50 protein-coding genes (2 of these 50 cut by a window edge) are annotated in these 57,025 nt (G+C 70.4%); 19 read left to right on the top strand and 31 right to left on the bottom strand.

Annotation, left to right across the window (positions count from 1 at the left end):
* The 15 genes from hpnH to LK06_RS28685 form a co-directional block, all read right to left on the bottom strand.
* A protein-coding gene (gene hpnH / locus LK06_RS28750) for an adenosyl-hopene transferase HpnH (RefSeq protein ID WP_039655455.1) crosses the window boundary here: on the bottom strand, positions 1-629 show its 5' portion. 403 nt of this gene lie to the left of the window's left edge; only the first 629 of its 1,032 coding nucleotides appear in the window; its start codon is at positions 627-629; its stop codon lies off the left edge, out of view.
* 5 nt (positions 630-634) lie between these two features.
* Positions 635-1,276 carry a phosphorylase family protein gene (locus tag LK06_RS28745; RefSeq protein WP_039655454.1) on the bottom strand — a complete coding sequence of 214 codons (642 nt, stop codon included), beginning with the start codon at positions 1,274-1,276 and terminating at the stop codon, positions 635-637.
* Position 1,277: 1 nt separating this feature from the next.
* Entirely contained in the window at positions 1,278-3,332 is a 2,055-nt protein-coding gene (gene shc, locus LK06_RS28740) for a squalene--hopene cyclase (RefSeq protein WP_039655453.1), read from the bottom strand.
* A gap of 116 nt (positions 3,333-3,448) precedes the next feature.
* Entirely contained in the window at positions 3,449-4,582 is a 1,134-nt protein-coding gene (locus tag LK06_RS28735; RefSeq protein WP_071659293.1) for a polyprenyl synthetase family protein, read from the bottom strand.
* A complete protein-coding gene (hpnE, locus tag LK06_RS28730; protein ID WP_039655451.1) occupies positions 4,582-6,009 on the bottom strand; it encodes a hydroxysqualene dehydroxylase HpnE in 1,428 nt (475 codons plus the stop codon). The genes LK06_RS28735 and hpnE overlap by 1 nt, the downstream gene beginning before the upstream one ends.
* Positions 6,006-6,146 carry a DUF6380 family protein gene (locus LK06_RS35355; protein WP_374208192.1) on the bottom strand — a complete coding sequence of 47 codons (141 nt, stop codon included), beginning with the start codon at positions 6,144-6,146 and terminating at the stop codon, positions 6,006-6,008. Before LK06_RS35355 ends, hpnE begins: the two co-directional genes overlap by 4 nt.
* Entirely contained in the window at positions 6,146-7,108 is a 963-nt protein-coding gene (gene hpnD / locus LK06_RS28725; RefSeq protein WP_039655450.1) for a presqualene diphosphate synthase HpnD, read from the bottom strand. Before hpnD ends, LK06_RS35355 begins: the two co-directional genes overlap by 1 nt.
* A complete protein-coding gene (gene hpnC, locus LK06_RS28720) occupies positions 7,105-8,013 on the bottom strand; it encodes a squalene synthase HpnC (protein WP_039655449.1) in 909 nt (302 codons plus the stop codon). Before hpnC ends, hpnD begins: the two co-directional genes overlap by 4 nt.
* 360 nt (positions 8,014-8,373) lie before the next feature.
* A complete protein-coding gene (locus tag LK06_RS28715) occupies positions 8,374-9,162 on the bottom strand; it encodes an ABC transporter ATP-binding protein (RefSeq protein ID WP_039655448.1) in 789 nt (262 codons plus the stop codon).
* Entirely contained in the window at positions 9,155-10,084 is a 930-nt protein-coding gene (locus LK06_RS28710) for an ABC transporter permease (protein ID WP_039655447.1), read from the bottom strand. Before LK06_RS28710 ends, LK06_RS28715 begins: the two co-directional genes overlap by 8 nt.
* A gap of 114 nt (positions 10,085-10,198) precedes the next feature.
* The gene (locus LK06_RS28705) at positions 10,199-11,071 is read right to left on the bottom strand and encodes a glycosyltransferase family 2 protein (RefSeq protein WP_039655446.1); all 873 of its coding nucleotides are present in this window, start codon (positions 11,069-11,071) and stop codon (positions 10,199-10,201) included.
* Positions 11,072-11,079: 8 nt separating this feature from the next.
* Positions 11,080-11,859, bottom strand: coding sequence for a CDP-alcohol phosphatidyltransferase family protein (locus LK06_RS28700; protein WP_071659295.1), 780 nt, complete (start codon positions 11,857-11,859; stop codon positions 11,080-11,082).
* Positions 11,837-12,898: an iron-containing alcohol dehydrogenase family protein gene (locus tag LK06_RS28695; RefSeq protein ID WP_039655444.1), complete on the bottom strand. Its 1,062-nt coding sequence runs from the start codon at positions 12,896-12,898 to the stop codon at positions 11,837-11,839. The genes LK06_RS28700 and LK06_RS28695 overlap by 23 nt, the downstream gene beginning before the upstream one ends.
* Complete coding sequence (locus LK06_RS28690; RefSeq protein WP_039655443.1) at positions 12,886-13,638, bottom strand: phosphocholine cytidylyltransferase family protein; 753 nt, start codon at positions 13,636-13,638, stop codon at positions 12,886-12,888. Before LK06_RS28690 ends, LK06_RS28695 begins: the two co-directional genes overlap by 13 nt.
* Positions 13,635-15,452 (bottom strand): DUF5941 domain-containing protein, encoded by a 1,818-nt coding sequence (locus tag LK06_RS28685; protein WP_043434577.1) that lies wholly within the window; start codon positions 15,450-15,452, stop codon positions 13,635-13,637. Before LK06_RS28685 ends, LK06_RS28690 begins: the two co-directional genes overlap by 4 nt.
* 589 nt (positions 15,453-16,041) lie before the next feature.
* Between LK06_RS28685 and LK06_RS28680 the strand changes: the two genes are divergently transcribed.
* Positions 16,042-16,983 carry a cation diffusion facilitator family transporter gene (locus LK06_RS28680; protein WP_039655441.1) on the top strand — a complete coding sequence of 314 codons (942 nt, stop codon included), beginning with the start codon at positions 16,042-16,044 and terminating at the stop codon, positions 16,981-16,983.
* Between the two features lie 188 nt (positions 16,984-17,171).
* Positions 17,172-17,765: an isopentenyl-diphosphate Delta-isomerase gene (gene idi / locus LK06_RS28675; RefSeq protein ID WP_039655440.1), complete on the top strand. Its 594-nt coding sequence runs from the start codon at positions 17,172-17,174 to the stop codon at positions 17,763-17,765.
* Between the two features lie 130 nt (positions 17,766-17,895).
* Here the strand turns inward: idi and LK06_RS28670 are convergent, their stop codons facing one another.
* Positions 17,896-18,390 carry an ATP-binding protein gene (locus LK06_RS28670; RefSeq protein WP_078858990.1) on the bottom strand — a complete coding sequence of 165 codons (495 nt, stop codon included), beginning with the start codon at positions 18,388-18,390 and terminating at the stop codon, positions 17,896-17,898.
* Between the two features lie 281 nt (positions 18,391-18,671).
* Here LK06_RS28670 and LK06_RS28665 point away from each other — a divergent pair, with 281 nt between their 5' ends.
* Positions 18,672-19,439, top strand: a complete 768-nt coding sequence (locus LK06_RS28665) for an enoyl-CoA hydratase/isomerase family protein (RefSeq protein WP_039655438.1) — start codon at positions 18,672-18,674, stop codon at positions 19,437-19,439.
* A 202-nt stretch (positions 19,440-19,641) separates the two neighbouring features.
* Positions 19,642-22,053, top strand: coding sequence for a Tex family protein (locus LK06_RS28660; protein WP_039655437.1), 2,412 nt, complete (start codon positions 19,642-19,644; stop codon positions 22,051-22,053).
* Between the two features lie 161 nt (positions 22,054-22,214).
* Here the strand turns inward: LK06_RS28660 and LK06_RS28655 are convergent, their stop codons facing one another.
* Positions 22,215-23,855: an ABC-F family ATP-binding cassette domain-containing protein gene (locus tag LK06_RS28655; protein ID WP_043434573.1), complete on the bottom strand. Its 1,641-nt coding sequence runs from the start codon at positions 23,853-23,855 to the stop codon at positions 22,215-22,217.
* A gap of 305 nt (positions 23,856-24,160) precedes the next feature.
* Between LK06_RS28655 and LK06_RS28650 the strand changes: the two genes are divergently transcribed.
* Positions 24,161-25,654, top strand: a complete 1,494-nt coding sequence (locus LK06_RS28650; protein ID WP_039655435.1) for a M1 family metallopeptidase — start codon at positions 24,161-24,163, stop codon at positions 25,652-25,654.
* 95 nt (positions 25,655-25,749) lie between these two features.
* On the opposite strand, the gene LK06_RS28645 is transcribed toward LK06_RS28650, so the two are convergent.
* The 3 genes from LK06_RS28645 to LK06_RS28635 are packed head-to-tail and all read right to left on the bottom strand — an operon-like array spanning position 25,750 to position 28,662.
* The gene (locus LK06_RS28645) at positions 25,750-26,658 is read right to left on the bottom strand and encodes a PfkB family carbohydrate kinase (protein ID WP_039655434.1); all 909 of its coding nucleotides are present in this window, start codon (positions 26,656-26,658) and stop codon (positions 25,750-25,752) included.
* Positions 26,655-27,143 carry a macro domain-containing protein gene (locus tag LK06_RS28640; RefSeq protein WP_039655433.1) on the bottom strand — a complete coding sequence of 163 codons (489 nt, stop codon included), beginning with the start codon at positions 27,141-27,143 and terminating at the stop codon, positions 26,655-26,657. The genes LK06_RS28645 and LK06_RS28640 overlap by 4 nt, the downstream gene beginning before the upstream one ends.
* 52 nt (positions 27,144-27,195) lie before the next feature.
* Positions 27,196-28,662 carry an amino acid permease gene (locus tag LK06_RS28635; protein ID WP_043404826.1) on the bottom strand — a complete coding sequence of 489 codons (1,467 nt, stop codon included), beginning with the start codon at positions 28,660-28,662 and terminating at the stop codon, positions 27,196-27,198.
* A gap of 267 nt (positions 28,663-28,929) precedes the next feature.
* Between LK06_RS28635 and LK06_RS28630 the strand changes: the two genes are divergently transcribed.
* Positions 28,930-29,676, top strand: a complete 747-nt coding sequence (locus tag LK06_RS28630; RefSeq protein WP_039655468.1) for a MerR family transcriptional regulator — start codon at positions 28,930-28,932, stop codon at positions 29,674-29,676.
* Between the two features lie 6 nt (positions 29,677-29,682).
* Here the strand turns inward: LK06_RS28630 and LK06_RS28625 are convergent, their stop codons facing one another.
* The 4 genes from LK06_RS28625 to LK06_RS28610 form a co-directional block, all read right to left on the bottom strand.
* A complete protein-coding gene (locus LK06_RS28625) occupies positions 29,683-31,860 on the bottom strand; it encodes a 3-hydroxyacyl-CoA dehydrogenase NAD-binding domain-containing protein (protein ID WP_043432487.1) in 2,178 nt (725 codons plus the stop codon).
* A 41-nt stretch (positions 31,861-31,901) separates the two neighbouring features.
* Positions 31,902-33,116 carry an acetyl-CoA C-acetyltransferase gene (locus tag LK06_RS28620; protein WP_039655430.1) on the bottom strand — a complete coding sequence of 405 codons (1,215 nt, stop codon included), beginning with the start codon at positions 33,114-33,116 and terminating at the stop codon, positions 31,902-31,904.
* A gap of 43 nt (positions 33,117-33,159) precedes the next feature.
* Entirely contained in the window at positions 33,160-34,320 is a 1,161-nt protein-coding gene (locus tag LK06_RS28615) for a CaiB/BaiF CoA transferase family protein (protein ID WP_039655429.1), read from the bottom strand.
* Positions 34,321-34,519: 199 nt separating this feature from the next.
* The gene (locus LK06_RS28610) at positions 34,520-34,906 is read right to left on the bottom strand and encodes an MmcQ/YjbR family DNA-binding protein (RefSeq protein WP_039655467.1); all 387 of its coding nucleotides are present in this window, start codon (positions 34,904-34,906) and stop codon (positions 34,520-34,522) included.
* Positions 34,907-35,001: 95 nt separating this feature from the next.
* Between LK06_RS28610 and LK06_RS28605 the strand changes: the two genes are divergently transcribed.
* Complete coding sequence (locus tag LK06_RS28605) at positions 35,002-36,180, top strand: saccharopine dehydrogenase family protein (protein ID WP_043432486.1); 1,179 nt, start codon at positions 35,002-35,004, stop codon at positions 36,178-36,180.
* A 173-nt stretch (positions 36,181-36,353) separates the two neighbouring features.
* Positions 36,354-36,542, top strand: a complete 189-nt coding sequence (locus tag LK06_RS28600; RefSeq protein WP_039655427.1) for a hypothetical protein — start codon at positions 36,354-36,356, stop codon at positions 36,540-36,542.
* On the opposite strand, the gene LK06_RS28595 is transcribed toward LK06_RS28600, so the two are convergent.
* The gene (locus LK06_RS28595; RefSeq protein ID WP_043432490.1) at positions 36,506-37,249 is read right to left on the bottom strand and encodes an endonuclease V; all 744 of its coding nucleotides are present in this window, start codon (positions 37,247-37,249) and stop codon (positions 36,506-36,508) included. The genes LK06_RS28600 and LK06_RS28595 overlap by 37 nt on opposite strands.
* 60 nt (positions 37,250-37,309) lie before the next feature.
* On the opposite strand from LK06_RS28595, the gene LK06_RS28590 reads away from it, so the two are divergent.
* The 5 genes from LK06_RS28590 (at position 37,310) to LK06_RS28570 (ending at position 42,569) form a co-directional block, all read left to right on the top strand.
* Complete coding sequence (locus LK06_RS28590; RefSeq protein WP_039655426.1) at positions 37,310-37,606, top strand: YciI family protein; 297 nt, start codon at positions 37,310-37,312, stop codon at positions 37,604-37,606.
* 288 nt (positions 37,607-37,894) lie between these two features.
* On the top strand, positions 37,895-38,311 hold the full coding sequence (ssgD, locus tag LK06_RS28585; RefSeq protein WP_039655425.1) for a spore wall synthesis regulator SsgD: 417 nt from the start codon (positions 37,895-37,897) through the stop codon (positions 38,309-38,311).
* 362 nt (positions 38,312-38,673) lie between these two features.
* Positions 38,674-40,311: an ABC-F family ATP-binding cassette domain-containing protein gene (locus tag LK06_RS28580; RefSeq protein WP_043432484.1), complete on the top strand. Its 1,638-nt coding sequence runs from the start codon at positions 38,674-38,676 to the stop codon at positions 40,309-40,311.
* Between the two features lie 272 nt (positions 40,312-40,583).
* Complete coding sequence (gene ddaH, locus LK06_RS28575) at positions 40,584-41,360, top strand: dimethylargininase (protein WP_039655423.1); 777 nt, start codon at positions 40,584-40,586, stop codon at positions 41,358-41,360.
* Positions 41,361-41,594: 234 nt separating this feature from the next.
* Positions 41,595-42,569, top strand: a complete 975-nt coding sequence (locus tag LK06_RS28570) for an acyl-ACP desaturase (RefSeq protein WP_039655422.1) — start codon at positions 41,595-41,597, stop codon at positions 42,567-42,569.
* Positions 42,570-42,591: 22 nt separating this feature from the next.
* Here the strand turns inward: LK06_RS28570 and LK06_RS28565 are convergent, their stop codons facing one another.
* Entirely contained in the window at positions 42,592-42,837 is a 246-nt protein-coding gene (locus LK06_RS28565) for a WhiB family transcriptional regulator (RefSeq protein ID WP_039655464.1), read from the bottom strand.
* 399 nt (positions 42,838-43,236) lie between these two features.
* Here LK06_RS28565 and LK06_RS28560 point away from each other — a divergent pair, with 399 nt between their 5' ends.
* Positions 43,237-44,028 carry a VOC family protein gene (locus LK06_RS28560; protein ID WP_039655421.1) on the top strand — a complete coding sequence of 264 codons (792 nt, stop codon included), beginning with the start codon at positions 43,237-43,239 and terminating at the stop codon, positions 44,026-44,028.
* A 78-nt stretch (positions 44,029-44,106) separates the two neighbouring features.
* Here LK06_RS28560 and LK06_RS28555 read toward each other — a convergent pair whose 3' ends face one another.
* The 3 genes from LK06_RS28555 to ligD all read right to left on the bottom strand — a co-directional run bounded on the left by LK06_RS28555 (position 44,107) and on the right by ligD (position 47,423).
* A complete protein-coding gene (locus tag LK06_RS28555; protein WP_043432482.1) occupies positions 44,107-45,204 on the bottom strand; it encodes a LacI family DNA-binding transcriptional regulator in 1,098 nt (365 codons plus the stop codon).
* 185 nt (positions 45,205-45,389) lie between these two features.
* The gene (locus tag LK06_RS28550) at positions 45,390-46,328 is read right to left on the bottom strand and encodes an NAD(P)-binding domain-containing protein (protein ID WP_039655419.1); all 939 of its coding nucleotides are present in this window, start codon (positions 46,326-46,328) and stop codon (positions 45,390-45,392) included.
* 75 nt (positions 46,329-46,403) lie between these two features.
* On the bottom strand, positions 46,404-47,423 hold the full coding sequence (gene ligD / locus LK06_RS28545) for a non-homologous end-joining DNA ligase (RefSeq protein ID WP_174673949.1): 1,020 nt from the start codon (positions 47,421-47,423) through the stop codon (positions 46,404-46,406).
* Between the two features lie 74 nt (positions 47,424-47,497).
* Between ligD and LK06_RS28540 the strand changes: the two genes are divergently transcribed.
* Positions 47,498-48,574, top strand: a complete 1,077-nt coding sequence (locus LK06_RS28540; protein WP_039655418.1) for an ATP-dependent DNA ligase — start codon at positions 47,498-47,500, stop codon at positions 48,572-48,574.
* A gap of 299 nt (positions 48,575-48,873) precedes the next feature.
* Positions 48,874-49,866, top strand: coding sequence for a DUF3048 domain-containing protein (locus LK06_RS28535; protein WP_234367531.1), 993 nt, complete (start codon positions 48,874-48,876; stop codon positions 49,864-49,866).
* Positions 49,867-50,032: 166 nt separating this feature from the next.
* On the opposite strand, the gene LK06_RS28530 is transcribed toward LK06_RS28535, so the two are convergent.
* Entirely contained in the window at positions 50,033-52,714 is a 2,682-nt protein-coding gene (locus LK06_RS28530) for an ATP-binding protein (protein ID WP_043432480.1), read from the bottom strand.
* A gap of 374 nt (positions 52,715-53,088) precedes the next feature.
* Between LK06_RS28530 and LK06_RS28525 the strand changes: the two genes are divergently transcribed.
* Positions 53,089-54,129 carry a DUF2510 domain-containing protein gene (locus tag LK06_RS28525; RefSeq protein ID WP_039655414.1) on the top strand — a complete coding sequence of 347 codons (1,041 nt, stop codon included), beginning with the start codon at positions 53,089-53,091 and terminating at the stop codon, positions 54,127-54,129.
* A gap of 153 nt (positions 54,130-54,282) precedes the next feature.
* Here LK06_RS28525 and LK06_RS28520 read toward each other — a convergent pair whose 3' ends face one another.
* Positions 54,283-54,897 (bottom strand): TetR/AcrR family transcriptional regulator, encoded by a 615-nt coding sequence (locus LK06_RS28520; protein WP_039655413.1) that lies wholly within the window; start codon positions 54,895-54,897, stop codon positions 54,283-54,285.
* A gap of 303 nt (positions 54,898-55,200) precedes the next feature.
* Here LK06_RS28520 and LK06_RS28515 point away from each other — a divergent pair, with 303 nt between their 5' ends.
* On the top strand, positions 55,201-56,046 hold the full coding sequence (locus LK06_RS28515; protein WP_071659291.1) for a phosphatase PAP2 family protein: 846 nt from the start codon (positions 55,201-55,203) through the stop codon (positions 56,044-56,046).
* A protein-coding gene (locus LK06_RS28510; protein WP_043432478.1) for a DMT family protein crosses the window boundary here: on the top strand, positions 56,043-57,025 show its 5' portion. Its footprint extends 94 nt past the window's final position; the window shows 983 of its 1,077 coding nt (coding positions 1-983); its start codon is at positions 56,043-56,045; the stop codon falls past the right edge of the window. The genes LK06_RS28515 and LK06_RS28510 overlap by 4 nt, the downstream gene beginning before the upstream one ends.

The raw sequence follows: 57,025 nt of genomic DNA, 5'->3' as shown, positions 1-57,025 counted from the left end.
TGGTCGGGGGCCTTCTCGTAGGCGTAGGCGGGCGAGATCATCATCTCGTCGACCTGAAGGTCGTCGTTGAGGAAATTGAGTACCTCGATGATGGTCTGCGGGGTGTCGGTGTTGAAGAAGGTCGAATTGGTGGTCACCCGGAAGCCGCGCTGTTTGGCCTCCTTGATGGCCTGCACCGCCTCGTCGAACACACCCTCCTTCGCAACGGACTCGTCGTGCCGTTCGCGCAGCCCGTCGATGTGCACCGCGAAGGCGAAGTACGGCGAGGGACTGAACTTGTCCATCTTCTTGCGCAGCAGCATGGCGTTGGTGCACAGGAAGACGTACTTCCGCTTCGCCACCAGCTGCCGCACGATCTCATCGATCTGAGGGTGCATCAGCGGTTCGCCACCGGCGATGGACACCATCGGCGCACCCGACTCCAACACCGCGCCCACGGCCTGGGCGACCGGCATGCGCTGTTTGAGCACGCCGGCTGGGTGCTGGATCTTGCCGCACCCCTCGCACTTGAGGTTGCAGGCGAAGAGCGGCTCCAGCTCCACGATGAGCGGAAACTTGTCCCGCCTGCGGAGCTTCTGTTCAGCCAGGTAAGTAGCGACCTTGATGGACTGACGCAACGGCATGGCCATCTGGCTCACCTCCGGGGGAGCAGCAAGGAACGGTGCCATTCGAAAAAAGCGGGAAGGACGGAACGAAGCACACGGAAGGCTGATATTCCACCGCGCACCGTGCCGATCCGGACGAGCTCGTGTTCAGGAGCGTCCACGACCACCCGTACGGCCGCAACAGGGCGCTCGCCCGCCCGGACAGCACTGCGGAGCGTGGCCGCCGATTCCATGTCGACGGCGATCGCTCCGGTCCCGAGGAGAGCGGACCGCTCGGGGCCGCGGACCACATGGTCGGAGCCGGTGAGTGGACCGGTGTGGACGGTGCGTCCGGGCAACAGGCGCACGAGTTCCTTGACCAGCAGTTCGGTGCCCATGCAGGCGACGGTGGAGCACGCGTCCCGGGTCTCCTCGGCGACGACGAGGTCGCCGGGGTGCATGCCGGGGGCGAGCCCGGCACAGAAACCGGTGGCCAGCACTGCCGCGTTCGCCAGTGCCGGACCCGCCAGGTAGCGGGAGACGGACCGTTCCGCCGCACGGGGACCCATGCCCGTACGGACGACGGTGTACGGCCCGCCCGCACCGCCGCGGTCACCGGTGCGCAGGGCGAGGTGCTCGATGCCGAGCGCGCAGGCGATCAGCAGCGGAGGCGGGGCGGGCTGGCTGCTCAAGTCAGCTCCCCCTGGCCTCGGAGAGGGGCCTGCCGGCCCTGGCGGGCGGTTGGCCTGCCCTGGCGAGCAGTTGCCTCTCGAAGGGGTCGCCGTGCAGGTACCGCCCGAGCGCGGTGAGCGGAAAGACCTGCCGGTAGAGGTGGTAGTTGATGGAGAAGTCCCAGGGGAAGCCGGTACCGGTGAAGTACGGTTCGTCCCAGGTGCCGTCCTCGCGCTGGGTCCCGGCCAGCCACTGGATGCCCCGCTCGACCGCGGTGGAGTCCCGTTCCCCCGCCGCCAGCAGCGCCATCAGCGCCCACGCCGTCTGGGAAGCGGTGGAGACACCGCGACCGCTCCACTCTTCGGCCTGCTGGTAGGAGCGCAGGTCCTCGCCCCAGCCGCCGTCGTCATTCTGGACGCTCTCCAGCCAGGCCACCGCCTTGCGGATCGCGGGGTGCGCAACGGGTAGGCCGGCCGCCGTGAGCGCGGGCACCACCGACCCGGTCCCGTAGAGGTAGTTGACGCCCCAGCGGCCGAACCAGGCTCCGTTCGGCTCCTGTTCGGCGAGCAGCCACGCGATGCCCCGGCGGGTGCGCGGGTCGTGGGCGAGCCCCTCGGCGGCCAGCATCTCCACGACGTGCGCGGTGACGTCCGCTGACGGTGGGTCAATGACCTCGCCGAAGTCGCAGAAGGGCAGCCGGTTGGGGAAGGAGCTGGTGTTGTCGACGTCGAAAGCGCCCCATGCACCGTTCTTCGACTGCATCCCGAGGTTCCAGCGCACGGCCCGGCCGATGGCCCGGTCCACCCGCTCGGGGTCATGGTGCCTGACCCGGCGCAGCGCGAGAGCCACCTCGGCGGTGTCGTCGATGTCCGGGTAGTTGTCGTTGTGGAACTCGAAGGCCCAGCCACCCGGGGGGAGTTGAGGACGCTTCACGGCCCAGTCGCCGGGACGGACGATCTCCTCGCCGAGCATCCAGTCGGCGGCCTTGACCAGTTGCGGGTGGTCGGTGGGCAGGCCGGCGTCGGCGAGCGCGATGACGGCGAGGCAGGTGTCCCAGACCGGGGACTGGCAGGCCTCGATCATTCGGGCGCCATCCTCGCGCCAGACGGCGAAACGGTCCAGCGATGCGAGGCCCTCGCGCATGACCGGGTGCTGGAGGTCGTAGCCGAGCAGGTGCAGGGCGATGACCGAGTACACGGCCGGGGGTTGGATTCCGCCCCAGCAGCCGTCGTTCTCCTGCCGCTCGATGATCCAGCGGGCGGCGGAGTTCATCGCGGCCTTGCGCAGCCCGCGTGGGGCGACCTTGCGCAACTGGTGCAGCATCTTGTCCAGGCGCTGGAAGGCGCCGTCCCAACTCGCCACGGGCGCGAGCGGCTTCGGCGGGTTCGGGGTGTCCGGATCGGTGTGCAGCTCGTCCAGCGGGAAGGGCGCCGGGCGGACCGGGCGCTTGGCCGAGACGACCGTGAGCGGCACGATCGTCTGCCGGGCCCAGCACCCGAAGTCGTAGATGTTGAGCGGCATCCAGCTGGGGAAGTAGATCAGCTCCGGCGGGAGTTCGGGCAAGTCCTCCCACTTCCACCAACCGAAGAGGGCCAGCCAGATCCGGGTGAAGACCCGGGAGGCGGCGATGCCGCCGTGTTCGCGGATCCAGGCGGAGGCCTTCGCCATGTGCGGGGCGTCGGGCTCGTCGCCGGCCAGGCGCAGGGCGACGTACGCCTCGATGCTCGTGGACAGTTCGCCCGGTCCGCCGAAGAAGGTGGCCCAGGTTCCGTCCTCGCGCTGTTCACCTCGGATGAAGACGGCGGCGGCCTGTGTCGTCGCCTCCTCCCGGATGCCCAGGAACTGGCGGAGCAGCAGGTCCTCGGCGTCCATGGTGACGTTCGTCTCCAGGTCGCCCTTCCACCAGCCCTGTACGTCCTGCCGGGAGAGCAGGAACTCGGTGGCGCGCCTCGCGGCGCGTGCGGCGGCTTCCCCTGCCCCGGCCGCCGCCTCGGGGGTGATGAGGGTGGTGTCGCTGGCCGCGGTAGCGCGGGACGGCAAGGTCGCCCCGGTGCTTCCGTCGGTCGTCGCTGTCATGGCTTCCCCTTCGTGCAGTCGTGCGAGTCGTGCTGCTGTGGGTCCGCCGTCGGCCGGTGTCCTGTGTCCGGTGACACCGGCCGGCGACTACGCGAGGCTCGTTCGGCCGATAATGATCATCTCTTCCGTACGACGACGAAGTCGGCGAGCGCCGTGAAGGAGTCCCGTACCCGGCCGGGCATGTCGACGGCGTCAAGGGCTTCGATGGCAATGGCGTACTGACGGCGTGCTTCCCCGGCCGTCCACGTGCGGCCGCCCGCCTCCTCGATGAGGGCGGCACGGGCCGCGAACTCCTCCTCGGAGAAGTTCTCGAACTCGGTGCTCTTGGCGTCCGCCGCAAGGATCTCGCCGAGCCGTTCCGACGCCGACCCCTGCGCCGCGAGCGCGGCCACCACCGGCAGGGACTTCTTGCGCTGGCGCAGATCGCTCCAGGTCTGCTTGCCGGTGGCCTCCGGGTCGCCCCAGATGCCGAGGAGGTCGTCCACCGCCTGGAACGCGAGGCCGAGGTGGTAGCCGTACTTCTCCAGCGCGTCGGCCGTGGCGTCATCCGCGCCGCCGAGCACCGCACCGATGGAGGAGGCACAGGCGAGCAGCGCGCCGGTCTTGTTGCCCTCCATCTCCAGGCACTCCTCGACGCTGACCCGGTCTCGGTGCTCGTAGGAGATGTCCTGTGCCTGGCCGTCGATCAGGGCACGGGTGGCGGAGGTCAGCCGACGGGCGGCGCGGCCGGCTTCAGTGGTGCCGAGTTCCAGCAGCACCTCGCCCGCGAGGGCGAACAGGGCGTCGCCGACCAGGATGGCCTGGGCGGGACCGTGTACCTTCCAGACGGTGTCACGGTGCCGGCGCTGCTCGTCACCGTCCATCAGATCGTCGTGCAGCAGCGAGAAGTTGTGGACGAGTTCCACAGCGACGGCGCCGGGGACACCCGTCGCGGGTGCGGCGCCGGCGACCTCCGCGGAGAGCACCGCGAGCGCGGGGCGGACGGCCTTGCCTCCGTCACCGTCGGCGGGGTTGCCGGCGGCGTCGATCCAGCCGAAGTGGTAGGCGGCGACGGTGTCCATGGGAGGCGCCAGACGGTCGACAGCCGCACGCAGGACCGGTGTCGCCAGGGTCCGGCCGCGTTCCAGCAGCGCGGTGACGTCCACCGCGGCCCTGGAAGCGGGCGTCGAGGCCGGGGGCACAGTGGGCACAGTCTCTCCTCTTGTTGCGGTACCGGGGGTGCGGGGGCCTGCCCCGCGCCGACCGGGCATCAGGCCGCCTCCTCGAACTCGAAGAGATGGCGGGGGCGGGGCTGGCCGAGGGCGCTCAACGCGGCGTCGGCCGCGCTCACTCCGCTGCGGACCGCGCTCTCCATGGTCGCGGGCCATCCGGTGGCGGTCCACGCTCCGGCCAGGTACAGGCCGGGTGCCTTGGTGCGGGCGCCGGGCCGCAGCCGCCCGACACCGGGGGCGGGGGCGAACGTGGCGGTCCGCTCCCGGGTCACGAAGAAGTCTTCCACCACGGCGCCACGGGTGCCCGGAATCAGTCGTTCCAACTCAGCTAGATAGCGGCGGCGGAGTTCCGCGACCGGCATGTCGATCTCGTCCTGCGCGGCCGACTGGGACAGCGCCAGATACTGGCCGGTGCGCAGCCCGGAGGCGCCGGTGCGGTCGAACACCCACTGCACGGGGGTCCCCAGGGCCGCGAAGAAGGGTCGCGCGAGCACCTTGCGGTCATAGACGACGTGGACGTTGAGGATCGGCGCGGTGCCGATCCTCAGTAGCCGTCCGGGCACATCGAGGGCGCCGGCCGGCAGCAGACCGTGAGCCTCACGCTGGGGCACGGCAAGGACGACGGCATCGCTGTGCAGCGTCCCTGAGGGAACCTGAACGTCCCAGCTCCCGTTTTCGTTGACAGAGACGGAGGTGACGCGTGTACGGACCTCGGTGCGCACGCCCGCGGAGTCGAGCTCCTTGCGGGCCAGCCGGTCGTGCAGTTCGCCCAGCGGGACTCGGGCCCAGCCGATGTCCGCCGCGCCCGGGGCGGACAGCAGACCGGTCTTGAACACCATCGCGGCGAGGGCCAGCGAAACGTCGCCCGCGACCGCGTTGAGGGTGGCGACCCCGACCAGGTCCCACAGGGCCTCGACGGCACGTGCCGACTGGCCGTGCGCGGCCAACCAGCCGCCGAAGTCCTGGCCGTCCAGGGCCGGATCGCCGAGGTCGAGTCCCTGTAGGGCGAGCGCGGCCCGCCCTACTGCGGCGCGCTCGGCGAGCGAGAGGTGCGGATAGGCGGCCAGACTCCGCCCCAGGTGGAGGGGGACGGGCAAGGGATCGCGTCGCAGCCGGCCGAGCCGCCTGCCCTCGGGCTTGGCGACATCGACGACGGGCACGTCCAGACGGTCCTGGATCGGCGCCAGCGAGGTGCCCCCGATCCGATCGAGGAACCAACGGTAGGCGGTGCAACAGCGCAGGTACACGTGCTGGCCGTTGTCGACGGTGAGGTCACCGCGGCGGAAGGAGCACGCGAGGCCGCCCAGCCGGGGCCTGCCTTCGAGCAGGGTGACCCGGACGCCCGCGTCGGCGAGCCCGAGCGCCGCGGTGATGCCGGCGAGCCCGCCGCCGACCACGACGGCGCTGCGGCCCGCCGCGGGCGGGGAGCCACCGTAGGGCTGCGCGGAGCGTGAGCCGTCGCTCATCGTGCGTCCTTCCGTGCGTGCCGGGCGTGCTGGATGAACCGTGCACGCCCGGCCGTCGCAGTCAGTGACGCCACGCCGTGGCGGAGGGTTGCGTACCACGTTCCGTCGGTGCGGTGGCGTTGGGCCACATGGTCCATCAGGCGCGCCTCCTGACGGGACGCCCGGTGCCCTGGCGGGTGACGTACCGGGTGTCGAGGCCGGACAGGCCGCGCACGGCGACATAGGCCTTCTCGTGCCCGGGCAGTGAGACCCGGCCGCGCAGCACCGCCTCCGGATCGCGCTCGATGCGGTCCAGAAGCCGGCGGTAGATGCCTGCCATGGCGGCTACGCACGCGCCGCTGCGCCGGTCGAGCAGGGGCAGCAGCCGGTAGCCCTCGGCGAAAAGAGCACGGGCGCGCCGTACTTCGAAGTGCACCAGGCCCGCGAAGTCCGAACCCTCCGGCGGCACAGGACCGTCGAACCCGGCCGAGCAGCCGAACTTGGCGAGATCGTTCGCGGGCAGGTAGGTGCGACCGCCCGCGGCGTCCTCGCGGACGTCCCTGAGGATGTTGGTGAGCTGCAGCGCCAAACCGAGCGTGTCGGCGTACTCGGCTGCCCGGTCGGCACCGCGCGCCCCGGGTTCGGTGCCGAACACGCCGAGCGAGAGGCGGCCGATGGCACCGGCCACGCACCGGCAGTAGACCTTCAGGTCGTCCCAGGTCTCGTAGGTCTCCCCGCGCGCGTCCATCTGGACGCCGTCGATCAGCTCGTCCAGGCCGCCGAGCGGGATCGGGAAGGCGTTCGCCGCATGGGCGAGGGCGACGGCCACCGGATCGGTGTCGTCCTCCTCGACTTCGCCCGAGCGGACCCGGGCGAGCAGCGCCCGGGTGTCCTCAAGGCGCGCCAACTTGACCTCGTCGGGCAGGTCGCCGTCACCGATGTCGTCCACGCGCCGGGAGAACGCGTACAACGCCGACATGGCGCGGCGCTTCGGCGTCGGCAGCAGCCGGATGCCGTACGCGAAGTTGCGGGCCTGCTGCCCGGTGACGGTCTCGCAGTAGCTGTAGGCGGCGAGTACCGGCGCGGACACCTGCGGCGGAGATTCCACGGTCCGTTTCACCCCTCTCCTCGCAGGATCACGCCCGCCTCACGCAGCAACTGGACCTTGCCGGGTCTGGGCGGGCCGGAAAGTACGTCGTATTCGGCAGCGGCGATCGCCCGGATCGCCGCTCTCCCCCCCGCCACGAACCCTGCGAGTAGCAGCTTCAACCTGCCGTGGACGCTACCCACAAGGGGGGCGCCTTCATTCAGCAGATCGCGGGCGCGTTGTGCTTCGTATGCAACCAGGGCACGCACCGACGCGCCCGCGGTTTTCGCGGAGAGATCCGTTTCCTGGACGTGGAAGCGCTTCATGTCCTCGGCGGGCAGATAGATCCGGTCGCGGCCGAGGTCCTCTGCGACGTCCTGGAGGTGTTCGACGATCTGCAGGGCGGTGCAGATCGTGTCGGAGAGCCGGATCCGCTCGGGGGTCGAGGTGCCGGTGACGGCCAGCACGAGACGACCCACGGGGTTGGCGGACAGCTCGCAGTAGGCGAGGAGGTCGTCGTAGGTCTCGTACCGGGTGACGAGCTGGTCCTGGCGGTTGGCGGCGATCAGCCCGAGGAACGGTTCCGGGCCGATGCGACAGCGGCGGACGGTGGGCTGCAGGCGGCGCAGCAGCGGATGGCGCGGGGTGCCGTCGTAGACCCGGCGCAGGTCGGCCTCGAAGGCATCAAGGAGGACCAGGCGGTCCACGGCCTCGGCCGGGGACACACCGAGCAGGTGGGCGTCGGCACCGCCGGGGGCGAGGTCGCCGTCGCCGATGTCATCCACGAGGCGGGCGAAGCCATAGACGGCCATAAGGTCGTCGCGCCATTCACCGGGCAGGAAGAACGGGGCCACGGGGAAGTTCTCGCTCGCGGCCTTGTCCAGCGTCGCCCGCTGCGTGGCACGCTCGAGGTGCTGCGCCGTGTCGGTGGCCGTCATCGTGTACTGCCCGGGACGAGGACGGCACATGCTGCATTGAGCTGGGGAGTTTCCGTAGCCATTGCCGTCACATCTCCCGTTCTACACTGCCGACCCAATACACACTATTTCGGACACGCCGCCCGGCAATGCATGGGGCCGCCCCGTTGGAGGGTGTCGCGCATTATGGCCCCACTTGCCGCTTTCCGGCACCGGTACAGCCTACGTTGTATAACGCGACGCGGACCGCCGGGGTGTCCCGCGCATCACAACAACACACCGATTGGCCCCAAGATTCCTAACGCCAGCCGTAGTTGGCGTTTCCTCCGCAGCCGCGGGACGCCGCCACCGGACTCCCCGCGGGACCTTGGCCGAAACGGGTTACTTGCCCGTGAACTTCTCGTATTCCTTCAGGACCTCTGAGGTCGGTCCGTCCATCCGCAGTTCACCGCGCTCCAGCCACAGCACGCGGTCGCAGGTGTCGCGGATCGACTTGTTGTTGTGGCTGACCAGAAACACCGTTCCGGCCTCCTTGCGCAGTTCCCGGATACGTTCTTCCGAGCGCTTCTGGAACTTGCGGTCACCGGTGGCCAGGGCCTCATCGATCATCAGGACGTCGTGGTCTTTGGCGGCGGCGATGGAGAACCGCAACCGGGCGGCCATGCCGGAGGAGTAGGTGCGCATCGGCAGCGTGATGAAGTCACCCTTCTCGTTGATGCCCGAGAAGTCGACGATGGCCTGGTAGCGCTCCTTGATCTGCTCCCGGGACATCCCCATGGCCAGACCGCCCAGGATAACGTTCCGCTCACCGGTCAGGTCGTTCATCAGGGCCGCGTTGACCCCCAGCAGGGAAGGCTGGCCGTCGGTGTAGACCTTGCCCCGCTCCGGTGGCAGCAGACCGGCGATGGCACGCAGCAGAGTGGATTTGCCGGAGCCGTTGGAGCCGATCAGACCGATGGCCTCGCCGCGGTAGGCCACGAAGGAGACTCCGCGTACGGCGTGCACCTTGCGCACCCCGCGGGCCGCGTCGTCGGAGCCCCGCTTCAGGATCCGGCTCAGGGCGGCCGTCGCGCTGCCCTTGCCGGTCCGGGCGCCGTTGACCCGGTAGACGATGTGCAGGTCTTCCGCGATGACCGTCGGGCGACGCTCGCCGGTGTTCTGCTCAGCCACGGCCGTACCGCTCCTCCGCCTTCCAGAAGTACACGAAGCCACCGGCGAAGACGGCCACGGCCCAGAACAGCGCCATGGCCCACACGTGTGGCGGCAGGTTCTCGGCGCCGTAGCCGTCGATCAGCGCGAACCGCATCAGGTCCATGTAGATCGCGGCCGGATTCGCCTGGAGCAGGCGGACGACCCACTCGGAACGTCCCTCCAGCATCTTGTGGATCGAGAACATGACGCCGGAGGTGTACATCCAGGTACGCAGGATGAACGGCATCAGCTGGGCGAGGTCCGGCGTCTTGGCACCCATGCGGGCCACGATCAGCGCGAGCCCGGTGTTGAACAGGAACTGCAGCGTCAGCACGGGCACGATCAGCAGCCAGGACAGGCTGGGGTAGCTACCGAAACCGATCGTGACGACGAACATCACGACCATCGAGAACAGCAGTTGCTGGAGCTGCTGCAGCGAGAAGGAGATGGGCAGCGAGGCGCGCGGGAAGTGCAGGGCCCGCACCAGGCCGAGGTTGCCGGAGATCGCGCGGACGCCCGACATGATCGAGCTCTGTGTGAAGGTGAAGACAAAGACGCCGGTGACCAGGAACGGGATGTACACATCGTGGGACATCCCCCGGCTGGCCTTGAGGATCAGTCCGAAGATGAAGTAGTAGACGGCCGCGTTCAACAGCGGCGTGGCCACCTGCCAGAGCTGGCCGAGCTTGGCCTGGCTGTACTGCGCCGTCAGCTTCGCCTGGGAGAAGGCCAGGATGAAATGGCGCCGCCCCCACAGCTGACGGATGTACTCCACGAGCGAGGGCCGGGCGCCGCTCACGGAGAGCCCGTGCCGGGCGGCCAACTCGGCCGCCGCCAGTCCCTCGGCGGGCGGCGGGGCGGCGGTCACCGCGACCGTGCCGTCGTGCGTGGTCTCACTCACAGGTGGAAACTTTCATCCTCGGGTTCGTCTTCGGGTTCGTCCGCCCGGACACCGCCTCGTCTCCGAACACGGTTCACGACGGTTCGACGGCCGTGATCCGTCGGGTCGAGCTTGTCAGATGACGGGCGGACGGCCCAGTCGGGTCAGCCGCCACACCGTACGCCAGCGCATCGGGCGCCGGGGCCCGCACGGTGTTGTCCAGCCCTCCTTGAAACCCCCGAACCACGCCTTGAGAGCAGGCCCGGAGGGACGGCGGACCAGGGTGAGTAGCATCCAGACCCCGAGGTAGACCGGGACCAGGAGCGCGGGGAGGTTGCGGCGCGCGAGCCAGACCCGGTTGCGGGCCACCATGCGGTGGTAGACCGCGTGCCGCGAGGGCGCGGTGGCCGGGTGGTACAACACCATGTCCGACCGGTAGTCGATCATCCAACCCGCGTCGAGGGCGCGCCACGCCAGGTCGGTTTCCTCGTGGGCGTAGAAGAACTCGTCCGGGAGTCCACCGACCTCGGCGAGGACCCGGGTGCGTACGGCGTTGGCACCGCCCAGGAAGGTGGTGACCCGGGAGGAGCGCAGCGGATCGGAGGCACGCAGCCGGGGCACGTGCCGACGCTGGGTCCCACCGGTCTCGGGGTCGGCGATGCGGAAGCTGATGATGCCCAGCGCGGGGTCGGCCGCGAAGGCCTCCCGGCACAGCTCGGCGGTGTCGTGGCGGGCGAGCAGACCGTCGTCGTCGAGGAACAGCAGGATGTCGACGTCGCTTCCGCCGGGGCCGAACTCCGCCATGCCGACGTTGCGGCCGCCGGGGATGCCCAGGTTCTCGGGCAGTTCCACGGTCCGTACGCCTTCGGGGACGTCCGGGACGGGTGAACCGTTGCCGACGACGACCACTTCGATCGGGTCGCCGTCCTGTTTGGCGACGGAGTCGAGCAGCGCTCGCAATTCCCCGGGCCGGTTGCCCATGGTGATGACGACCACGCCGACACGCATGGCCGCGCTCACCGCAGCCTGCTGGAGGCGAGGATGGACACCAGGTGCAGCAAGGTCTGCAGCAGGGCGATGCCGGCGAGAACGGCGGTGCCGAGCCGGGTGAAGAACAGTCCGCCGTGGATCTGGTCGGCGATCGCCAGGACCAGGATCAGCAGTGCCGCCTCGATGCCGAGGATCAGGCGGTGGAACTTCAGCGCCGAGGCGGCCCGGCGGGCCAATGCCATGCCGGAGGAGCGCGGTTCGGAGGCCGCCTCCTGCACCGGGGGCTTCCCGGCCTGGTGGCGAGCGACGCCCACCAGGTCGGTCTCGGCCTTGATGAGGATGGCGCCGAGGGCGGCGAGGGTGCCGAGGAACGCCCACAGCCAGTCGGTGCCGCCGCTGCCCCACAGGCCGGTGGCGCGCAGACCGAGGCCGACCAGCACCGCGGCATCGGTCAGGTAGGCGCCCACACGGTCCAGGTAGACCCCGCTGAGCGAATACTGCTGTTTCCAGCGGGCGACCTCACCATCGACGCAGTCCAGCAGCAGGTACAGCTGGGTGGCCAGCACACCGAGCACGGCGCCCGCGATGCCCGGCACCAGCAGGGCCGGGCACGCGAGCACACCACAGACGGTCATCAGGTACGTGAGCTGGTTGGGCGTAACCTTGGTGTTCACCAGGTAGCGGTCGACGCGCAGGGACACCTCACGCATGTAGAGGCGTCCCGCCCAGTGCTCACCGCTGCGTCGGTCCTTCACCCCGACGGGGTGGACGACCGGACGGAGTTCAGCTACCGATGGCCTTGACATAGTCGGCGTAGATGTCCTTGATCTGGTTCGTCTTGAGGTCGAGGTGTTCGAGGATCGTGTAGCGGCCGGGACGGGTCTCCGGGGCGAATTCCACGGCCCGGACGAACTCGTCCACGGTGAAGCCGATCTCCTCCGGCAGCACCGGCAGTCCGTGACGGCGCAGCACCTCGGCCATGTACGCCGACTCCTCGTGCGCTCCGCGCAGGTACATCGCGAAGGCGGCGCCCAGTCCGCACTGCTCACCGTGGGCCGCGGCCCGCTTCGGGTAGAGCAGGTCGAAGGCGTGGTTGATCTCGTGGCAGGCCCCGGAGGACGGGCGGGAGTCGCCCGACACGCTCATCGAGATGCCGGTGAGCACCAGTGCCTCGGCCAGGACCTGCAGGAATCCGTCGTCGCCGACTCCGCCCGGGTGCCGCAGCACCGACTCTCCAGCCTGGCGGGCCATGGCGGCGGCGAGACCGTCGATCTTCTCTCCGTTGACGCGCTTGGACAGTTCCCAGTCGGCGACGGCGGAGATGTTGGAGATGACGTCGCCGATGCCGGAGCGCACGTAGCGGACCGGCGCCTCCCGGATCACGCCCAGGTCGATGACGACCGCGATCGGATTGGGCACGCCGTACGAGCCGCGGCCCGCGTCGTTGTCGAGGGTGGCGACCGGCGAGCACAGGCCGTCGTGGGCGAGGTTGGTGGCGACGGCGACCAGCGGCAGGCCGACACGGGCCGCCGCGAACTTGGCGCAGTCGATGATCTTTCCGCCGCCGAGGCCCACGACGGCGTCGTAGTGGCCGCCCTTGATGTCGCCGGCCAGGCGCACCGCGTCGTCGATGGTGCCGCCGCCGACCTCGAACCAGCTGGCGCCGGGCAGCGAGGGTGCGACGCGCTCGCGCAGCCGGGCGCCCGAGCCGCCGCTGACGGCGATGGCGAGCCGGCCGGAGTGGGAGATCCGCTCGTCGGCGAGGATGCCCGCGAGGTCGTCGAGGGCACCCGGGCGGATGTCCACGACGACCGGCGACGGGATCAGCCGGGTCAGTACTGGCACGCGATCTCCCGTCCGCGAGCGAGGTCGTCGTGGTTGTCGATCTCCACCCACTGAACGTCACCGATCGGCGCGACGTCGATCCGGAAACCGCGGTTGACCAGCTCCTGGTAACCGTGCTCGTAGAACTGCTGGGGGTCGGCCTCCCAGACCGTCCGCAACGCGTCGACCAACTCCGCGGCAGCGTCGCCCTCGATCAACGTGACGCCGATGTACTCGCCGGTCGCCTCGGCCGGGTCCATCAGCTTGGTGATCTTCCGGACACCCTTCTCGGGGTCCACGACGACCTTCATCTCCTCGTCGGCCAGCGACTTCACGGTGTCGAGGGCGAGGATGACCCGCCGGCCCTCGCCACGGGCGGCGAGCAGCGTCTTCTCGACGGAGACCGGGTGCACGGTGTCGCCGTTGGCGAGGATCACACCGTCCTTGAGGGCATCACGGCCGCACCACAGGGAGTAGGCGTTGTTCCACTCCTCAGCCTTGTCGTTGTCGATGAGGGTGAGCTTGAGTCCGTACTCCGCCTCCAGCGCCGCCTTGCGCTCGTACACGGCCTCCTTGCGGTAACCGACGATGACCGCGACCTCGGTCAGCCCGATCTCGGCGAAGTTGGCGAGGGTCAGGTCCAGGACCGTCGGCTCACCCTCCACGCCCGCGGGGCCCACCGGCACCAGAGCCTTGGGCAGGGTGTCGGTGTAGGGGCGCAGACGCCGTCCGGCGCCAGCCGCCAGCACAAGGCCGATCATGCGGGTTCTCCTTCATCGTGTACGGCGGGCGCGCCGCCCTGGTGGGCGGCCACCCAGAAGCGGATGCTCTCGGTGAGCACCAGGAGGGCAACGGCCACGGCGAGGACCGTGAGCGCGACCGTGAACTGCGGGGCGGTGAGCACCGCGGCCAGCACGGTGACGAGCACCGTCCGCCCTTCGTGCCCCCCGATGGTGCGCACCAGCCAGGCCGGGGGCGCTCCGGCGTTCCCGCGGATGCGGTACACCGTGTCGTAGTGATGGTAGGCGACGGCCGCCACCAGGCCGAAAGCCGCGGGAAGGGCCCCGTTCACCCCCGCGTTGGCCGCGAGGGCGAGGACGGTGCCGTACTCGGCGGCCCGGAAACAGGGCGGAACCAGCCAGTCGAGGGCGCCCGTGAGGGGGCGGGCGACGGCGAGGGCCGAAGTGAGGACGTAGCCGAGGGTGGCGATGACGGGGAGCACACCGCCGAAGTCCGTCAGTGCCGAGCAGACCACGACGGCGGCTCCGCCCACGAAGGCGACGGCGGGCACGGCGAGACCCGGCAGGCCTCGCTTGACCAGGCCCTTGACGGTCTCGGCGAGCGGACCGGAGTCGGCGAGATCTGCCAGCGCCCGCGCCGCCCGGTCGGTTCGCCCGGTCCGGCGGGTCACCGAGCGCAGCACCCGGCCCGCCGTGGTGTACGCCGCGGCGAAGGCACAGCCGACGAGCAGGGCGTAGAAGGTGATGCGGGGGGTGGTCACGGCGGTGAGGACCGCGATCATGGCCCAGCGCTCGCCGATGGGCAGGACGATCATCCGGCGTGCCCAGACCGTCCAACCGACGGTGTCGAGCCTGTCGGACAGGGCGGCGGTGGGACTGGTGCTGGCGGTGGCCGCAAGGTCCCCGGTGTTCGCCTCGTTGAAGGAGAAGTCGACCACGTGCCGACAGGTCTGCAGGATCATCGCGCCGAGCGCGAGGGCCCACACGTCGTCGCCGCCGCGGGCCGCGCCGAGGGCGAGACCGGCATAGTAGGCGTACTCCTTGGCCCGGTCGAAGGTGGCGTCCAGCCAGGCGCCGAGTGTGGAGTACTTCAGGGCGTAGCGGGCGAGCTGGCCGTCGGTGCAGTCCAGCACGAAGGAGGCGATCAGCAGCGCACCGGCCGCGATGAAACCGCCCCGTGTGCCGGTGGCCGCGCAGCCGGCCGCGATGAGAGCGGTCACCAGCGACGCCGTGGTGACCTGGTTGGGGGTCAGGCCACGGCGGGCGCACCAGCGGGCGAGGTAGCGCGAGTACGGGCTGATGAAGAACGTGGTGAAGAAGCCGTCGCGGGACTTCACGGCCGACTTCAGGCGTACGGCCTCGTCGTCCACGGCGGCCACAGCCTGACGAGCCTCGTTGCGGGTCTGCGGGTCGGCGGGGACTGCGGCGACCAGGCTGCCCAACTCGGGCCGGTGCACATCGCCGCCGTCGGCGACGAGAGCGGCGACGACGCGGTCGGCGAGGCTGTCGACGGCCACCGCCGTCCCACCGCCGGTGGAGGTCCCGCACGCCACCGCCCGGGCCAGTGCCGGTCGCGCGGCCGGCTGGGCCGTGACGGCACCGGGGACGGCGGCGAGCGGGAAACGCGGGTCGGTCAGACCGAGGCGGAGCGCATGCGGGTGGCCGACGAAACGACCGTCCACCAGTGCCACGCGGTCGCCGGCCGGTACGGCGGAGAGCAGGACCTGGGCCTCGGTGGCGTCCGCGGCCAGCCGCACGTCGAAGCCGAGCGACCGCAGATCGTTCTCAAGCGACGATCCGGGAACCTGTTGACCGGTGACGATGGCGGTCGGCAACCGAACTCACTCCCTGGGTGCCGACGCGCTGACGCCGGTCTTCTGCGTGGTGGGACGCCCCTGCCTGCGGCACCCGGGCGGCATGTCGGCGAAGGCTACCGGATGCACTGAAGCCCGTGTTCACCGGCCGTTCATGGACAGGCCCACGGCGGCTGCCCGGGACTTTGCCGCGATCATCATGGGTGATGCGGGGCCCGGCCCACAAACCGCGGTCGCAGACCCGGGCATCCGGGACACGGCGGCCGGTCGGCATCGGGTTGACGGCTATGACGTGGCTGGTCACCGGCGGAGCCGGATCCATCGGGGCGCGTGTGGTGCGGGTCAGGGACGCTGCCAGGAGAGCGTCGTGCCGATTCGGCGGAGCCGGCCGCGCGGATGCTGGGCTGGCGGGCACGGCGCGGAGTGCGGGATGGTCGCCTCGGCCTGGCGGGGGCTGACAGTTGCACCGGGGTGGCGAGCCGGAAGTCTCTGACCTGCGATTCGTTTCCGCAGGTCAGGGCACATGACAACGGTGTTCAGTGCCGCGTTGCCGGATACCCCCCACCCGTAGTTCACTGGCTGCGCTGACGGCACACGAAGGGCGGTAGTCATGGGGGCAGGGCACGACCACGGGCACGCGCACTCCCACGCGCCGACCACGGGTACGGCCACGGCTGCGTACCGAGGGCGGCTGCGCATCGCGCTGGGCATCACCCTCACGGTGATGCTGGTCGAGATCGTCGGCGGCGTGGTCGCGGACTCGCTCGCACTGATCGCGGACGCGGCACACATGGCGACCGACGCGCTGGGGCTCGGCATGGCGCTGCTCGCGATTCACTTCGCCAGCCGCCCACCGAGCACCAACCGCACCTTCGGCTACGCCCGCGCCGAGATCCTCGCCGCGTTGGCCAACTGTCTGTTGCTGCTCGGCGTCGGCGGATACGTCCTCTACGAGGCGATCGAGCGGTTCGTCACTCCTGCGGACACCCATGGCGGGCAGATGATCGTGTTCGGCCTGATCGGCCTCGTCGCGAACATGGTCTCGCTCACTTTGTTGATGCGCGGGCAGAAGGAGAGCCTGAACGTGCGCGGCGCCTTCCTGGAGGTGGCCGCGGACGCACTGGGCTCGGTGGCGGTGTTGGTCTCGGCGGCGGTGATCCTGACCACCGGCTGGCAGGCCGCCGACCCGATCGCCTCGCTGGTCATCGGGCTGATGATCGTGCCCCGGACGTTGAAGCTGCTGCGCGAGACGCTGAACGTACTGCTGGAGGCGGCCCCCAAGGACGTGGACATGACGGAGGTCCGAGCGCACATCCTGGCGCTGGACGGTGTGGAGGACGTCCACGATCTGCACGCCTGGACGATCACTTCCGGGATGCCCGTACTGTCCGCGCACGTGGTGGTCGGTCCCGACGCGCTCAACGCCATCGGCCACGAGAAGATGCTGCACGAGCTCCAGGGCTGTCTGGGCGACCACTTCGACGTGGAGCACTGCACCTTCCAGTTGGAGCCGGGCGGGCACGCGGAGCACGAGGCTCGGCTGTGTCACTGACCGGTGGCCGCCGCCGTCCGCATCCGCGTGCGACACCGGTGAGCGGTTCCGGGCGGCGGACACCGGGCACGATGACCCACCGGGCCCCGCTTCCGGTGCCGCGCCGCGCGCGGTCGTGCCGGGAAGTGCCGGGAGTGCCGGATTCGTACGGCAGACTTGGGGTGCGAAGACCTAGGCGAAGGATGGGTATGCCGATCACACCTGCCACCGCGACGCACAGCTCGTCCAACGGCACCGCAGAGGCGATTTTGCTGGAACTGGTCGACGAGAAGGGTGTGACGACCGGTACGGCGGAGAAGCTCGCCGCCCATCAGCCACCGGGCCAGTTGCACCGGGCGTTCTCGGTGTTCCTCTTCGACGAACAGGGCCGGCTCCTGCTCCAGCAGCGGGCGCTGGGCAAGTACCACTCCCCCGGCGTGTGGTCCAACACCTGCTGCGGCCACCCCTACCCCGGCGAGGCGCCGTTCGCGGCGGCGGCCCGTCGCACGCACGAGGAGTTGGGGGTGTCCCCCTCTCTCTTGGCGGAGGCGGGGACCGTCCGGTACAACCACCCGGACCCGGTCTCGGGCCTGGTGGAGCAGGAGTACAACCACTTGTTCGTCGGCCTGGTCCAAGCGCCGCTCGCACCGGACCCTGAGGAGATCGCCTCGACCGCCTTCGTGACGGCCGCCGAGTTGGGGGAACGGCATGGCCGGGACCCCTTCTCAACCTGGTTCATGACCGTCCTGGACGCGGCCCGTCCGGCCATCAGGGAGCTCACCGGCCGCTCCGCGGGCTGGTGAGCGGCTCCTGGCACGTCCTGGGGCCCGTCGCGCCCCGGCCGGAATCCGGGTGTGAGCCCGGGCCCGGCCCGTGTCAGGGTCGGCTCGCAACCGGGCGGTACGACGGTGTCCGGGCGGCCCGGTCCCCGCGTTAGCGGCGTGTTGCGGGCTTGAGCGGAAGAGCGGCCCAGATCACCTTGCCACCGCTCGCCGTGTGCTCCACGTCGACCGTTCCGCCCGCCTCCCGGGCCACCTCACGGACCAGGAGCAGGCCCCGGCCCCCGGTCCGGCCGTGGTCGGCTTCCAGGGCGGTCGGACGGTAGGGGTGGTTGTCCTCGACGGACACCCGTACCCACTCGGCTCCGACGGCGACCTCCACGGCCAGCATGGGCGACAACAGCGCCGCGTGTTTGACCACGTTGGTGACCAGCTCGGAGACGATCAACAGCAGGCCGTGCACCAACTCGTCGGAGGCCGGTACGCCCTGGCGCACCAGCAGGTCCCGTACCGCGCGCCGGGCCTGCGGGACCGAAGAGTCCACGGCTGCGGCGGTAAATCGCCAGACGCCCTCGTACGGTAGTGGTTCGGGCGGCCGCTGGGCGCCCCCCGCTGGGCGCGGGTCTCCCCCGCGCCCGTGGTTGTCCATCGTTCGGTCTCCACCCTCGCGCTCGATTGTCACCACACGTCGAGTGTTGGTAACGATCCCCTCGGCCCCGAATGCCTGAACAGAAGTCACCAGGTATCGACGCTTTCCGGCCGACTGTGCATGACACGGTCACATGGAGGACCGTTCCTGTCTCTTTCCGTCGGTGGTTCCGTGCAGCAGGCGGCACCCGGCCCCTGCCGGTGATCTTGCCCGCGGGACGTGCCCTGCTCCCGGTTCCCCCCGTCCCATCCCGCGGCGGACCTGCCGATACCATCCCGCGCATGGAGCCTCAGCTGTCGCACCGGATCACCGACTCCGTGGCCACCGTAGTCATCCGCCATCCGGCCAAGCGCAACGCCATGACGGCCGCGATGTGGCGGGCCTTGCCGCCGCTGCTGGAGCGGTTCGCGAGCGACCCGGGTGTGCGGGCGCTGGTGCTGACCGGGGAAGGCGGGACCTTCTGCGCGGGTGCGGACATCACCACGCTGCGGGAGTCTCCACAGCAGGCGCAGCAGCTGTCGGTGGCCGCCGAGGAGGCTCTGGCCGCGTTCCCCAAACCTTCCCTCGCCGCGGTACGCGGGCACTGTGTCGGCGGCGGCGCGCAGCTCGCGGCCGCCTGCGACCTGCGGCTGGCGGAGGAGGGGGCGCAGTTCGGGGTGACGCCGGCGCGGCTGGGCCTCGTCTACCCCGCGTCCTCCACCCGGCGGCTGGCCTCGCTCGTAGGTCCGTCGGCGGCCAAGTATCTGTTGTTCAGCGCCGAGTTGATCGACGCTGGTCGCGCGTTGCGCACCGGGCTCGTGGACGAGGTGCTACCGGAGGGCGAACTGGACAAGAGGGTCGGCGATCTGACCCGGATCCTGACGGCCCGTTCCCAACTGACCCAGGCGGCGGCGAAGGAGTTCGCGAACGGCCGGACCGACCGGGACGCGCACTGGGCGGAGCAGGGACGCGACAACTGCGACACGATGGAGGGCGTCGCTGCGTTCCTTGAGCGCAGGCAGCCGCACTTCACATGGAGCATGACGTACCCCGAAGGAGCGGGAGCATGACGTTCCCCGAAGGACGCGGCTGGGTCCGTGAGGTCCGGCGAGGAGGTGCCCGGAGCCGGGCGCCGCTGTCCGGCGGCGCGTCCGGTCCGGCCCCCAGGAACCGAGCCCGCCACGGGGCTCGCCGGGCCGCCCTGATCCCCAGTTGTCCGCGCCACCTGCCACAATTGCCGCGCAACCTCAGTGGAGAAGGCGGTACGGGATCGTGACGACACCCGGATCCATCGAAGTAGGGTCCATCGAAGGCAGGATCGCCGAGGAACTCGGCGTACGGGAGCGGCAGGTGAAGGCCGCGGTGGAACTGCTCGACAGCGGTTCGACGGTGCCCTTCATCGCCCGCTACCGCAAGGAAGCGACCGAGCTGCTCGACGACGCCCAGCTGCGCACGATCGAGGAGCGGCTACGCTACCTGCGGGAGCTGGAGGAGCGGCGGACCGCGATTCTGGAGTCGGTGCGCGAGCAGGGCAAGCTCACCGAGGAGTTGGAGGCCCGTATCCGGGGCGCCGAGACCAAGGCGCGTCTGGAGGACGTCTACCTCCCTTACAAGCCCAAGCGGCGCACCAAGGCCCAGGTCGCGCGTGAAGCGGGCCTGGAACCGCTCGCCGAGGGTCTGCTGGGCGACCCGACGGTCGAGCCGCTGGCCGCCGCTGCCGCATTCGTGGACGCCGACAAGGGGGTCACGGACCCGCAGGCCGCGCTGGAGGGCGCGCGGGCGATCCTCACCGAGCGGTTCTCCGAGGACGCCGACCTGATCGGCGAGCTGCGCGAGCGCATGTGGGGGCGAGGGCGACTGGTCGCGAAGGTGCGGGAGGGCAAGGAGGCGGCAGGCGCGAAGTTCGCCGACTACTTCGACTTCGCCGAGCCGTTCACCGAGCTGCCCTCGCACCGCGTGCTGGCGATACTGCGCGGTGAGAAGGAAGAGGTCTTGGACCTGGTCCTGGAGCCGGAGGAACCCGCCGAATCCGCCGGGTCCGGGCCAGTGCCGTCGTCGTACGAGGGGATCGTCGCACGCCGGTTCCAGATCACCGACCGGGGCCGTCCCGCCGACAAGTGGCTGACGGACACGGTCCGCTGGGCCTGGCGCACGCGCATCCTGGTCCACCTCGGCATCGACCTGCGTCTGCGGTTGCGTACGGCGGCGGAAGACGAGGCGGTGAACGTCTTCGCCGCGAACCTGCGCGACCTGCTGCTGGCCGCCCCGGCCGGTACGCGGGCGACACTCGGGCTGGACCCCGGCTTCCGTACGGGAGTGAAGGTGGCCGTGGCCGACACCACCGGCAAGGTCGTCGCTACGGACGTGATCTATCCGCATGTCCCGGCCAACAAGTGGGACGAGGCGATCACCAAGCTGGCCGGACTCGCCAAGCAGCACGCGGTCGAACTGGTCGCGATCGGCAACGGCACGGCGTCCCGCGAGACCGACAAGCTCGCGGGTGAGCTGATCGCCCGGCACCCGGAGCTGAAGCTCACCAAGGTGATGGTGTCCGAGGCGGGTGCCTCCGTGTACTCGGCATCGCAGTACGCCTCACAGGAACTGCCCGGCATGGACGTCTCGCTGCGCGGTGCGGTCTCCATCGCCCGACGGTTGCAGGACCCGCTGGCCGAGCTGGTGAAGATCGACCCGAAGTCCATCGGGGTGGGCCAGTACCAGCACGACCTGTCCGAGACGAAGCTGTCCCGCTCGCTGGACGCAGTGGTCGAGGACTGCGTCAACGGTGTCGGCGTGGACGTCAACACCGCCTCAGTGCCGCTGCTTTCACGGGTGTCGGGCATCTCCGCCTCCCTCGCCGAGAACATCGTGGCGCATCGGGACTCGAACGGCCCGTTCGCCTCGCGTTCGGCGCTGAGGAAGGTGGCGCGGCTCGGCCCGAAGGCGTACGAGCAGTGCGCGGGCTTCCTGCGCATCCGGGGCGGCGACGACCCGCTGGACGCCTCCAGCGTGCATCCGGAGGCCTATCCGGTGGTGCGCAGCATGGTGAAGACCTCGGGCCAGGAGGTGGCCTCGCTGATCGGCAACACGGCGGTGCTGCGCTCGCTGCGGCCTGCCGACTTCGTGGACGACACCTTCGGCCTGCCGACCGTCACCGACATCCTGAAGGAACTGGAGAAGCCGGGGCGCGACCCGCGTCCCGCCTTCAGGACGGCCACCTTCAAGGAGGGTGTGGAGAAGATCTCCGACCTGTCTGCGGGGATGGTCCTGGAGGGGGTGGTCACGAACGTGGCCGCCTTCGGCGCGTTCGTGGACGTCGGCGTCCACCAGGACGGGTTGGTGCACGTCTCGGCGATGTCGAAGACGTTCGTCAAGGACCCGCGGGACGTCGTGAAGCCGGGCGACATCGTCAAGGTGAAGGTCCTCGACGTGGACATCCCGCGCAAGCGGATCGCACTGACCTTGCGGCTGGACGACGAAGCCGGCCCGCAGGCACAGGGCGGTGGACGGCAGCAGCGCGGCACCCGCCCGCCCCAGCAGCGCCAGGGCGGCCAGGGACAACGGCAGGGCCGTGCGGGCGGCGGCCGGGGCGGTGACCGGGGCGGCCGGCAGGCTCCTGCCCCGGCCAACAGCGCCATGGCCGACGCCCTGCGCCGCGCAGGTCTGCTCGACCCGAAGAAGCGCTGACCCCCGGCCCCGGGCCCTCGCCATGCGGGGCCCGGGGCCGCCGGAGCAGGCGCCTGGGCGACGCGGCCTCGGGCCGGTGTCCGGACGGTCAGGCGGTCGCGCCCATGTTCCCGGACACCGAAAGCGGGCCGGGCGGCGGCAAAGGCCGCCGCCCGCTGAGGTCAGCGCTCCGTCAGGTTGCCGTCCACCATCTCCAGACGCCTGGTGACCCGAACCACGTCCAGCATCCGCCGGTCGTGGGTGACCAGGACGAGGGTGCCTTCGTACCCGTCAAGGGCCGACTCCAGTTGTTCGATGGCGGGCAGGTCCAGGTGGTTCGTCGGCTCGTCCAGCACGAGGAGGTTCACGCCCCGGCCCTGCAGCAGCGCGAGTGCGGCGCGGGTACGCTCACCCGGAGAGAGGGTCGCTGCCGGACGCAGCACATGGCCGGACTTCAGCCCGAACTTGGCGAGCAGGGTACGCACCTGCTCCGGCTCGGTGTCGGGAACGGTCGTGCAGAAGGCTTCGAGCACCGTCTCGGGGCCGTGGAACAGCTTGCGGGCCTGGTCGACCTCGCCCACCAGCACACCGGAACCGAGTGCCGCGTGCCCCGAGTCCAGCGGGACACGGCCCAGCAGAGCACCGAGCAGGGTCGACTTGCCGGCGCCGTTGGCCCCGGTGACCGCGATCCGGTCCGCCCATTCGATCTGCAGGGACACCGGGCCGAAGGTGAAACCGCCGCGCCGGACCTCGGCATCACGCAGGGTCGCCACGATCGCGCCCGAGCGTGGGGCGGAAGCGATCTCCATGCGCAGTTCCCACTCCTTGCGCGGTTCCTCGACCGCGTCCAGACGCTCGATCATGCGCTGGGTCTGCCGGGCCTTGGCCGCCTGCTTCTCACTGGCCTCGCTGCGGAACTTGCGGCCGATCTTGTCGTTGTCGTTGCCGGCCTTGCGCCGGGCGTTCTTCACGCCCTTGTCCATCCAGGCCCGCTGCACCTGGGCGCGTTCCTGGAGGGCGGCCTTCTTCCCGGCGTAGTCCTCGTAGTCCTCTCGGGCGTGCCTGCGGGCCACCTCGCGCTCCTCCAGGTAGGCCTCGTAGCCGCCGCCGTAGAGATTGATCCGCTGCTGGGCGAGGTCGAGTTCGAGGACTCCGGTGACGGTGCGGGTGAGGAACTCGCGGTCGTGGCTGACGACGACCGTGCCCGCGCGCAGGCCGGTGACGAAGGCTTCCAGCCGTTCCAACCCGTCGAGGTCGAGGTCGTTGGTGGGCTCGTCGAGGAGGAAGACGTCGTAGCGGGACAGGAGCAGTGAGGCGAGGCCGGCCCGGGCCGCCTGGCCGCCGGACAGTGAGGTCATCGGCCGGTCCAGGTCCACGACCAGGCCGAGGGAGTCGGCGACCTCCGCTGCGCGTTCCTCTAGGTCGGCTCCGCCGAGACCGAGCCACCGTTCTAGGGCGGATGCGTAGGCGTCGTCGGCGCCGGGTGCTCCCTCGACCAGCGCCCCGGTCGCCCCGTCCAGCACGCGCTGCGCCTCGGCGACGCCGGTGCGGCGGGCCAGGAACGCACGGACCGTCTCCCCCGGCCTGCGCTCCGGTTCCTGGGGCAGATGCCCGACGGTTGCGCTGGGCGGGGACAGGCGCAGTCCGCCCTGCTCAGCGGGGGCGAGTCCGGCGAGCATCCGCAGCAGCGTGGACTTGCCCGCGCCGTTGGCGCCGACCAGCCCGATCACGTCTCCGGGTGCGACGACGAGGTCGAGCCCGGAGAAGAGCGAGCGGTCGCCGTGCCCGGCGGCGAGGTTCTTGGCGACGAGGGTGGCAGTCATCAGGACGCCGATCCTAATCGGCCGCGCACCGCCTATCAGCCACGTTCTCCTCGGGTCGCCGCCCTGTGCCCCGCCCGGAATCCAGTCCGGCGCCGGCGGACTGCCCGGGCGTTCGGCACCGACTCCCGGAGGCACGCGCGCAAGGTGCTCCGGTCGCCCCCCTTGCAGAAGAGGGCGGCAGGGAGACGCGTGGCCGGTTCGGCTGAATGGCGATCGTGTGACGGCGGGTGCCGTGGACAGTTCGAGGGTCACCAGGACTGAATGGTCTCCGAACGCACTTCCCGCCCCGACGACTTGGAGCTGACGTGCACCGCAGAATCATCGCGCCGGGCGCACTGGCGGCGGCCTCCCTCCTGCTGGCGATCCCGGCATCGGCCGCGAGCTACTCCCCCGGCGCACCGGGTATCGGTGACCCCTACTACCCGTACTACGGCAACGGCGGCTACGACGTCTCCCACTACGACCTGAGACTGAAGTACCAGCCGACGACGGACGAACTGCGGGGCACGGCGACGATCCTGGCGCGGACCACGCAGGACCTCTCCAGCTTCGACCTGGACTTCCTGCTGGACGTCAGCGAGGTGCGGGTCAACGGGATCCGAGCGGCCTTCGCGCACTCCGGACAGCACGAGCTGGTCGTCACCCCGAGGACTCCGCTCGCCAAGGGCACTCCACTGTCGGTCGTCGTCCGCTACCACGGGGTGCCGTCCGCGAAGACTGCCTACGGTTTCACCACCTGGCACCGCACACCGGACGGCGCGGTCGCGGCCGACGAGCCCGAGGCCGCCTGGTGGTGGTTCCCGAGCAACGACCATCCGAGCGACAAGGCCACCTACGACGTGTCGGTGGCCGTGCCGGACGGTATGCAAGCCATCTCCAACGGCACACTGCAGTCGACCAGTTCGCGGCTGGGTTGGACCCGCTACAACTGGAGGCAGAACAAGCCTCAGGCCACCTACCTGGCCACGCTCGCACTGGGCAGGTTCGACATCACCACCAGCACCTCCGAGGGCGGCGTACCCGTCGTCAACGCCTACAGCAAGAACCTCGGCGACAACGACGGGGCGGCACGGGCGAGTGTGGAGCGCACCGGGGAGATCGTCGACTGGCTGAGCGGCTACTTCGGGCCGTATCCGTTCGGTTCGGCCGGCGGGTACGTGCCGGACACCACCACCGGGTACGCGCTGGAGACGCAGACCCGCGTCTACTACAGCCCCAAGCAGTTCGCGAACGGCTCCAACACCTCGGTGGTCGTACACGAGTTGGCCCACCAGTGGTACGGCGACGACGTGTCGCTCAAGGGCTGGAAGGACATCTGGCTCAACGAGGGTTTCGCGCGGTACGCGCAGTGGCTGTGGTCCGAGCACGAGGGTGAGGGCACCACGCAGGAACTCGCCGACTACGTGTACGCCTCGCACCCGGCCGACGACGCCTTCTGGACCGTGAAGCCCGGCGACCCGGGCCCGGACAACCAGTTCGACATCGCCGTCTACGACCGCGGCGCGCTGGCCATCCAGGCCCTGCGCAACGAGATCGGCGACAAGGCGTTCTTCACGATCCTGAAGGGATGGCCGGAGAAGCACGCATACGGCAACGCCTCGGTGGCCGACTTCAGGAGGTATGCCGAGCAGGTGTCCGGCAAGCCCCTGTCCGCGCTGTTCGACACCTGGCTGTTCCACACGTCGAAGCCGGCCGCGCCTGCAGCACGCACCGCATCCCTCGCGGCGGCCTCTACCACTGTCGCCCAGCCGAAGTCGTGGCGGACGATCGAGGCCACCAACGACGTGCACGGACACTGAGAGCGGCGGACGGACGCCGGGGGCGTGGGGCACGGGTACTGAGACGGCTGCACGGACGCCGAGTGGCGTGCGCGGGGGCCGAGCCCCCGGTGCGCCTACCGCTCTGGCTCGTGCGCCCGCCGCAGGAGGTCGTCCCGGCCCACCGCCTCCGCTCGGCCGGCCGGGACGGTGCACGCATGGGCGCCCGCGATCGCGCCGTACCGTGCGCATCGCCCTGGCGACTCACCGGAGAGCAGGCCGTAGAGGAACGCGGCGGCGAAGGCGTCGCCCGCGCCGTTGGAGTCGACCACGGGCGCGGGCGGGGCAGCCGCCGGTATCCGGGTCAGCTCGCCGTCGGTCAGCAGGTACGCGCCCCGCGCACCGGCGGTGGCCACGACGGTCCCGGCTCGGCCCCGCTCGGCGATGCGCCGCATGGTCCGCTCGGGTTCGGCCAATGCGGCGGCCGACAGGAAGACGATGTCGGCCGCATACGCGAACGGTTCGTGGTAAGGGTTCCGACCGTCCCAGTCGTGCAGGTCCGTGGAGAGCGGCACCCCGGTCTCCCGCAGCACCGGTAGCGCCCGGGCACAGGGCGGGGTGATGGTCAGGTGCACGTGCCGGCTCGCGGCGGCCAGCTCGCGCAGCGTGGCCTCGGGGAAACGGTCACCGGGGCGGCCGCGTGTGGTGTCGTACAGGGACTGGCGGCGGCCGTCCGGACCGACCAGGTTGACCGCCCGTCTGGTCCCTGCGGGCTGCGGGAAGGTGGTGAGGGTGATGCCGTGCTCGCGGTGCAGGGCGCGGACCAGGTCGCCCTCGGGATCGTCGCCGAGCAGGTCGAGGTGGTGGGTGCGCAGGCCGAGCGCGGCCAGGCCGACCGCGACGAAATCGCCGGTCTGCCCGGCCCGGGTGCGGATGCCGGAGTCGACCGGGAAGCTGTCGGCGTAGGGCAGGGGCAGGCCGGGGACGTGGATGACGGTGTCCACGCCCGCTCCGCCCAGCACCAGCACATCGGTTGCCCCGGTCATCGGCCGTCCTCCCCCCGGTCGTACACGGTCACCGCAATGTGGCGTTTCACCAGCCGCTCGGTGAGGAGCGGCTCGACACGGGACCGGATGCCGCCCGCCAGGCCGCAGCCTATACGGGGCATGTGCACGGACGCGCCGAGTCCGTGCACATGGCCGGCGAGGCGGCCCAGGGCGGTGTCGATCGCCTCGTAACGGACCGGAACGCCCCCGCTTCCGGTCCTGAGCCCGTGCTGGCCGATCATGTTGGCCACCCACAGGTGCGGACCCACCTGGACCAGTTGGACCGCCCCCAGCGCGAAGTCGTTGTGCGCACGGTCGCGGTGCCAGGCACGGTAGGTCGCCTCGGGCTCGGGCCAGCGCGCTGAGAGCGCCCGGACGGAGCCCTTCCCCCAGCCGCCGATGTCGTTGCAGACATGGGCGATCACTGTGGTGCCCTTGGCCGACGGCACGGTGGCGTCACCCCGGACGTAGCTGATCTCCGACATGGCGCCACCGTAGGCGATGCCACTGACAGTGGCCCCGTTGGCACCAGACCGGCTACTTGGTGAGTTCGGACAGCTCCCGGTCGGCTTGCCTGGACATCCGGCTGCGGACGCCGAACCAGCCGGCCACCAGCATGAGGGCGATCACCGGGATGAGGAGCAGGGTCTTGCGGCCGACGCCGGGGTCGTCCCCCATCATGCCGAGGCAGACCAGCAGGAAGACGATCGTGGCGACTTCGGTGAACGGGCTGAACTTCAGCCGGAAGTGCGGTCGCGTCACCAGGCCGGCCCGGGCGCGGCGCACGAAGACCAGGTGGCAGATCATGATGATCACCCAGGTGCTGATGATGCCGAGTGAGGCGACGTTCAGCACGATCTCGAAGGCCTGGCTGGGCATCAGGTAGTTGAGTCCGACGCCGAGCACACAGACGGCGCAGGTCAGCAGGATGCCGCCGTAGGGCACCTGGCTGCGGTTCATGCGGGCGGTGAACCTGGGCGCGGATCCGGCCATGGCCATGGAGCGCAGGATGCGTCCGGTGGAGTACAGGCCGGAGTTCAGCGAGGACATGGCGGCCGTCAGCACGACGAGGTTCATCACGTCACCGGCCGCCGGAATGCCGATCTTCGACAGCACGGTCACGAACGGGCTCTGGCCCGCGGAGTACACCGAACCGGGCAGCAGCAGCGCGAGCAGCACCACCGAGCCGACGTAGAAAAGGCCCACGCGCCACATGATCGAGTTCACCGCGCGCGGGACGACCTTCTCCGGTTCGGCGGTTTCGCCAGCGGCGACACCGACCAGTTCCAGGGCGGCGTAGGCGAAGATCACACCCTGCATGACCAGGACGACCGGCATCATGCCGTGCGGGAAGACGCCGCCGTTGCTGGTGATGACGTCCAGACCGGGCCTGGTGCCGCCCACGTCGTGCCGGGTGGCGAGCAGGAAGACACCGACCAGCATGAAGCTCACCAGCGTGGCGACCTTGATGATCGCGAACCAGAACTCCATCTCGCCGAAGATCTTCACCGAGATCAGGTTCACGGCGAGGACCACCGCGAGGGCGATCAGCGCCAATACCCACTGCGGGGTGCTGATGAACATGCTCCAGTAGTGCGTGTAGAGGGCGATCGCAGTGATGTCCGCGATGCCGGTGGTCGACCAGTTCAGGAAGTACATCCAGCCGGCGACGTAGGCGCCCTTCTCGCCGAGGAACTCACGTGCGTAGCTCACGAAGGAGCCGGAGGAGGGGCGGTAAAGGACCAGTTCACCGAGGGCGCGGACGACGAAGAAGGCGAAGACGCCGCAGACCAGGTAGGACAGGGCGAGTGCTGGGCCCGCGTCGTGCAGGCGTCCGCCAGCGCCCAGGAAGAGGCCGGTGCCGATGGCTCCGCCGATGGCGATCATGTTGACATGGCGGGCCTTCAGGTCCTTGCTGTAGCCGGCGTCGCCCGCGTCCGCGGGCGTCCCGGCCGTCTGGGACCGGGTGGTGGCCTGTGCCGATTCCACGGCGTCCTTGCTCACGGGGTGGTACCACTTCCTGGTGCGCCCGGGCCCACGGGCCCGGGTGTCCGTACGTTCTCGGGCCGCACCACCTTGATGTGTCGTGGTACAGACCAGGACAGCAGCTTCCCAGAAAGATCACCCGTCATGCGGTGGCCATGATCACACAGCGGCCTTTCTCACATGGTGGTGAGCCGGTCGATCCAGTGGCGCGGACCAGCGGTGCTCATGGTGTCCAAGCCGCTGGGGAGGTTTCACAGCATCGGTGAGACAGCGATACTGCTGCACATGACGACGGACGCGACGACCGATGCCGGGGAGCCCGCCCTGACCATCGACGAGCTGGCCGCGCGGGCGGGCGTCACGGTCCGCACGGTCCGCTTCTACGGCACCAAGGGTCTCCTGCCGCCACCAGTGATCGGCCCGCGCCGGGTGGGCCGCTACGGCCGCGAACACCTGGCACGGTTGATGCTGATCGAGGAGATGCAACACCAGGGCATGACCCTCGCGGCGATCGACCGGCACCTGCAGCAACTGCCGGCCGACATCGGCCCGCACGACCTGGCGATCCACCGGGCGGTCGTCGCTTCCTGGGCACCGGACAGTGTGGAAACCGTGTCCCGGCGGGAACTTGACCGGCGCGCGGGACGAGCACTGGAGGAGCAGGAGGTGGACCGGCTGGCCGCCATGAACGTGGTCACCCGGGACGGGGAGTCCTGGCGCGTGGACTGCGGTCTACTCCGACTCGCGGTGCAGCTGCTGGACGTGCCGCTGTCGCAGGAAACGATCCTCGCCGCCCGGACCGTGCTGAGCGAGCACGCGCGCGCCGCCGCGCACGAGTTGTCGGGACTGCTGCGGCAGGCGGTGGCTGAGCGCGACGCACGGGACGTGAAATCGCTGTCCGCCCATATGCACCCGCTGGTGGTGCAGGCCCTGCTCACCACCTTCCAGCGTTCGCTGAAGGAGGAGTTGCGCCAATGGCTGGACGGTGCGGCGGCCCCGGAGACCGGCCCCCGGGGCACACCGTCCGGGTGAGCGGCGTCAGCGCGCGTCGGTGAACGTCTGCTTCTCCTCGGCCTTCCGCACCAGCAGTGCGGGCGGGTTGAACCGGTCGCCGTAGCGCTCGGCCAGCTCACGGGCGCGGGCTACGAAACCGGGCAGGCCGCCTGCATAGCCGTTGATGTACTGGAGGACACCGCCGGTCCAACCGGGGAAGCCGATGCCGAGGAGAGAGCCGATGTTCGCGTCGGCGACGGATGTCAGGACACCCTCTTCGAGCAGGCGTACGGTGTCGAGCGCCTCGGCGAAGAGCATCCGCTCCTGCATGTCCCGGAACGGGATCTCGTATCCGGGCTTGGTGAAGTGCTCGCGCAGGCCCGGCCAGAGCCCCGCCCGCTTGCCGTCCTCGGTGTAGTCGTAGAAGCCGGCGCCGCCGCTGCGGCCGGTACGACCGAACTCGTCGACCATGCGGTCGATCACCGTGTCTGCCGGATGCGCCGACCAGGTGCCCCCCGCCTCCTCGACGGCCTGCTTCGTCTCGGCCCGGATCTTGCGCGGGAGGGTGAGGGTCAGCTCGTCCATGAGCGAGAGCACCCTGGCGGGGTAGCCGGCCTGGGCAGCGGCCTGCTCCACGGAGGCGGGCTCGATGCCCTCACCCACCATGGCGACGCCCTCGTTGATGAAGTGGCCGATCACCCGGGAGGTGAAGAAGCCGCGCGAGTCGTTCACCACGATCGGCGTCTTGTTGATCTGCCGGACCAGGTCGAACGCGCGCGCGAGGGCCTGGTCACCGGTCCGCTCGCCCTTGATGATCTCGACCAGCGGCATCTTGTCGACCGGGGAGAAGAAGTGCAGCCCGATGAAGTCGGCCTGCCGCTCCACGCCCTCGGCGAGCGCGGTGATGGGCAGGGTGGAGGTGTTGGAGCACAGTAGCGCGTCGGGGGCGACGACGGACTGGATCTCCTGGAACACCTTGTGTTTGAGGGCGGTGTCCTCGAAGACGGCCTCGATCACCGCGTCGCAGCCCGCGAGGTCGGCCACCTCGGCGGTGGGTGTGATCCGGGCGAGCAGCGCGTCGGCCTTCTCCTGGCTGGTACGGCCCTTGGCCACGGCCTTGGCGCACAGCTTCTCGGAATAACCCTTGCCCTTGGCAGCCGCATCCGGGGAGACGTCCTTGAGGACGACATCGATGCCGGCGCGGGCGCACGCGTAGGCGATGCCGGCGCCCATCATGCCGGCGCCGAGGACGGCGACCCTGCGGACCTGGCGGGGCTCGACCCCCTGGGGTCGACTGGCACCGGAGTTGACCGCCTGGAGGTCGAAGAAGAACGCCTGGATCATGTTCTTGGCGGTCTGCCCGGTGACCAGTTCGGTGAAGTAGCGGGTCTCGATGGTGATGGCGGTGTCGAAGTCGACCTGCGAGCCCTCGACGGCCGCCGCCATGATGTTGCGCGGCGCCGGGTAGGGGGCGCCGCCCAGTTGCTTGCGGAGGTTGGCCGGGAAGGCGGGCAGGTTGGCGGCAAACTTCGGCTGGGCCGGGGTTCCCCCGGGGATCCGGTAGCCGGGGACGTCCCAGGGCTGGTGGGACTCGGGGTGCGCGTCGATGAAGGCGCGGGCCTGGGCGAGCATCTCCTCGGGGGTGTTGGCGACCTCGTGGACCAGGCCGTTCTCCAGGGCGCGCCGGGGCGGGTACTGGGTGCCCTGCAGCAGCACCTTCAGCAGCGCGTCCGTGATGCCCATCAGGCGGACGGTGCGGGTGACGCCGCCGCCCGCGGGCAGCAGGCCGAGGGTGACCTCGGGCAGGCCGATCCTGGAGCCGGGAGCGTCCAGGGCGATGCGGTGGTGGGAGGCGAGCGCGATCTCGTAACCGCCGCCCAGGGCCGCGCCGTTGATGGCGGCGACCACCGGCTTGCCGAGGGTCTCCAGGCGGCGCAGCGCATTCTTGATCTCGGTCGCGGTGTCGAAGACATGTTGGGCGTCCTCGGGGCGGGCCTGGATCATGTCCTTGAGGTCGCCGCCCGCGAAGAAGGTCTTCTTGGCCGAGGTGAAGATGATGCCGCGGATGGAGTCCTTCTCGGCCTCCGCGCGCGTGGCGATCGCCGAGATGGAGGCCCGGAAGGCCTGGTTCATGGTGTTGGCGGACTGATCGGGGTCGTCCAGGACGAGGGTGACGACACCGGTGTCGTCCTGCTCCCAGCGGATGGTGGTGCTTTCGGTCATGGCAGTGGTCTCCGTTGAAGTCTCTTGGTTCCGCGGGGAGTTCAGATGCGCTCGACGATGGTGGCGATACCCATGCCGCCACCCACGCACAGCGTGGCGAGTCCGTAGCGCTTGTCCTGGCGCTCCAGTTCGTCGATGAGCGTGCCGAGGATCATCGCGCCGGTCGCCCCGAGCGGGTGGCCCAGGGCGATGGCACCGCCGTTGACGTTGACCTTGTCCAATGGCAGGCCCATGTCCTTGACGAACCGTAGGACCACTGCGGCGAACGCCTCGTTGATCTCGACCAGGTCGATGTCGTCGATGGTCAAGCCGGCCTTCGCCAGGGCCTTGCGGGTGGCGGGGGCGGGCCCAGTGAGCATGATGGTGGGCTCGGAGCCGGAGACGGCCGCGGAGACGATCCGCGCGCGGGGGGTGAGGCCGTAGCGCTCACCGACCGCCCGGGAGCCGATCGCGGCGAGCGAAGCGCCGTCGACGATGCCTGAGGAATTGCCCGCGTGATGGACGTGGTCGATCTTCTCCACCCAGTGGTACCGCTGCAGCGCGACCGCGTCGAAGCCGCCCAACTCGCCGATGTCCGCGAAGGACGGCTTCAGCTTGCCGAGGGAGTCGGCGGTGGTACCGGGGCGCGGATGCTCGTCGTGGTCGAGGACGACCAGGCCGCTGCGGTCCTTGACGGGAACGACCGAGCGGTCGAAGCGGCCCTCCTTCCAGGCGGTCGCGGCACGTTCCTGCGACAGGGCCGCGTACTCGTCCACGTCCCGGCGGGAAAAGCCCTCGATGGTGGCGATGAGGTCGGCGCCGATGCCCTGCGGAACGAAGCTGACGTCGAGGTTGGTCATGGGATCGTTGAACCAGGCACCGCCGTCGGAGGCCATCGGGACACGGGACATGGACTCGACGCCGCCGGCGAGGACCAAGTCCTCCCAGCCCGAGCGGACCTTGGCGGCGGCCAGGTTGACGGCTTCCAGACCAGACGCACAGAAGCGGTTCTCTTGTACGCCGGCGACCGTGTCCGGCAGCCCCGCGGCGACGGCGGCGATCCGTGCGATGTCCGAGCCCTGGTCGCCGACCGGACTGACGACCCCGAGCACGATGTCGTCGACGGCTGCTGGGTCGAGGTCGGGGAAACGGTCGCGGACCTCGTGGATGAGACCGACGACCAGGTCGATGGGCTTCGTGCCGTGCAGGGCGCCGTTCGCCTTGCCGCGGCCGCGCGGGGTGCGGATCGCGTCGTACACGTACGCTTCGGTGCTCACTGGTGTGCCTTTCGGGAAGGTGGGCCCAGGAGGGTGGGCCGGGTCAGTCGCGGTCGGCGACGGGGGCGGCGGGCGCGAGGTCTGGTATCCCCCAGTCCCGCGCCACCGCCCGGGTGTCCGCGCCGGGCCGGGCCGGGCCGGTACGGAGGGTGGTGGGGGTCACGGAGAAACGCGGGGCGGGAGCGGGCTGGGTGATGCCGTCGTGATCGGTGAAGGTTCCGCGGGCCGTCAGGTGCGGGTCGTGGGGCGCCTCGCTCAGGGACCGCACGGGCGCCACGCAGGCGTCGGACCCCTCGAAGACGGCCGCCCACTCGTCGCGGGTGCGGGAGCGGAAGCGGTCGGCGATCCGTTCGCGCAGTTCGCCCCACCGGGTCCGGTCCATCCAGGCCGCTGACAGGTCGTCCAGACCGAGCAGGCGCAGAAATTCCTCGTAGAACTGCACCTCCAGGGCGCCGACCGCCATGTACCTGCCGTCGGAGGTCTCGTAGGTGCCGTAGTAGGGACAGCCGCCGTCGAGGAGGTTGGCCGCGCGCCGGTCCTGCCAACTGCCGGCGGCGAGCATGCCGTGGATCATCGTCGACAGATGGGCGGTGCCGTCGACGATGGCGGCGTCGACGACCTGGCCGACGCCGGTCGCGCGCGCGTGGTGCAGTGCGGCGAGGACACCTACGACCAGGTACAGGGAGCCGCCCGCGTAGTCGCCGAGCAGGTTGGCGGGGACGGCCGGGGGCTCGTCCGGGCGGCCGATCATACCGAGGGTGCCGGTGAGCGCGATGTAGGCCACGTCATGGCCGGCCCGGTGGGCGAGGGGCCCGTCCTGGCCCCAGCCTGTCATGCGGCCGTAGACCAGGCGGGGGTTGCGGGTGTGACAGTCCCCGGGGCCGACGCCGAGGCGCTCGGCGACGCCCGGGCGGTAGCCCTCGATGAGGATGTCGGCCCGTTCGGCGAGATCGAGGACGCGTGCGGGGCCCTCCGGTGTCTTCAGGTCGAGCACGATCGAGCGCTTGTTGCGGTTGGTGACGTCGTGGGCGGGGTCGATCGCAAGTCCCGGACCACCCGGACGGTCCACCCGGACCACGTCGGCACCCAGATCGGCCAGCAGCATGGCGGCGAACGGGCCGGGGCCGATCCCCGCCAGCTCCACCACGCGCACGCCGGACAGCGGACCGGTGCCCGGTGTGGTGGGCGTCTGCGCCGTCGTCATGCGTCCAACCCCCAAATGCGTATGACACAACTGATGTAACACCAGTGATGCTAGGAACGTGTTCCACCGGACACAAGACCTCAACGAGCAAGCGCTTAGCCAAATGCCCGCCGTGAGGCACATCACCCGGGAGGTGAGGGGCGGTCGGATCCCGCCGGGCCGGGCACCGGCTCCGCCATGAACCGCGGACCGGGTCCTGCTACGAGCCGCGAACGTCGAGTTCCGCCACGAGGCGCTTGGGGGCGATCGACCGGTAGCTCTCCTCCACCCAGTCGCACAGCAGTTCCACCACGGGGGCGCCCACGCCCTCCAGCCGTATCCGCACCCAGCCGGCTCTGCCGAGGCCGTACCCGGCGGGCGCGACGCCAGGCGTGGCCAACGCATGCGCATGGGCGGACTGGTCCCTGAGTTTGACGGTGACGCCCGGCGGGTGACTACCGTCGCCCACCCCGAGGAAGGCGAACACCTTTCCGTTGACCTTGGCGACGGACTCGCCCCACGGGAACTCCTCGGCCGCGCCGGGCAGGGAGAGCGCGAACTCGCGCAGTTTCTCCCGCTTCCTCAGCGCGTTCCTCGCTACGGCCACCACTGCCTCCGGGCTACTCGTCGGACTGCGCACTCCTCACGCTAGCCTCGGCCACCGACAGCGGCGCGTGCTGCACGACCAAGGAGTGTGATGTCATGAACGGACCAAACAGGACGGACCGTGACTACGACCTCGTGCTGTTCGGAGCCACCGGCTTCGTCGGTGCGCTGACCGCGGAGTACCTCGCCGCACACGCGCCCGAGAATCTGCGCTGGGCAGTGGCCGGCCGCGACGAGGGGAAGCTGGCACGGCTGCGGGAACGGCTGCCCGGCGCGAGGGACGTCGACGTCCTGCGGGCCGACGCCGGCGACCCGGTCGCGCTGCGTGCTCTGGCCGGGCGGGCTCGCGTGGTGGCCTCGACCGTGGGGCCGTACGTACAGCACGGTGAGGATCTGGTCGCGGCCTGCGCGGACGCCGGTACCGACTACCTGGACATCACTGGTGAACCAGAGTTCGTGGACCTGATGTATGTCCGGTACGACGCACGCGCGCGGGAAACGGGCGCACGCCTGGTGCACGCCTGTGGCTTCGACTCCGTCCCCCACGATCTGGGGGTGTACTTCACCGTGCGACAGCTGCCGGAGGGCGTGCCGCTGACCGTGGACGGCTACGTGACCGCCGACGCCGCCTTCTCCGGCGGCACGCTCGCCTCGGCGCTGAACCAGGCCGCCCGGGGCCGGCGGATGCTGGCCGCGGCACGTGCGCGGTCACGGCACGAGCCGCGGCTGACGACCCGCCGGGTGGCCACGCCTGCGGGCCTGCCGAGGTTCTCCGGGGAGGCCGGCGCGTGGGCGCTGCCGTTGCCCACCATCGACCCGCAGATCGTGGGCCGTTCGGCAAGGGCGCTGGAGCGCTACGGACCCGACTTCCGCTACCGGCACTACGCCGCGGTGCGGCGTCTGCCGGTGGCACTCGGCGCAGTCGCCGCCGTGGGCACGGTGGCAGCAGCCGCCCAGCTCCCGCCGGCCCGCCGATGGCTGTCGGACCGGCTCAAGCCAGGGGACGGACCCAACGCGCAGAAGCGGGCGAAGAGCTGGTTCGCGGTGCGCTTCGCCGGCGAGGGAGGCGGACAGCGCGTGTACACGGAGGTCGCGGGCGGCGATCCCGGGTACGGCGAGACGGCGAAGATGCTCGCCGAGGCCGCCCTGTGCCTGGCCTTCGACGACCTCCCGCCGACGGCCGGGCAAGTCACCACGGCGCAGGCGATGGGCGACGCCCTGACCGAACGGCTGCGCGCCGCCGGGATTACCTTCCGGGTCACGGCACGGCGGTGACCGCCGTGTCCTGACCCGGCGCCCCGAGCCCTCTCCCCGAGGTGAGGCTTCCCGCCACAAGGACACCGCACGACCTGCTGCCATCGCCTCGCGGGTGTCAACCCGCAGGTGAATGAGACGATGGAGGCCAAGGCCGAAACGGCACAGGGGAAGCCCAAGGAGGCGGAACAGGCGTGAAGTTCGTGCTCGAAGTGACCGTGGACGAAAGCGCGTCGACGCAGGACCGGGCGGGCGAGCTCGGGCGCATCCTGCGGTACTGGGGCGGCAACGTCCGCCATTACGCCCTCGAACCCGGCGACGGTTCGGCCGTCTACGACTCGGCGTATCAGGAGGTCGGCGCCTGGCGGATCGTCCCGTCCTGACCTCGGCGACCCGACACGTCCTGTGCCGCCTCCCGCAGGGCCCGGCGGCACAGGGCGTCGGCCCTGCGCGTCGTCTCCGGCAGACGGTACCGCGGGGTCAGAGCGAGGGTGTGTGCCACGGCACCGTCCAAACTCATCCGGTGACCGACGGAGACGAAGACCGGTTTGACACCGTCCTGGGTGCGCAGCGCGCGCCCCACCTCCTCGGCGCCGGCGAGCAACGGTGCGCAGCTGCCCCGCACCGGGCCCGGTGCGGCGTAGGTGAACGTGAAGGGGTTCTTGGCGACGCCGATGGCCGGCAGGCCGGTGAGCACGCCCAGATGACTCGCGAGCCCGAAGCGGCGCGGGTGGGCAAGGCCATAGCCGTCGCACACCACCACCCCCGGCGGGCACGGCAGGGCGTCCAGCGCGGCCCTGACGGTGGGGATCTCACGGAAGGCGAGGAGCCCGGGCACGTACGGGAAAGAGACCCGGCCGACCGCCGTCGCCTCGGCCACGGGCTCCAGCGTGGCGGCGTCGAGGACCACGGCCGCCGCGGCGACGAGGTCCAGGTCGTCGTCGTAGGCGACGTCGACCCCCGTGACACGGCCCTCTCCCGGAGGCGGTCCGGGCTCGTCGAGCACCACCAGCCCGCGCAGCTCGTCCTGCACGGCACGAGCCTCTTCCTCGGTCGCGGGCCAGCCCGCGGGTACGCCTACGGTAGTCATGGTGGCCACGACTGTACGGCCAGAGCCCGGCTACCGGAGCCAGCGGGTACGCTCGCGATCATGTTCATCCTTGAGCTGGTCTACACCGCCCCCCTCGATGTCGTGGACGCCCTGTTGCCCGACCACGTGGCGTGGCTGGACGAGCAGTACGAGAAGGGCCTGATCCTGGCGTCCGGGCGCAAGAAGCCCCGCGACGGCGGGGTGATGGTGGCCGTCGCGGAGGACCGTACCCGGATCGAGGAGGCCATCGCGAGCGACCCGTTCGCCGCCGCCGGGGTGTGCACCTACCGGGTCACGGAATTCATCGCCACGAAGACGGCCCCGGAGCTGGCACGCCACCGGCAGACACTGGGCTGAACCCCGCGCGGCCGTCGTTCCGTGCGACTCCTTGCATCTGTGTCGCACATGCTTTCGCATCTCCTTTTGCGCCCCCTTTCACTCCTTCACTCTTCCTTGCCGCATGTTGACGGGAATTGTCGCGACTTGCTCGTTCCTGCCGTCCCTGTCGCCCTCCGTCGCACCCGAACGCGGTGACCGAGGTCACGCGAACCGGGTGTGCACGCCGTGGCCGATTCCGTCGTCTCTTCCGGTGCCGGGCGTCACACATCCAGCCGGGCGCAGTCCAGCCGTCAAGGGAGCAAGGCGTTGTCCACCGTCATCGAGCAGCCCGTAGAGGCCCGTCTCGTCGCCGCCGCACCGCGCATGCCGAGCATTCCCGCCACACTGCGCTACGACCGGCGCGACCCGTTCGCCGTGCGCATGGCCTTCCCGGCCCCGGCAACCCTGGAAGGTGTCGAGGCGTGCTGGACCTTCTCCCGGGAACTCCTCGCGGCCGGGCTGCTGGGCCCCGAGGGCCACGGAGACGTCCGGGTGCGGCCATACGGGTATGGCCGCACCGTGCTGGAGTTCCACGCCCCCGAAGGCACCGCGGTCGTGCACGTGCACTCGCAGACGGTACGACGCTTCCTGGCGGCGACTGACGAACTGGTGCCCGCCGGCCTCGAACACCTCCAGCTCGACCTCGACCACGACCTGGCCGAACTGATGCGGGACATCTGCTGAGCACCCGCGAACCGGCCCCGCCCGCTGCGCGCAAACGGCGTCGTCAGCGCGCCGCCGCCAGAACCGCGCCCGAGTGAGACAAGCGCACCGGGCCCATCATCAATTGCGTTGACGCCCGACACGCCCCCTTACTACCTTGCACATCGGTTCTGTTGCCGTCGATAGGAGAAGGACGTTGCTCGTCTGAGGTCCTGAGGCACCGTGTCGCACCAGTGAGGTGTGCGCGGCGTACGACCTCGGCGTCCGAGCCGTCCTCCGGCACAGGCCTTCCCGGCCTCCTCCGTGCCCAGGCCCCTTCGGTTTCCGCCTCGCGGTGTCTCAACACGCGCTCATCCCACCGCACCCATTCTCGCGAGGCCCTCATGTCACCTGCTCTCACCTGTGTCTCCCTGTCCTTCGCCTGGCCCGACGGCACCGCCGTCTTCGACGGCCTCGACGTCGCCTTCGGTCCCGGCAGGACCGGGCTCATCGGCGTCAACGGGTCGGGAAAGTCAACCTTGCTGAAGCTTCTATGCGGCGAGCTCATCCCGGCCGACGGCACGGTCAAGGCGATCGGTGAGATTGGCTACCTGCCGCAGAACGTCACCCTCGACACCGCTCTCCGCGTCGACCAAGTCCTCGGCATCACCGACCGGCGAGCCGCGCTGCACGCCATCGAGGCCGGTGACGCCGCCGAGGAACACTTCGAGACGGTCGGCGACGACTGGGACATCGAAGAACGCGCCCGGGTCGCCCTCGGCGAACTCGGGCTCGGCCACATCGACCTGGACCGGACCGTCGGCGAGGTGTCCGGCGGCGAATCGGTGCTGCTGCGCCTCGCCGCACTACTGCTGCGCCGCCCGGATGTCCTACTGCTGGACGAGCCCACCAACAACCTGGACCTGTACGCGCGTCGGCGGCTGTACCAAGCCGTCACGGCGTGGCCGGGCGTACTGGTCGTGGTCAGCCACGACCGGGAACTGCTCGACCTGGTCGACCAGATCGCGGAGCTGCGTTCCGGGGAGGTCTCCTGGTACGGCGGCAACTACTCGGCCTACGAAGAGGCCCTCGCCGTCGAGCAGGAGGCCGCCGAGCGCATGGTGCGCGTCGCCGAGGCCGATGTGCGCAAGCAGCGGCGCGAACTGGCCGATGCACGGGTCAAACTGGCCCGCCGCAAGCGGTACGGGCAGAGAATGTGGGACTCCAAGCGCGAACCGAAGATCGTGATGGGGGCACGGAAACGCGCCGCCCAGGAGTCCGCGGGCAAGCACCGCACCATGCACGAGGAACGGCTCGCCGGAGCCAGGGAGCGCCTGGAGCAGGCAGTGGACGCCGTACGCGTCGACGACGAGATCCGCGTCGACCTGCCGCACACGGCGGTACCACCGGGCAGGCAGGTGCTCACCGTGGAGCACCTGACGATGGCCCACGGCACACGCGTGCCGGGCACCCTCGATCTGCGCGGGCCGGAGCGGGTCGCACTGGTCGGCCGCAACGGCGCCGGGAAGACGACCCTGCTGCGGACCGTCGCAGGGGAACTGGAGCCGGTGGCCGGAGAGGTGAGGGCGCACGTGCCGCTGCGCTTCCTGCCGCAGCGGCTGGACATCCTGGACGACGAGCTGACCGTCGCCGAGAACGTCGCCCGGTTCGCACTGGGTGCCACCGCCAACCGGGTGCGGGCGCGGTTGGCCCGCTTCTTGTTCCGGGGGGCGCGAGCCGACCAGAGCGCGGCCACGCTGTCCGGCGGTGAGCGCTTCCGGGCGGCCCTGGCCGCGCTGATGCTCGCCGAACCGGCACCCCAACTACTGCTGCTCGACGAGCCGACCAACAACCTCGACATGGCCAGCGTCCGGCAGCTGGTCTCGGCCCTGGAGTCGTACGAGGGTGCGCTGCTCGTCGCCAGCCACGACCTGCCGTTCCTCACATCGATCGGCATCACCCGCTGGCTGCTGATGCAGGACGGAGAGCTGAGGGAAACCACCCCGGACGACGCCGGACTCCCTGACCGGTCCGATCTCTGACGACCCGAAGCCGGCGGCACAGGCGGTCACCGGCCCGGCCAGGCTGAGACCGTACGGACCCGACGGCAGCGCGGCCTTCGAGAACACCGCCGCACGACAGGTCCCGGCCCGGGGACAAGCCCCTACGGGACCGTCTCAGGAGGGGCACAGCCCGGCGCCGGGGGTTTTGCCGCGGGCGGAGATCCCTGCATGATGGCGGACCGGTGCCGCATCGGCGCCGGAGCCGCACCAGGCGGCCCGCTGCCCGACCCGACCCGTCCGAAAGGCCCCTCGTGCCCAGCAAGAAGGCCCTCGTCCGCCGCCCCAGCCCCCGCCTCGCCGAAGGCCTGGTGACGCACATCGAGCGGGAGCAGGCCGATGTCACACTCGCCGTCGAGCAGTGGGAGGCCTACGTCGAAACGCTGCGGGCGCACGGCTGGGAGACGATCGAGGTCGAACCGGCCGACGGCTGCCCGGACTCGGTGTTCGTCGAGGACACCGTCGTCCTGTACAAGAACGTGGCCCTGATCACCCGGCCCGGCGCCGAGTCCCGACGGGAGGAGACGGCGGGCACCGAGGAGGCGGTGGCGCGCCTCGGCTGCTCCGTGAACTGGATCTGGGATCCGGGCACCCTGGACGGCGGCGACGTCCTGAAAGTGGGTGACACGATCTACGTCGGCCGGGGCGGACGGACCAATGCAGCCGGTGTGCAGCAGCTGCGGGCGGCCTTCGAACCCCTGGGCGCGCGCGTGGTGGCCGTACCGGTGAGCAAGGTGCTGCATCTGAAGTCGGCAGTCACCGCACTGCCGGACGGCACGGTGATCGGGCACATCCCGCTGGTGGACCGGCCCTCGCTCTTCCCGGGCTTCCTCTCGGTGCCCGAGGAGTCCGGCTCGCACGTGGTGCTGCTCGGTGGCAGCAAACTGTTGATGGCGGCGAGTGCGCCGAAGACCGCGGAACTGCTGACCGACCTCGGCCACGAGGTGGTCACGGTGGACATCAGCGAGTTCGAGAAGCTGGAGGGCTGTGTGACCTGTCTCTCGGTTCGGCTGCGGGAGCTGTACGCCTGACCGGGTGATCACATCGCTCGGACAGCCTGGGGACCTGCGGGCCCCGGGGCTGTCCGACGCGCCCTTGCGGCCCCGCCGGACCACTGTGATCAGCACTCTTTACGACGCCCTTAACCTACGGCTACGTAACCTACGGATTCGTAGCTTACGATCACGTAGGTTCCGGCGCCGCTCGCCGGTGCCCTCCCTTTTTTTCCTTTGCCTCCCGCACCATCGGCGTCCCCTGGAGTTCTCGTGACGATCACCTCCTCTCACCTCGGCAGCCCGTCCGTCTGGACCGATGCGCGGCTGCTGTGCGCGCTGGAAGAGGCGGTCGAGAAGGAGCTGAACCGGCATCTGAAGGTCGCCAAGGACTGGATGCCGCACGAGTACGTACCCTTCAGCGACGGACGCAACTTCCCGGGCCTGTTCGAGGACGGGGAGGCGTGGGAAAAGGACCAGTCCAAGGTGACGGAGGTCGGCCGCATCGCCCTCGTGGTCAACCTGTTGACCGAGGACAACCTGCCGAGCTACCACCATGAGATCGCCACGCTCTTCGGCCGCGACGGAGCCTGGGGCACCTGGGTGCACCGCTGGACGGCCGAGGAGGGCCGCCACGGCATCGTGATGCGTGACTACCTACTGACCTCGCGCGCTGTGGACCCGGACAAGCTGGAACGTTTCCGTATGGCCCATATGAGCTCGGGCTTCGAGTCGGACAACCGGCACTCGATGCTGCACTCGATCGCCTACGTCGCCTTCCAGGAGTTGGCCACCCGCATCTCCCACCGCAACACCGGCCACCAGTCCGGCGACCCGGTGTGCGATCGCATGCTGGCCCGCATCGCCACCGACGAGAACCTCCACATGGTCTTCTACCGCAACCTGCTCAAGGCCGCCTTCGAGCTCGCCCCCGACCTCACCATGCAGGCGGTCCGGGACGTCGTGGTGAACTTCCGCATGCCCGGCCACGGTATCCCCGGCTTCGAGCGGGCCGCCGCACAGATGGCGATCGGCGAGGTCTACAACCTGCGCATCCACCTCGACGACGTGCTGCAGCCGGTGCTGCGCTTCCTGAAGATCATGGAGATCGACGGACTGGGCACCGAAGGCCGCAAGGCCCAGGAGGAACTGGGCCTGTTCCTGGGCGGACTGGACACAGAGGCATCGAAGTTCGACGAGAAGCTGGCTGCCCGCAAGGCCCGCATGGCGGCGCGCGCCTCCGGATGACCGCAACGGTGGCGCCGGGCTGTCAGCCAGAGACGCGCCTGAGAGCAAGGCGCTCCTTCTCGGACAGCCCGCCCCACACGCCGAAGCGCTCGTCGTTGGTCAGCGCGTAGTCCAGGCAGGCCCGACGCAACTCGCACAGGGCACAGATACGCTTCGCCTCACGCACCGAGCTCCCTGGCTCGGGGAAGAAGAAGTCCGGCCCCGTCTGCGCGCACAGCGCCTGGGCCGGCCGGGTTGCGTCGGCCGGGTTGATCGTTTCGAAGTGCATGGTCAGCATCGTGCCGGGCGATGAAAAACGTTCGATCAACGCCGGTTCAACGCCGGCTCAATGCCGCTGCCAGGGTCCCGGGCCACGCTCAGAGCTGCCGTCCGGTCCTGGGCCGGCCCGACGGTTCTTCCTGCGGCAGGCGGTTCCAGTGCAGTGAGCCTTTCGTCCGGCCGGCCACTGAGATGATCCTTCCTCGGCCCCGGCGTCGCACGGCGGCGCGCGGAGCCCGGCAGGGCCTGGGGCCCGGCAGGGCCTGGGGCCCGGCAGGGCCTGGGGCCCGGCAGGGCCTGGGGCCCGGGGTGCGGAGCAGGGCCGTCCAGCTACTCGGGCGGCGGTGGCCCGCGGGCGGTGCCAGACTCGGCAGTGCACAGGACGGCACTCCCCTCGAGGAGGGCGAAGATGCTCACCACCCATTTCGTCAACGGTGCCCCCAACTGGATCGACCTCAGCACCCCCGACATCGACGGAGCCGTCTCCTTCTACGGCGCCCTCTTCGGCTGGCGGTTCCAGTCGGCGGGGCCCGACGCCGGTGGCTACGGCTTCTTCCAGTTGGACGGCAGAACCGTCGCCGGCGGCATGCAGAGCGGCCCCGAGCAGGGGCAGCCGGCCTGGACGGTGTACTTCCAGAGCGAGGACGCACAGGCCACCGCCAAGGCGGCCGAAGGGGCCCACGGCAGCGTGCGGGTCCAGCCTGTGGATGTGATGGGCCAGGGACACGTGGCGGTCCTCACCGACCAAGCGGGTGCGCCGTTCGGCATCTGGCAGCCAGGGCGGACCAAGGGCGTGGACGTGGCGAACGAGCCCGGCGCGCTGTACTGGGTCGAGCTGTACACGCCGGACATCGCGGCGGCCGCCGCGTTCTACCACCAGGTGCTCGGCCTGGAAACCTCGGCCGCGCCCTTCCCCGGCGGGACGTACACCTGCGTCAACCCGGCAGGCAGAGGAGAGGACGCGATGTTCGGCGGGATCGTACCGTTGGCCGATGCTCCTGGCGAGGCAGAAGGCGGCCCGCACTGGCTTTCGTACTTCCAGATCGAGGACACCGACGGTGTGGTCGAGAAGGCCCAGCGGCTCGGTGGGACGGTACGCATGCCCCCGACGACCGTGGAGGGCGTCGGCCGCATGGCCCGGCTCGACGACCCGCACGGGGTGCGTTTCGCGGTCATCGAAAGCGCCCGACCGCAGAGCTGACCGGGCCCGCAGGCACGTGACCCCGTCGTCGTCCGTCTCCGAGTCCACGGCGGACCCGGCCACCGGCGGCTCCGGACATCAGGCGGATGCGCGGCGTACCAGCTTCGTCGGAAGGATCAGACCCGCGTCCGGGGCGGCCGGAGCGGTCGACCCAGCCGGCGCCTCTGGGGTGTCCTGCGCCCGACCGCCGGACAGGACCTGCAACAAAAGGCGGGCCATCAGCCGGCCCATCTCCTCGATGTCCTGACGGACCGTCGTCAGCGGCGGGTCGGTCTGCTCGGCGACGGACAGCATGTCGTCGAAGCCGATCAGGGCCACGTCCACGGGAACACGTCGGCCCCGCTCTCGCAGCACCCGCAAGGCACCGAGCGCAGTGAGGTCATTGGCGGCGAACACGGCGTCCAGGTCCGGGCAGCGGTCGAGGAGTTCGCGCATGGCGCGTTCGCCGCCGGCCGGAGTGAAGTCGCTCTCCGCGAGTAGCCGGGAATCGTATCCGCCCGGGACCTCACCCATGACGTCCCGGTAGCCGTCGAGCCTGTCCACCGCCGAGGTCTGGTCCAGGGCACCGGTGATGTGCGCGACGCGTCCGCGACCGAGACCCACGAGATGGCGTACGGCCGCACGGGCCCCGCCCCGGTTGTCGCAGTCGACGTACACCACTCCCGGGCCCTGTGCTCGAGTGCGCCCCGTGCCGGCGCCCCAGCCGGGCCGCCCGCCGAACACCGTGGGCACACTGGCGCCCTGGATGAGCCCGGGCAGCGGGTCGTCGAGATGCAGCGAGAAGACGAGCGCCCCGTCGACGTGGCCTCCGGCGAGGTAGCGGGCCACGCGCGCGTGGTCGTCACGGCCCTCGATGAGCAGCAGGACGAGCTGGTTGTCCTGTGCCGTCAGTTCCTTGCTGATACCGCGCAACTGGAGGGCGAAGAAGGGGTCGGCGAAGACCCGGGTCTCCGGTTCGGCGATGACCACCGCGACGGCTTGGTGCCGCTTGGTGACGAGGCTGCGGGCTGCCTGGTTGGGGACGTATCCCAGTTCGGCCACGGCCTGCCTGACCCGCTCGGCCAGGGGCTCGCGCACTCCGCCCGCGCCATTGACCACCCGTGACACGGTGGCCCGGGACACGCCGGCCCGCGCGGCCACCGCCTCCAGCGTGGGACGGGACACTGCCTCGGTCACTTCGGGACTCCTCATCGGCTGCTACGGGTCAGGATAGGGAGGCGACCCGGACGGCGACGCCTTCGAAGGACCGGCCCTCGTACTGGTCGAGCCCGAACGGACATCGGACTTGACCGTCTGGCTTTCCGCCCCCGTCCCCCCTCCCGACCTGGCTGCTTCCGCCAACGCCCCGGCCTGCGAGGAGCTCAACCCAACAGATCGATCACCGCCCCCACGCCCTGGCGTTCCGCCTCTTGCCAGGCGAACAGGCTGAGGGCGAGGTCCTGCCAAGGGAGTCCGACGGGGGCGTACACGGAACGCTGCCCGGCCGAGGACCGCCCGGGGTGCGTGCCGCGCAGCACCTCCGTCAGGGTGGCGTCCGCGGTCGTTCGGATGAGCCCTGGTGCCGACAGTACGCCGGTTCGGGCCGCCAACTCCCGGTCGTCGACGACGAGAAGCGCCGCATCCAACAGCTCGGGGCCGAGTTCCCGTTTGCCGGGCTCATCGGTGCCGAGGCTCGTGAAGTGCTGGCCGGCGCATGTGTCTGCCAGGGCCAGCAGCGGGGTGCGGGACCAGGTCGCGAGCAGAACGACATCGGCCGCCCTGGCCACCGCCCGGGCGGAGGCCAGCACCTTCCCCCCATGCCGGGCGGCGAACTCAGCGGCCCGCCCGGAGTCCGTGTCGTGCACGACGAGTTCCCGTGGTCGGCCGTCACCGTACAGGCCGCGCACCGCCAGCTCCGCCTGGGCACCAGCTCCGATCACCCCGAGGACCTCGTACGCCGGCGGGGCCAACAGTGCGGTCCCGAGAGCCGCGGCCAGGCCCGTCCGCCAGGCCGTGACGGTCGCCGAGTCCAGTAGGGCGAGAAGCTCCCCGTCCACACCGCTGTGCAGGCAGATCACCCCGCGCAGGGCAGGCCGGGCGGCGGGAAACTTGGTGTTCGCCTTCACTGTGTACGCTTCCGCGCTGGGCAACAGCCCGGGCAGGAGTGCGGTGGCCGTGCCGGGGAACGGCAGGTCGGTCCGCACCCGTTGGCCGGGGACGGGCACGAGGTCGGCCGTTCGGAATCCGTCACGCAGGGCGGCGAGACAGGCCTGCGGCTCCAGCACGGCGTGAAGGTCGCTTCGGGTCAGCACACGGGTCACCCCCACATGATCCCCCGGCGAACCGCCGGTCCCGTCCGCACCGGCGTCAGCGACGCGTGCTCGGCTCCACCCATGTCAGGGCGCCTGCTCACCCCGGGCCCTGCTGGGCTGGACACGTTTCGGTTCGCCGGGCATCTTCGGGTGTTCCGGCGGGTACGGCAGGTCGCCGAGGCCGTGGTCGTGCTCGTCCCGGCGGGCCAGCTCCAGCAGCGCGTCCAGGGAGTAGGCGTGGTCGTCCATGTCAGCGTGCACGTCGCCGCGTTCGGCGAAGCGGGCCGGCATGGTGGCCAGGTCGAAATCACGAGGGCGGGCGACGGTGACCTCCTCCCAGCGCAAGGGTGCCGATACGGGGGCGTGCGAGTGGGGGCGTACGGAGTAGGCGGAAGCGATGGTGCGGTCCCGGGCGGTCTGGTTGTAGTCGAGGAAGATGCGCTCCCCCCGTTCCTCCTTCCACCACTTGATGGTCACCCGATCCGGCATCCGCCGTTCCATCTCCCTGCCGACCGCGATCGCCGCACGACGCACCTGGGTGAAGGTCCAGCGCGGTTCGATGGGGACGAAAATGTGCAGACCCCGGCCACCGGAGGTCTTGGGCCAGCCACGCAGGCCACCGAACTCATCCAGCACGGCGCGGAGTTCACTGGCGGCACGGACGGCGTCGTCATAGTCGGTGCCTGGCTGCGGGTCGAGGTCGATGCGGAGTTCATCGGGGTGGTCGAGGTCCGCGGCGCGTACCGGCCAGGGATGGAAGGTGAGGGTGCCGTACTGGGCGGCCCACACCACCGCCGCCTCCTCGGTGGGGCACATTTCGTCGGCGCTGCGTCCACTGGGGAAGGTGATGCGGGCGGTCGGGATCCAGCCGGGCATGCTCTTGGGTGCCCGCTTCTGGTAGAACCACTCTCCGCCCACACCGTCCGGGTAGCGCTCCAGGGTAGTGGGGCGGTTGCGCAGGGCACGGAGGATGCCGGGGCCGACGACGGCGTAGTACCGGGCGAGGTCCAGCTTGGTGTAACCCCGCTCCGGGAAGAAGACCTTGTCCGGGCTGGACAACCGCACGCTCCGGCCGGCCACCTCCAGCTCCACCGCATCAGCCATGCGGCCACCGTAGGGGCACCCAGCGCTGCGCGCACACCGGGCAGCAGCGGACGTGTGCGAGCAGAATCGATGCCATGGACCTGCCGGTGATGCCGCCTGTGAAACCGATGCTCGCCAAGTCGGTGGCGAAGATCCCGCCGGGAATGCAGTACGAGGCGAAGTGGGACGGCTTCCGCGCGATCGTGTTCCGGGACCGGTCCGAGGTCGAGTTGGGCAGCCGCACCAGCAAACCGCTGACCAGGTACTTCCCCGAGCTGGTCGCGGAGCTGAGGAAGCAGGTGCCCGAGCGGTGCGTGCTCGACGGGGAAATCGTGATCGCGCGCAACGGACGGCTGGACTTCGACGCGTTGACCGAACGGATCCACCCGGCCGAATCCCGGGTACGGATGCTGGCTGGGAAGACCCCGGCCTCCTTCGTCGCCTTCGACCTGCTGGCGCTGGATGACCGCTCCCTGCTCGATGCTCCGTTGACCGACCGCCGGGCACTGCTGGAGCGCGCTCTCGCCGACGCGGCTCCGCCGGTACACAGGGCGCCCGCGACGACCGACATCGACGTGGCCCGACAGTGGTTCGAACAGTTCGAGGGCGCCGGTCTCGACGGAGTTGTCGCCAAACCGCTCACGCTGCGCTACCTGCAGGACAAGCGCGCCATGTTCAAGATCAAGCACGAGCGGACGGCGGACGTCGTAGTGGCCGGCTACCGCTTCCACAAGAGCGGTCGGGTGCTGGGCTCGCTGTTGCTCGGGCTGTACGACGATCAGGGCAGGCTCCAACACGTGGGCGTATCGGCCGCCTTCCCCATGAAGCGGCGGGCCGAGCTGGTCGAGGAGCTGGAGCCGCTGCGGATGGACGACGTGACCGGGCATCCGTGGGCGGCGTGGGCAGACGGGCCCGCGCACGAGACAGCTCGGCTGCCGGGCGCGCCGAGCCGCTGGTCGGGAAAGAAGGACCTGTCCTGGGTGCCACTCAGACCGGAACGGGTGGCCGAGGTCGCCTACGACCACATGGAGAACGGTCGGCGTTTCCGGCACACGGCCCGCTTCCGCCGCTGGCGCCCGGACCGTGCACCGCGCAGCTGCACCTACTCCCAGCTGGAGGAGCCCGTGCGCTACGACCTGGGGGAGATCCTCGGCACGCCGGACCACCGGTGACGGTCGGGGCCACCGGCGACATGCGGTAGCCGAAGGTAACGATGCGGTCGCCAGCAGTGGCCGGATTCGACGGCGGCCTCAAAGTCTGGAAGGCGGACAAAGTGACACCCGCGGCCGGAGCACGATGTGGTGCCGGCCCGCGATCCACAGTGGCACCGTGCGGGTCATGCGATTGGCCCGATCGGCCCACCCAACCCGCGTGATCGAAAATGATCGGGTATGGCCATCCGTGACCTTATGGGCGCACAATCGGACAACATGGACGGGTGGCAACAGTGGATATGAGACACGGAGTGCGCATGCGACGCGCCGCACTGTCGGCGGCAGCGCTGGCGGCCACACTGACGGCCTCCCTCACCGCGGGCTGCACCAGCAGGGGCCACGACGACCACCGCGCCCCGCACCACCCCCGGACGCCGGGCGCATCCCAGGCTCCGTCGGTGTCGCCGACGCCCGGCCATACTGTCGTAGCGCCCGGCTCACCGCTCGCCGTGAAGATCGACAACGTGCCCGCAGCACGCCCCCAGACCGGTCTCGACGCGGCCGACGTGATCTACGCCGAGCAGGTGGAAGGCGGGCTGAGCCGCCTGCTGGCGGTGTACGCGACCCGGCTCCCGCAGACCGTGGGACCGGTACGCAGCGCCCGCGAGTCCGACCTGGACCTGCTCCGTCAGTTCAGCCGGCCCGCCCTCGCCTTCTCCGGTGCCCAGCACAAGCTGCTGCCCCTGATCGACCGGGCACCGCTGCGGGCCGAGTCACCTGACAAGGCCCCAAACGCCTTCTACCGGGACACCGACAGGGCCGCGCCACACAACCTCTATCTGCACCCCTCCCGGCTGCTGCCCGCCGCCCCCGGAGAGAAGGCGCTGACGACGGGGTTCCGCTACGGTCCAGCGCCCGCCGGCGGCACCCCCACGACCTCCCGTACCGTCCGCTATCCCGCCGCCCGATTCACCTTCACCTGGTCCGCCGATCGAAACGGCTGGCTGGTCGCCATGGACGGCACCCCGTCGGTGACGACGGACGGCACCCGGCTGGCACCGACGACCGTCGTCGTGCAGTACGTGAAGATGCACATGTCCACCTACCACGACATGCTCGGCAACCACACGCCGTACACCGAGACCGTCGGCTCGGGGAAGGCGGAGGTGCTGCGCGACGGCCGGTCCTTCGCCGCCACCTGGTCACGACCAGCCGCGACGGACGGCACGACGTTCCGGGCGGCGGACGGCGGCCCACTGAACTTCGCCGACGGCCAGGTGTGGGTGGTGTTCGCGCCGGCCGCTTCCTGACGGGGCGTACCCGCGCCCGCCGGCACCAGACGGCCCATCGTCCGGCCCGCGCCCAGCGGCTCGCCGACGTTGCCGGGGCCTGCCGCAGCACATGACCACCGGCCGGGAGTCCAGCGGGGCGGGCGGGAAGACCGGCGACTCGGGCTTGCCGCGGCACGCGCCCCGACTACCGCGCCCGCCCCGTCCCCAGCGTCTGACGTGCCTGCGCCACCAGCCCGTCCGCCCCGCAGGCCCGCGCAAGGTCCAGGCCCCGGTTGAGTTCTGCGACCGAGTCGGCGGCGATACCGTACTCCACCCGGGCCGCCGCATGCTCGTACTGACAGGGTGACGCCTCCAGGTAGGTGACGGCCCTGGCCAGGAGCTGGACCGCCGGCCGGCCCGTCTCCAGTGCAGCGGCGCAGCGCAAGGCTTCGCCGATGGCCGTGTCCGTACCGAACCGCTCGGCCTGCCGGCGGGCATCGGCCGCGAGCCGGGCGGCACGGGCCGGGTCCGACACGGCGAGGGCCTTGGCGAGGTCAATGGACCAGGGAGCCAGGACGGGATTGTGCCCGCCGCGCGAGGTCGCCGTCTTCTCGGCGGCTTCGAGTTCGTTGATGCCCTCCTCGGTGCGACCGACTGCGAGCAGCAACCGACCGCGCACGGAACGGATGTCGGGCAACACGATCGTGGACGGGTAGGGCGGCGCGAAACCGTACTTTCCGGCGATCGACCAGGCCTCGTCGACTCGGCCGCGGGCCAGCAGGGTGTCGACCAGCCCACACGTGGCCGACCAGTACAGCGGCAGACCACGGCCTACGCGTTCGGCGAGGGCCAGGGCGTCGCGCAACGTGGTTTCAGCGTCCTTCAGCCGGCCCTGTCTGCGGTAGGCGAGACCGAGGAAGGCATTGGCCAGGGAGAGGTGGCCGCCGCGCCAGCCGGCACTGGTGTAGACGCGCAGGGCCTGGGAGAAGAGGCTTTCGGCGCGGTCGAGTTGGTCGGCGTAGGCGTAGGCACTGCCGAGCATCATCAGCAGTTCGATGCCCCATTCCCGGTCGGTCCAGCCAAGGCCCGGCGCGAGGCGGCCGTTGACGAGGGCCCGGTCGCACAGTTCGAGTACCTCCGATGCGCTCTCTCCGTGCGCCATCGCGTCGAAACCGCGCAGGATCAGCAGGGCGCGTTCGGCGTTGTCGCGGCCCGTGCAGGTGCCCGCGAGTTCGGCGAGCCGCCGGGAGCGGGCCGGGGAGACGGTCTCGCTGTGGATTCCCTCCCACATGAACTGGAAGGCCTGCAGCCGCATCCGCTGGGAGCCCGCGGCGTGCCGGGCGGCCTCGGCCTCGACCGTGCGGACGGCCTCCTCCAGTTGGTCGTTGTGCAGCAGGGCCTGGGAAAGCCGGACGACGGCGTCGACGCGGTCGTTCCCGTCCAGCCCCGGCATGCTCAGTGCGCTCTGCAGTTGTTCGATGGTGACAGCAGGTGCGGTCAACAGCGTGGCGCACCCCAGCTCGTACAGGACGTGCGCGTGGACCTCGGGGCGGGGTGGCTCCTCAAGAGCGCGTTCCAGGCAGCGGCGAGCGGCGTCGGGCGCACCGACGGCAAGGTGCTCGCGGGCGGCCTCGCGTAGCTGCTCCACGAGTTCTTCGTCGTCGTCCGGATGCACCTTCAGCAGGTGCCGTGCTGCCTCGGCGGCTCCGCGGTTCAGCTCGGTGATGATCTGGGCGGCGACGCCGTGCATGGCGGTGCACACACCCGCCGGAATGGAGTTGTAGACGTCGGAGGCGATCAACGGGTGGACGAACTCCAGCTCGCCCGGCTCGCGTTCGGTTCCATTCGGCCGCTCTGTCTCGGTGAGGATACGGGCGTTGCACAGGAGATCAGCGCAGTGGCGGGCGATGTCGGCGTCCATGGTGGCCAGGCGGGCGACCATGTCGACGGTGATGCCGGTACCGAGAATGGCAGCCGCCCAGGCGAACTGGGTGGCCTCCAGGCCGAGGCCCTTGAGCCGGTCGACCAGTCCGCCGCCACGCGCGGCCCGGTTGAGGGCGCGGAGTTCTCCGGCCCGGGCCTCGACCGGTTGGAGTTCACTGTCCCGTACCTTGGCGAGGAGTTCGACGGTCTCGTAGGGGTTGCCGGCGGTGACGGCCCAGACCTCGCGGCAGAACGCGTCGTCGGCTTGCCGACCGAGCGCGGCACGGGTGAACTCTGCGGTGGCGTCCGGAGTGAGCTCGCTCAGGTTGCGGACGGGGTGGACCGCGGCGGCGGCCACCGCCTCCAGGTGGCGGGCGCTCTTGCCACTGACCTCGCCCGGCCTGCGACCGACCACGACGAGGACGGACAGGTCTTCCAGGCGTTCGACGAACGCGGCGAGCCAACGCAGGGATTCCTGGTCGGCCCAGTGCGCGTCGTCGACGAGCAGGACGAGGGGCCATTCCCGACGGGAGAGCCGGCGCACCGCCGCAACGAGTCCGTCACAGACGTACTGCGGATCGGGCCTGTCCTCCTGGGGGTCGGCTATGCCGAGGGCGGGGCCCGCGATGTCGTACCAGTCGCCGAGGTACTCGCGGGCCTCCTCGGGCAGGATCGACAACAGTACGGGATGCAGTAACTGCCGCACCACGTTGAACGGGACGGATCTCAGGGTCTCCGCGCCGCGGGCGGACCAGACCGTGCAGCCCCGGCGTTCGGCGATGCGGCGGGTCTCGCTCAGCAGAGCAGTCTTGCCGAGCCCTGCCTCACCGCGGAAGACGAGCACGCTGCCCGCGGACGACTGGTCGGCACAGAGCACGTCAAGTGTCTGTGCGACGGTGGCGATCTCCGCGTCCCGCTCCCACAGGGGAGCCGAGCCGGCCGACGGCGGCCGTCTCTCCGTCATCCCGTTGCCTCCCCAGGTCGCCCGAATGACGTACAGAGCACGAGCCTAGCCGTCCGGTGCCCTGTGTGGTGGCCGGTCGGAGCACCTGTTGCCCCGCCGGGTGAAAGACGCTATAGGCGGGGCGACGCACCGGCCGCCCCACCAGCTGTTGGGCAACGGACGCAGCGTCAACGGCGCTCCGCCCCGGACCGTTCGCGAGGACCCCTCAAGAAGTCCGGCCCACCCGTGGGTGCGGGGGCGGGAGCGATCCGACGAGACACCTGACGACGGAGGAGTGGCGTGACGGAGAAGACCGGTTGAGAAATGTTCCCGTCCGCCCGATGTGTGGTAGGTCCTCTCATTCAGCTTTCACGGTCGCCTCATACGGTGGGACCATGACGCAGGTGACTCCTCCCGGGTGGTATCCCGACCCCGGGCAGACGAATGACGGTCCGCCCACCGAGCGCTGGTGGGACGGCACGGCCTGGACCGACCAGACCCGCCCCGCAGGGACGGCCGCCGCATGGGGTCCCCCGATGCAGCCGCCGCCCGGCGGCCCGCAGCCGGCCCGGCCGACCGGCCCCGTACCGTCGGATCCCGTAGGGTACGGCGCCCACCCGGGGTATCCCGCGTATCCCGACCAGCCACCGGCCGGGTCCCGCAGCCGCCTGCGCACCGGGATAGCTGTGGTGGTGGCGGCCACCGTACTGGCCAGCATCGGATTCGGCGTGTACGCCCTCGCCCACCACCATGGGGCCGACGGCGATCGCGCCGGAGCACAGCAGGGGCCGGGAAGCAGGCAGGACGGCGGTCGGCGCGGGCCGTTCGGTGGGCCCGGCGGCGGCTCCGGGGGCCCAGGCGGCAGTGCCCGCCCCTCGCCGAACCCGTCCGAGGCGCCCAGGGTCGAGGGCGGTGGCAGGGTACAGGACACCGTCAACGGCCTCAGTCTGCCGGTGCCCAAGGGGTGGACGGGTCAGCCGATCAGCGTCGGCGCGGAGGTGACCTCCGACGACTCCTACAAGTGCCCGGGCAACTCGGCCCAGACGTGCACCGCAGGCGGTTTCTACACGGCTCCCGCACGGGTGCTGGGGATCGACGCCGACACGGCCGAGAAGGCCGCCAAGGCGGACATCGCGGCCAACGCCAAGCAGTCGTACGGCGGCACCACCTACGGCAGCATCACCTCGCACGAGCTGCTCGCGTCCGAGGCGGTGACCGTGGCGGGGCAGAAGGGCTACCTGGTGCGCTGGAAGGCCGTTACCAGCAAGGGCTCCGACGGCTACGTCGAGTCGGTCGCGTTCCCCTCACCCAACGACGCCAAACGGATCGTGGTGGTGCGCTTCGGTGTGGACGTCGGACAGAACGTGTCGGTCATCGACCAGACCCTCAAGGGGATCAGGCTGTCCTCCGGCGGCGGGAACGGCCAGAGCATCTGACCGGACGGTCGGGGAGCCACAAGGCCGGCCGGGCGGGGCGCCCCTCCGCTCAAGAGGAGCCCCACCCGGCCGGGAGGTGCGCGCCGCCCCCGTCCCCACGGTGCGGCGCGGGCAGGTCGCCGTTCAGTCATCCCGTGAACGGCGGCCTGGGTCTCAGGTGAGTCCGAGCGCGGGAAGCACGACGGCCTCCACGAACCGGACGAGGTAGTCACCGTCCGCGTACTGGCCGGTGAGCACGGGCCGGACGCGCAGAACACCGAACATCATGGCGGGCACGTACTCCAGCGCAAGGTGACCAGCAGGAACCTCGCCCCTTGCCACCCCCCGGTCGAGCATCTCCTGCAACGCGGCGATCTCCGGATACACCAGGGCCTCGCGCAGGGCCCGGGCCAGGTCCTGGTCAGCGGTCACCGCGTGCCCCAGCGCCTGCAGCAGCCTGGTGTCCTTACCGGACCAGTCACCCGCGGCACGCGCCGCCTGGCGCAGGTCCTCGGCGAGCGATCCGGTGTCGATGCCGGCGAAACGAACCCGCCGGTTGGCGCGCAGCGCGGCCGCCACGAACTGGGGTTTGGTCTTCCACTGCCGGTACAGCGTCGACTTGCTGCACCGGGTGCTGGCAGCGACGCCCTCCATCGTGACCGAGTCGTAGCCGCACTCGCGGATCTGTTCCAGCACGGCGTCGAAGAACTCCCGCTCACGCTCAGGCGTGATCTTGGAGCGGCGCGAAGCGGCGACCGTCTCCGGTCCATCCGCGGCCTGCGACGTCATGTGCAGCCTTCCTTCACTCGTGTGCGGCCGGTTTCCCTGGCGTGCGGCCAGTCGCTCTCCCCATGACGACCTGAAGTATGACCCGGCCCGGCGGCGACCCTGTCCCCAGTGTGTCGCACATCAACCGATACGCCAGTGTACCGGTACTCAAGCGTATCGGTACACTGGCGTATCGGTACGGAAGCGTATCGATGAGTTCCGGTCCTCGGCCTTGGGCTCGCCCGCAGTGACACGACCGCCACCACACACGCGCACCGCCAGACACACGACCACACGCACCACCGTCAGCGAAGGGGCCGGGGGATGAACGCCCGAACCGAGCCTGCAGAGGCAGAAACGGAACCGGCGGCCACAGCGCGCCCACCGCTCCTGCGCGAGTTCCTGCTCGTCGCAGGGCTCTTCCTCGTCTACAAGCTCGGACGGCAACTGGCCACCGGCCACACCGGGGACGCCTTCCACAACGCCCACCGCATATGGGACGTCGAACGAACGGCGCACCTACCGCACGAGACCTCCGTGCAGTCCGCACTGCTGCACGGGAACACACTCGTCCACCTGGCGAACACCTACTACGCGGCCGTCCACTTCCCGGCCACGCTGGCCTTCCTGATCTGGCTGTACCTCAGACGGCCCGCACATTACGTGTGGGCCCGCCGGATCCTGGCGGTGGTCACTGCAGCCGCACTGGTACTGCCCTTCGTCTTCCCGCTGGCCCCGCCCCGGATGCTGCCCGGGACGGGCCTCGTCGACACTGCCAGGGTCTACGGCCCCTCCGTGTACGGCCCACCGTCCAGCGACCACCTGTCCAACCAATTCGCAGCAATGCCGTCACTGCACTTCGGCTGGGCACTGATGGTGGCGATAGGCCTGATCACAGCCACTCGGTCCAGATGGCGCCCGCTGTGGCTGTTGCACCCACTGATCACCCTGCTGGTGATCGTCGGTACGGCGAACCACTACTGGGCCGACGCCATGGTCGCGGCGGCCATGCTCGCCACAGCCCTCGCGGTCATCCACCCGCCGACGCGGACCGCCGCCGAGGACCAGTCCGACACGAAGACTCACGGCACCACGATTCACCGCACGGAGGCATGCGGCACGGAGCAGCCCACGCCGGAACGGCCTGCCCTGGCAGGAGCGGGCCGATGAGCGCCGCAGTGCTGGTCGCCCTGAGCCTCTCCCTGGTCTCGGCCGTCGCCTACGCGCTGGCCGCAGTCACCCAGGAGCGTCTCGCCTCCCGCGCCTCGGGCACCGGCCCCCTGCGACTGTTGAACACCGGCGCCTGGTGGGCGGCGGTCGGCCTGAACGCGGCAGCCGCTCTGTTGCACGTCGTCGCCCTCAAGTACGGACCGCTGACCGTCGTCCAGCCACTGGGCGCGCTCACCCTGGTCGCGGCCGTACCACTGGGAGCGCGGGCAGCCGGACGGCGCGTGAGCAGCACGGAGTGGCGTGGTACGGCGCTGACGCTGCTGGGCCTCTCCGCCGTACTGGTCACGGCCGCGGGGCCGGCCCCCTCCCGGGTGTTGTCACTCCCCGAGGCACTGGCGGTTGCCGGTACGACCGCTGCGGCAATCGGCACGCTGTCCCGACCCGGCGCGCGGCCGGGCCTGAGGCACGCGACTGCATCGGGTTTCGCCTCCGGTGTCGCCTCCGCGCTCACCCAGACGGTGACCGTGGCCGCCACGGACCGCTCCGACCCGGCCCTGAACACTGAGGTGATCGTGGTCGCCACACTCGTCGCCGCGTTCGCCGCCGGCGGGCTGCTGTTGTCACAGACGGCCTACCGCGGCGGCCTCGGGGCCCCACTGGCCGTGGTCACCCTCACCAACCCGGTGGCCGCCGCGGTGATCGGAATCACCCTGCTCGGGCAAGGCCTGCGAGGTGGCGGTACCGGTGCGCTCCTGGCTCTGGCCGGGGCGGGACTGGCTTCGCGGGGCGTGGTCCTGCTCACACGCGCCACCCCCGGACCCGGACACGCCATCCGGACCAACACGCACGGACCGCAGGACACCGACGACCACTGCCCTACGCCCACTGTGCACGACGTACCTGATGTACCTGATGTACCTGATGTACCTGACGAGCACGATGCCCACGACGAATCGGGAGGGCACGTCGAACACCCGGT

The organism is Streptomyces pluripotens, assembly GCF_000802245.2.
Classification (GTDB): domain Bacteria; phylum Actinomycetota; class Actinomycetes; order Streptomycetales; family Streptomycetaceae; genus Streptomyces; species Streptomyces pluripotens.
The sequence above is the reverse complement of the archived record's forward strand: the minus strand, read 5'-3'. Positions and strand labels throughout refer to the sequence as shown.

What these genes read in the sequence shown, in the direction of transcription:
- shc (WP_039655453.1), bottom strand. Translation starts at nt 3,332, where the DNA reads ATGACAGCGACGACCGACGGAAGCACCGGGGCGACCTTGCCGTCCCGC.
- LK06_RS28735 (WP_071659293.1), bottom strand. Translation starts at nt 4,582, where the DNA reads ATGCCCGGTCGGCGCGGGGCAGGCCCCCGCACCCCCGGTACCGCAACA.
- hpnE (WP_039655451.1), bottom strand. Translation starts at nt 6,009, where the DNA reads ATGAGCGACGGCTCACGCTCCGCGCAGCCCTACGGTGGCTCCCCGCCC.
- LK06_RS35355 (WP_374208192.1), bottom strand. Translation starts at nt 6,146, where the DNA reads ATGGACCATGTGGCCCAACGCCACCGCACCGACGGAACGTGGTACGCA.
- hpnC (WP_039655449.1), bottom strand. Translation starts at nt 8,013, where the DNA reads ATGACGGCCACCGACACGGCGCAGCACCTCGAGCGTGCCACGCAGCGG.
- LK06_RS28705 (WP_039655446.1), bottom strand. Translation starts at nt 11,071, where the DNA reads ATGCGTGTCGGCGTGGTCGTCATCACCATGGGCAACCGGCCCGGGGAA.
- LK06_RS28700 (WP_071659295.1), bottom strand. Translation starts at nt 11,859, where the DNA reads ATGTCAAGGCCATCGGTAGCTGAACTCCGTCCGGTCGTCCACCCCGTC.
- LK06_RS28690 (WP_039655443.1), bottom strand. Translation starts at nt 13,638, where the DNA reads ATGATCGGCCTTGTGCTGGCGGCTGGCGCCGGACGGCGTCTGCGCCCC.
- LK06_RS28680 (WP_039655441.1), top strand. Translation starts at nt 16,042, where the DNA reads ATGGGGGCAGGGCACGACCACGGGCACGCGCACTCCCACGCGCCGACC.
- idi (WP_039655440.1), top strand. Translation starts at nt 17,172, where the DNA reads ATGCCGATCACACCTGCCACCGCGACGCACAGCTCGTCCAACGGCACC.
- LK06_RS28670 (WP_078858990.1), bottom strand. Translation starts at nt 18,390, where the DNA reads ATGGACAACCACGGGCGCGGGGGAGACCCGCGCCCAGCGGGGGGCGCC.
- LK06_RS28665 (WP_039655438.1), top strand. Translation starts at nt 18,672, where the DNA reads ATGGAGCCTCAGCTGTCGCACCGGATCACCGACTCCGTGGCCACCGTA.
- LK06_RS28655 (WP_043434573.1), bottom strand. Translation starts at nt 23,855, where the DNA reads ATGACTGCCACCCTCGTCGCCAAGAACCTCGCCGCCGGGCACGGCGAC.
- LK06_RS28645 (WP_039655434.1), bottom strand. Translation starts at nt 26,658, where the DNA reads ATGACCGGGGCAACCGATGTGCTGGTGCTGGGCGGAGCGGGCGTGGAC.
- LK06_RS28640 (WP_039655433.1), bottom strand. Translation starts at nt 27,143, where the DNA reads ATGTCGGAGATCAGCTACGTCCGGGGTGACGCCACCGTGCCGTCGGCC.
- LK06_RS28630 (WP_039655468.1), top strand. Translation starts at nt 28,930, where the DNA reads ATGACGACGGACGCGACGACCGATGCCGGGGAGCCCGCCCTGACCATC.
- LK06_RS28625 (WP_043432487.1), bottom strand. Translation starts at nt 31,860, where the DNA reads ATGACCGAAAGCACCACCATCCGCTGGGAGCAGGACGACACCGGTGTC.
- LK06_RS28615 (WP_039655429.1), bottom strand. Translation starts at nt 34,320, where the DNA reads ATGACGACGGCGCAGACGCCCACCACACCGGGCACCGGTCCGCTGTCC.
- LK06_RS28605 (WP_043432486.1), top strand. Translation starts at nt 35,002, where the DNA reads ATGAACGGACCAAACAGGACGGACCGTGACTACGACCTCGTGCTGTTC.
- LK06_RS28595 (WP_043432490.1), bottom strand. Translation starts at nt 37,249, where the DNA reads ATGACTACCGTAGGCGTACCCGCGGGCTGGCCCGCGACCGAGGAAGAG.
- LK06_RS28590 (WP_039655426.1), top strand. Translation starts at nt 37,310, where the DNA reads ATGTTCATCCTTGAGCTGGTCTACACCGCCCCCCTCGATGTCGTGGAC.
- LK06_RS28580 (WP_043432484.1), top strand. Translation starts at nt 38,674, where the DNA reads ATGTCACCTGCTCTCACCTGTGTCTCCCTGTCCTTCGCCTGGCCCGAC.
- LK06_RS28565 (WP_039655464.1), bottom strand. Translation starts at nt 42,837, where the DNA reads ATGCACTTCGAAACGATCAACCCGGCCGACGCAACCCGGCCGGCCCAG.
- LK06_RS28560 (WP_039655421.1), top strand. Translation starts at nt 43,237, where the DNA reads ATGCTCACCACCCATTTCGTCAACGGTGCCCCCAACTGGATCGACCTC.
- ligD (WP_174673949.1), bottom strand. Translation starts at nt 47,423, where the DNA reads ATGGCTGATGCGGTGGAGCTGGAGGTGGCCGGCCGGAGCGTGCGGTTG.
- LK06_RS28540 (WP_039655418.1), top strand. Translation starts at nt 47,498, where the DNA reads ATGGACCTGCCGGTGATGCCGCCTGTGAAACCGATGCTCGCCAAGTCG.
- LK06_RS28535 (WP_234367531.1), top strand. Translation starts at nt 48,874, where the DNA reads ATGCGACGCGCCGCACTGTCGGCGGCAGCGCTGGCGGCCACACTGACG.
- LK06_RS28530 (WP_043432480.1), bottom strand. Translation starts at nt 52,714, where the DNA reads ATGACGGAGAGACGGCCGCCGTCGGCCGGCTCGGCTCCCCTGTGGGAG.
- LK06_RS28525 (WP_039655414.1), top strand. Translation starts at nt 53,089, where the DNA reads ATGACGCAGGTGACTCCTCCCGGGTGGTATCCCGACCCCGGGCAGACG.
- LK06_RS28520 (WP_039655413.1), bottom strand. Translation starts at nt 54,897, where the DNA reads ATGACGTCGCAGGCCGCGGATGGACCGGAGACGGTCGCCGCTTCGCGC.
- LK06_RS28515 (WP_071659291.1), top strand. Translation starts at nt 55,201, where the DNA reads ATGAACGCCCGAACCGAGCCTGCAGAGGCAGAAACGGAACCGGCGGCC.